The following is a 57,671-nucleotide window of genomic DNA, read 5'->3' on the forward strand; positions in this document are numbered from 1 at the left end:
GGTGTTTTGCACCGTTCACATATTCCTGTCCTTGTTGTAAGGAAATAAAATGTAAAAGGGAGATGTTATTTATGAAACGCCCAAAAATTACAATTGTCGGTGCTGGGAATGTTGGAGCTACACTTGCACACTTAACTTTATTAAAAAAATTAGGTGATGTTGTACTTATTGATATTGCAGAAGGTATTCCTCAAGGGAAGGCACTTGATATGCAAGAATCGGCTCCTGTTGAATCTTTGAGCGCAAATATACTCGGCACGAATGACTACCAAAATACAAAGGATTCGGATATGATTGTGATCACTGCAGGAATCGCAAGAAAACCTGGAATGAGCCGTGATGATTTACTTGAAACTAACATCAAAGTGGTTCGGCAAGTCGTGCAACAATCCGCACCATTGTCGCCAAACGCATTTCTGATTTTAGTCACCAATCCATCGGATGTCATGGCACAAGTTGCACTTCAAGAAAGTGGTTTTGCCCCTGAAAAAGTAATCGGACTTGGAGGCGTTTTGGATTCTGCTCGTTTTAGAACCTTTATCGCTCAAGAACTTGGAGTGTCCTATCGAGATGTGACCGCTTTTGTACTCGGTGGTCATGGCGATGATATGGTTCCGCTAGCTCGCTACTCCTATGCAGGCGGAATTCCTATCGAGACGTTACTTACCAAAGAGAAGATAGACAGCCTTGTTGAGCGGACGCGTTTTGGCGGCGGAGAAATCGTGAACCTGTTGAAAACAGGAAGTGCCTATTATGCTCCTGGTTCATCGATCGTATCTATGATGGAAGCCATTTTACTTGATGAAAAACGAATTATGCCTGTTTCCGCATTTGTAAATGGCAAATACGGAGTAGATGGTTTGTTTCTAGGAGTCCCTGTAGTGCTTGGCGCAAAAGGCGTTGAACAAGTGCTTGAAATTCAATTAACGGAAGAAGAACATAAAGGGCTCATGAAATCGGCAGAAGGGGTTAAACGATTACTTAAACAAATGTAACATAGTTGATACAAAGAGACTAGTTGCCTGACCATGGTTAGGAACTAGTCTTTTTGTATTGGAATATTGTAGCTCTAACCATTTTTAAGCTGCTCAAATTAACTAACAGTTCTACTCTCTGTTTTACCATTACTTATGATACGGTTCATTGTTGTTTGCCAAATACATAACTATTTCTTAATAATAAGCAAAAAGCCGTACTTCTGTACGACAAATTTTATAAGCCTTCATATACCTGGCCTCTATTTCCGATATCTATAACCAGTATTATAAGTTCCTTATCATTCTTAGTAAAAATGACTCTGATATCTCCAATTCTAAGTCTATAATATTCATTACCTTTTAACTTCTTTACGTCACCCTTAGGTAATCCATAAATGGCAGATAAAATTCTCTTTCTTTGTTGAGTATCCTGTTTATTAATAAACTTCAATGCATTTTTGTTTATGACAATTTTATAGTTCTGATTCATTAATACCTAACTCCTTCAGAACTTCTTCCATACTGACAAATTCAAATTTTTCTGGACTATTTTTATATTCACTGATTATTTTCAGTTCCTCTTCATCTGGTTCAACTTCTTCAAGACTATCCCACTGTTTCTTGATTTCTTGCTCCTTTTTTTCCTTCAAAAAAGCATAATAATGTAAAACTTCTTTAAGAACTTCTACATCATTTTCATTAGCCAACTTAGTTATTAACTCTTTGGACAAAGGGCTCATACTGTTCACCTACCTGCTATACACTTTATATATATTATACCACATATACATCTGTATGTTATACTTAAGTTATAATGAAAGGTAGACTTTGTACTTACTTATGATACGGTTCACCTCTATTGATCTTAAACGCTCTATACACCTGTTCCAACAATATCAACCTCATCAATTGGTGGGGGAAGGTCATTTTGGAAAAGGACAATAACATATTCGCTCGGTCATACACTTCTTTGGACAAGCCTAAGGAACCGCCGATCACAAAAACAATATGGCTTTTGCCATAGGTCATGAGCTGGTCTATTTCTTTTGCTAGCTGTTCGGAGTTTAGCATTTTGCCTTCAATGGCTAAGGCCACTACATAATCATCTTGCTTTATATTAGCAAGAATCCGTTCTCCTTCTTTTTGTTTTACCTGTTCCATTTCTGCTTCACTTAAGTTTTCTGGCGCTTTCTCATCAGCTAATTCGATGATTTGAACCTTGGTATATGCGGATAATCGTTTTTTATATTCTTCAATCCCTTGGATCAAATATTTTTCCTTTAACTTGCCAATCCCGATAACCGTAATTTGCATACTCCAACATACCTCCAATCTTCCAACATTATATCCAAGCTAATTCCGTAAGATAAACTTACATATCAGAAAATATCCATAAAAAAACGCAAAGTCTGTCATTAGACTTTGCTGTTTTACTTTATCTCGTTTGTTCTTGAGCAGGTTTACCTTCGATTCTGATCAGGGACTTCTGTTAAGGTTAATTCTATCGATTGTAGGTTGCCATCTCGATAGAAGCTAACCTTCATTTTGTCCCCTACTTTTTTCTGTTTATATAAAAACTTACGTAAATCACTAGAGCTATTAATCGGCTGGTCATCTAATTTCACGATCACATCTAATCGTTTTAATCCAGCTAAGTAAGCAGGACCAAATCGGCTTACATCATATATCACTATTCCATCATTTACGGATTCAGGTAATTTCAATACATTTACTCGGTCTGCTTGTGACACAGAGTGAAGATCAATTTGCGTAATTCCCATATATGGACGTTTCACTTTTCCGTATTGAATCAATTGGTCAATGATAGGTTTGGCCTCGCTGATTGGAATCGCAAAGCCTAACCCTTCTACACCACTTTCAGCGATTTTGGCACTATTGATGCCAATCACATCTCCATTGATATTTAAGAGTGCTCCACCACTGTTTCCAGGGTTAATCGCAGCATCTGTTTGAATAACGTCTGTTTCCCAATCGGGTTGTCCATCTCCATCTAAATCTTTATCAATGGTACGGTTTGGTGAGCTAACGACCCCAACTGTTACAGATTGAGAGAATTTAAGACCTAGTGGGTTACCGATTGCAATCGCTGGTTCTCCTGCTTTTAAGTTTGTTGAATCGCCAAAGGTTGCAACCGCATCTGCATATTTTTCATCAATAGAAATGACAGCCAAGTCTGTTAATTCATCTGCTCCCAAGACTTTTGCAGGAACTCTTTTTCCATCTGCAAGGGCAACCTCTACATTATTGGCCCCTTCAATCACATGGTTATTCGTGACGATATAAGCCTTCCCACTACGTTTATCAAAAACAACACCTGACCCAACCCCTGCTTCCACACTTTTTGTTATATTTGTCCAGAAGTTAGTCTGTTTTTGAATATTTACAACGCCAACTACAGCTGGCTTTACTTTCTCCGTTGCATCAACAATGGCAGAATTGACATCAACTTGAATTTGTTTGCCACTGGTTACATTGGTTGGCGTTTGATTATTGATTGTTTGTGATGGAGGATTTACTCCTCCCTTAGGTGTCAAATCAATAATTCCTGAATTCACAAAAGTAGGCATCAACATCAGTACGATAAGTCCACCGATAATTGCAGAAACAAAAGCCGTTAATAAATTCGATCTATCATTTTTTCTCCTTCTTTTTTGGCTATAAAAATCCTCATCATTAAAATCCATTTTTCTCACCATCCTTGATATTTTCCATTATTTCTATAGTACTATTTTTATACGAGATTGACCATCACATGTAGTCTATTTTCCTAGGAAGTAGGTAATAATGATCAATATATCTTAGAAAACGAAAATGAGGATAGGAGTGTTTCATTTGAATAAGACTTATTTTTTGCCAAAAGATGTCGATATAATAGCACAACTTGCTGATTTAAAAGAAATCGATTATAAAAATATGCTTGTTTTAACAGCCCTTATTGAATTGCTTATCGAAAAAGGTTTGATTTCTCGCCAAGAGGTTCTTCATAAAACACATCAATTAGAGACTGATTTAATCCTAGAAGATTTACTTTAATCCAACCTTTTCTTTTTTGGATATGATTTTCTCTAATGCAGTTGGTCCATTAAAATAGGTGTCCATCAATTGTACATCTTGTTCTGTAATTCCATAGTCTTCGAGAATATTCTTTACGGTTAATTTAGCTAATTCAGGTAAATTATTTTCTCTACTTAAATGGGCTAAATATACTTTTTGGGTATCTCCTGAGATGATCTCAGATAATGCTTCACCTGATGCTTCGTTAGATAAATGCCCAACATCACTTAAAATTCTTTGTTTGATACTCCAAGGATAAGAAGACATTCTTAGCATTTCTACATCATGATTCGCTTCAAAAATCAATGCATCGGAGCCGGCAATTTTTTGTTTAATCTTTTGACTCACATAACCAAGGTCTGTAACGACACTTACTTGAAGTTCATCTTGGCGAAAAAGGTAACCAACTGGCTCCGCAGCATCATGGGAAATGGCGAAAGATTCAATTTGTAAATCAGCAAAATCTCTCACCGCTCCTGTTTCAAATATGTATTTGCTTTCCTCCTCTATTTTCCCAACATGGGTTGGTAAATGGGCAAATGTTTTTTCATTGGCATATATGGGGATACTGTACTTTCGTGCAAGCACACCAATTCCTTTAATATGATCATCATGTTCATGGGTAATCAAAATCCCATCAATTTTTTTGGGATCAACGCCTATTTTTCCTAACCCCTCTTCTATTTTTTTACCACTCAGTCCTGCATCAATCAGGAAATTGACGTTTTCAGTTCCAACATAAATTGAATTTCCAGTGCTGCCACTTGCTAAGACACTATATTTTATCAAAATAGACCCTCCGCTAATCTTTCTTTTTAATAAGTTAATGCTTTCTCAACCGCACCTGTCAATGCGTTTACAAAGATCATATCCCGTTTTCCTTCTATTTGATAACTAATTCTCCAGACCGGAGTCAGTACTTGGACAGAAGTTTGTTGAGTTTGTCCATGATATCCAAGTCTGATTTTTGTTATTATTGCTTCGCTTGGAAGCAATTGTTGATCCAAAAGGGTACGAAGTGCTGTATAGGAAGAAACAACTTGTCGATCTGACCCTTGATTCATAACTTCAAAATATCTTTGTGAATATTGAATTGTGCCATCTTGATTGATTTGAAACTCTAATTTTGCGTTGAAATAAGGAAAGCCATCTTTGATCTGATTATAGACAAGGTGGTTTTCCGTTGAAACGACTCCATCTAATTCATAGTGTTCAAAATTGGCGATTTTCTCTCTCGCTATCGATTCGATTACCTCGTTCTCTACAGGCATTTTCACTTTAGCTAATGTTTTTCCTTCTGATAACTGATTTTCTTTCACTTGAAGGAAATGCATTTCTAAAATTTCTTTAGGAATCGTCGCATTTAAAATAATCTTTCGTTGGCTTAATGCCTGCCTTAATTCATCTAGGCTACTTCCATCCCATTGAGATTCGTTAATACTTTGACTTTGCTTCATATAGATTTGATATCCTAGTAAAAGATTAAGAAACAAAAAGGTTAAAATAAAGATGGTTTTTGTTTTCCCCCAATCCATCATTACATCCCACCTTCATAAGCAGGTATTGTGATTTCGTCATTTTGGTTATATCGAACCCTCCAATGGGGAAAAAGTTCTAACACGTCATTCTTTTTTTCTACCTGATAACCTAATTCAATCGATGTAATTACTTTGGCATCGATCTTATGCTGTTCTAGTTTCTTTAATAATTCAGGGCCAGAACTGGTTTTAATATATTTCGTGTCCAAATCCTGATCTAAAAGTGTCATCGATTGTTCTACTTTACTCACGATTCCATCGACTAATTGGATATTAATTTCGCCAATGAGGTACTTGTTAGTTAATAAAGGATACCCTCCTACATATTGCTGAAATGTGAAATAAGGTTGACTGGTGGCTTCAGCAAAGCCAAGATCATCAAGTTGATATTGACCAACCCAACCCCCATGTTGATTTACAAACCGAATAGAAGCAGCAAGATCATTATTCCAATCTAATTGTTTTCGATTATCTGTTACCGGCTGAAAATATGAAAATACCCGTTTATTCGGGAAAAATTGCATACTTCTACTTCCGTCTGTATAAAGAACACTTTCTTTATTACCCAATTCATATACCTTTCTAACCATGCTAGGATCAATAAATAACAATTGAATATAATCCTCGATGGAAACAGGTGTAATAAATTTACGTACTTTTTTCATTTCCAGACCTTCATTAGGTAAATAAAAAATGGGTTTTGTATTGATGTTCCTTTCCTTATTAAACGCCCAATAATATGAATACCTTGGTTGGTTTACTCCACTAGCAATGTATTTGGAAAGCTTTTTACTAGAGATTGAAGTTTCTGCTTGATACACTTTATCTTTTTGATCTGAGATAAAATAGACAATCACCTTTTCATTTTGGTCTAACACTAACCATAAGCGATTGATTTGATCAAGATACATCGTAGTCGATATCTTATAAAGAGATGATAAGACAGAGTTAGGAAGTGAAAAAGGAAAAACAATCTCTATACCTTGCTCCACTTCTATCATTTTAGTCCAATCTATAGGCTCTGAAATTGAAGTAATTTCGTAAAAAGACCAATGATCAAAATCAGCTTCTAATTGTTTAAAATCTTCACTATCTGTATTGGAGAGTGAATGAGAATTTTCCCCAAGATGGTAGATAATTTGCTTTGGCCGAATCATTTGCTTTACATCTAATTCTTGGCCAAAGGTTAATCTAGGTACATATTCTGAAGGAGATTCTTTCTCATTATTAGGACTATAAAAGATCAGGAACCATGTTAGAAATAAACTATTGGCTACTAAAACAAATAATATTATTGATTTAATTCGCTCTTTCACTTCCTGACCTCCTTTACTTCGAGACTGGAATCGTAACAATAACTCTTGTTCCTTTGTCTACTTCACTTTCAATCATAATATCTCCATCATGTGCTTTAACGATCTCTTTAGCAATGGCTAAACCAAGGCCTGTTCCACCCATTTCTCTTGATCTTGCCTTGTCAACCCGATAAAAACGTTCAAAGAGTCTAGATAGATGTTTTTTCGAGATACCAATTCCCGTATCTACTACCTCAATGATTAAATCATGATGTTTTAATCTTGCTGATACAATGATTTCTCCGCCTTCTTTGGTATATTTAAGGGCATTTGATATTAAATTATCCAATACTTGATCAATCTGATCACGATCTAATTCAACCGTTGGCAAATACTCAGGGAGATGGGAAGACAAATCGATTGATCTTTGTTTAGATTGAAATGAAAAACGATCAATGACATCTTCAATCATCTCCTTAACAGAAACCAATGTTTTGTTAGGCTTTGTTTGTTGATCATCTAAGTGAGAAAGATGTAATAAATCACTAACTAAACGAATCATCCGATCTGTTTCATGGCTAGCTACTTTGATAAATCGATGTGAGAGTTCAATGTCTTCAACAGCTCCATCTTCTAAAGCCTCAAGATAACTTTTTATTGTGGTTAAAGGGGTTCTTAGCTCATGAGAAACATTTGCCACGAAGTCCTTACGTATCTGTTCCAATTTTTGTTCCTTTGTTACGTCCTGTAGTACGATAATCATGCCAATTTCCCCACGGTTAATCCGATGAATCTTGTTAAATGTCATTTTTAATGCCTTATGTTCGTTTTCAACTTCATAATCTACAATCATACTTTCTTCCTCTTTTGCAGGGGGGAAAGAATGTAGAGAAAATAGTTGATTGATCTGTTTTTCGATAACTTCACTTTCAGAAAACCCAATAATCTCCAATGCTCTTTGGTTAACAACGATGATCCTCCCATGAGCATTTGTAGCGATAACCCCATCACTCATATGGCTTAGAATCGAGGCGAACTTCTCTTTTTCCTCTTCATTTTGGTCGATAGCTTCTTTTAATCTAACCGCCATCTTATTAAAGGTATCTGCTAAACGGCCAATTTCGTCATCCCCATATATCTTAACTCTTTGATTAAAATCCCCTTTTGTTAGTGAAACCGCTTGAGTAGTAATATCTTTAATTGGCTTTGTAATCGTTCTAGATAAAATAAAACCTAGCCATGCTGTAAATAATAAGGCAATAAGTGTTGCTGTCATTAAAATATTACTGATCCGATAAATCGTATCATATACTCCCTCAATCGAGGCTTTCATGAATACAGCACCAAGTACATTATTACCCTGCTTTATAGGCAGAGCTAAATATTTGGTACGATGTCCTGTCTTGGTATCAATCCGAATCGCTTCATCTCTTGTACCTAATAATGCCCGATTCACTTCTGTTTGATAAATTTTTTGCCCGATAATGCTTGGACTAACCTTCTCCGTAGAACTTAAAATTACACCATTACTATCAATAATCGAGACATCAACGCCATTTAACGCAAATAAATTATCTACTAAATAGTCAATATCTGCTCTTTTCTCTGCCTCTGTTTTCCCATCCTCTGTTAAATATCTTTCAAGGTTTACCGCTAATAAATTTCCCTGCGTTGCAAAAGTTTCATTAAAATTATCTAAATAATAACTCTCTAAAGATCGAATAAAATAGATTCCTATAATTTGCATCGATATTAGAATAAGTAAGAGATAAATCACAACCAATTTCCATTGAATACTTTGAAAAAACTTCCAACCTTTCAAAGGAAACTACTCCTTTTCGGATGGATAACGTAATACATAACCCAATCCCCTTCTCGTAATAATATAGGCTGGTCGGCCAGGGTCATCTTCAATCTTTTCCCGTAATCTTCTAATCGTTACATCTACAGTACGGACATCCCCAAAATAGTCGTAACCCCATACAGCCTGTAGTAAATGCTCTCTGGTTAAAGTTTGTCCAACATGTTTTGCTAAATAATATAGAAGTTCAAATTCCCGGTGGGTTAATTCTATAATCATTTCTATTTTCTTTACGATATAAGTAGATGGATAAATAGTAATTTCCCCAATTTGTATTTGTTGAGCTTGATGATTTGCTTGGTCTAAAGAATAGACTCTTCTTAAATTTGCTTTCACCCGTGCAATTAACTCTCTATTAGAAAAAGGTTTTGTTACATAATCATCTGCACCCATTTCTAAACCAAGCACTTTATCTACTTCTGTATCCTTTGCTGTTAGCATAATGATTGGTTTATCTGTAAGAGTTCTTGCTTCCTTGCAAACCTCTAATCCATCTTTGCCAGGTAACATGATATCTAATAAAATAATATCTGGATGATGATCCCTTACCTTTTGAATTGCCTCAAAACCATCAAAAGCGGTAAGGACCTCATAACCTTCCTTTTCAAAACTAAATTTTAAAATATCTGAGATTGGCCGTTCATCTTCAACAATTAAAATTCGATACTTCACCCCGTATCCCCCTTGTCTCTAACCTTATCTATTTAAGTTTATCACAAGGTATATCAATCTGAATACATAGAAAACCACAACAAAAAAACCATAAATGTGACACCCTTCTATGAGACACCCTTCTATGAATAAAGATTAAGGAGAGAAGGGTACTTCTGGAAGAAATTTATACTTTCTTCAGCATAAAAAAAAGGTAGGTTTGTCCTTGATTGAACATAACCTACCTTAGTTTACGGGATTATCTTCTTACATAATTTAATGGGTTTCTATTGCTGCCATTGACCAATACTTCAAAATGTAAATGGGTTCCTGTAGAACGTCCCGTATTTCCCATTACACCGATCTGCTGGCCTTTTGCTACTTTATCTCCACTAGAGACCATGATCTGGCTTAAATGGCCGTATAGGGTTTTCATACCATTTCCATGATCAATGATAATAGCTTTACCGTAAGCACCATTCCAACCAGCAAAAACGACTTTTCCACTATCTGCTGCTTTGATCGTACGATTACTTACTCCAGATATATCGATTCCTTCATGAGTCCTACCCCATCTTGAACCGTACTTACTGGTAATAATTCCTCCTACTGTTGGCCATAATAATGTACCAGAACCACGTGAAGAAACAATTTTAGTACCCTTCTTCACAATTTTATCTTTTGCTTCAGAAATAACCGTTTCTTTTAGAATTGTTTTTTGCGTGGTTACTCCATTTTCCTTCAATATCGAGTATTCCACACTTTTCTTACCATCGGAACCTTGTTGTACCACTTTTGTTTGGTTTGAGTACATCGATGAATCCTTTTGATAAACCACTTTGTAAGGAATTCTTTCTTGATTGATCACTGTTTCTTTTGTTTGAACAGTAACAAGCGGAGTTTTGGCTGTAACAATCACTTCGTCACCAATATTGATGAATTCACCTTTAATATTAGGATTCAATTGATATATCTGTTTCGTCGTGATGCCAAATTGTTGGGCAATTCCAGAAAGTGTATCTCCTTGTTTCACAATATATTTTTTCTGTTCTAAGGTTCCTTGTTTTAACAATGTCACCATATCTTCTGCAGATAAAATTTCTGCTGGTGTTACTTTAACCTCTTTGGTAACAACTTCTTCTTTAATTTGAATTTGATCTAGCTTTCTAATTTGTTGATTGTTTCCATCAAGAGAAGCTGCTTTTACTTTATCTTTATTCTTGTTTGGAAGAAAAGGCTGTTTGATTTGCTCAAGTATTAAATCTGCTGTTTTTTGATCTTTTACATATCCAACTACTTTTCCATTCACTACGAGTTCAACAGCTGTCGCTTGAATCGAGAAGGCATCTTTTAGAGCACTTAAAGTCTTAGCGTTATCAAACTGGCCTTTAAATTTCTTCTCTTCCTGATATGTAATCTTATTTCCAAAATTTAATGTTATCGTGCTATATGTATTCTGGGCTTGCTTTAAAACTTGCTCTTTCCATTGTTCAACTACTTCTTTATTATTAACAACCCCAACTTCTTTACCATCTAAATAGACGTGATAAAGATTTACGGCATTTGCCTGATAATAGCCTACACCAAAAAGGGTAGTCATAAGAATTGTGCCTGTAATTGAACCAATGATGATTGATCTTTTCTTATTTGATTGAATATATTGTTGTACGGTCTGAACTATTGTTTTTCCCCAATTACTAGCCTTGGTTAAGTCCTTTTGGAATTTACCTTTAAAATCGGTAAATTTATCATTGAACGTCGCCATGACAACCTCCTTTTTATGGAGTTTTTTTTCTCTCTCTCACATAAGAATGTCCTATTTTTAAAGTGGAGCCGACGATGGGACTCGAACCCACGACCTGCTCATTACGAATGAGCTGCTCTACCAGCTGAGCCACATCGGCATGTTTTAAAGCCTCCATATGTTCAAATTTACCATAATATAGCTTGTCACTTCAAGTGGAAAAATCTGAACATTTTTAGAACACTAGTAAAATGTATGCTCTTCAAGCATTCTATATACACTATATTTGAAGGGAGGCAAAATGATGAACCAAAGAAATATATTGGCTTATTTTCGATCTGTTGAAGATGCACAAAAAGCGGCAAGCGAGCTACAGCAATACAATTCAATTGAAACCCAAGTAGATCGAATAGCTTTTTATCCTGGAGACCAATTAAATGATCAGGTAAATCCCATCACAAGTCGATTTGACAGTTTAACTGATTTAACATTAGGTTCATTAGTAAATGATAACGCAGAAGTACTAGCTGCGGCAGATGTCAGTGCAAGTGGAATGGCAGATGGTAATAGAACTGCGATACCACCGAACATTTTACTAACCATTGTAATGAATGAGGATCAAGCTCCTCAGGTAGAAAACATCATCAAAAAATATAACGGAATGACTTGAGTTTATGTTTCAGAAAATAGAAAAACCTACTTATTAAAGTAGGGAAAGCGGAAAGTATATCATTTTATGGTGGTTCGGGACGGAATCGAACCGCCGACACGAGGATTTTCAGTCCTCTGCTCTACCGACTGAGCTACCGAACCTTATTATAAAAAAACATTAAAATCGCAAAGCTAACGGGATTCCGACGCGTAGCTAGTCCCGTATGGTGACCCGTAGGGGATTCGAACCCCTGTTACCGCCGTGAAAGGGCGGTGTCTTAACCACTTGACCAACGGGCCATACGCATAAAAATGGTGAGCCATACAGGATTCGAACCTGTGACACCCTGATTAAAAGTCAGGTGCTCTACCTGCTGAGCTAATGGCTCACAACTTGTCCTCTTGGACACAAAAAATATATTACCACGATAGAAATTAATATGCAACCTTTTTTGCACATTTTTCAAAAAGATTCTTTATTCTACAAATCCAACTTTCAGAATTAAAAACCCACAAAAGTGATGGCTTCTTTAAAAACTATTGCGATTCCTTTTGTGGGTTCTATTATCATATTGAAAAAAATAGATGGCCTATGCAAATACGCCTTTTATCATATTTGTTTGTTCTCGATTTGGCCCTACTGAGAAGATGGCAATAGGGATTCCAGTGAGTTGGGAAATTCGTTCGATATAATGACGAGCATTTACTGGTAAGTCATTTAAATTACGAACACCGGTAATATCTTCATCCCATCCAGGTAGCTCTTCATAAACAGGCACACATTCAGCTAACACCCTTAAATTGGCGGGGAACTCCTCAATGATTTCTCCGTTATACTTATATGCTTTACAAATTTTTAATGTAGGAATACCTGTCAATACATCAATTGAATTTAAAGATAACTCGGTAATTCCGCTAACACGTCGAGCATGTCTTACAACCACACTATCAAACCAGCCTACTCGTCTAGGTCTTCCTGTCGTTGTTCCATACTCGTTGCCGACTTCACGAATTCGATCACCTATTTCATTATTCAATTCAGTAGGAAATGGCCCATCGCCAACACGAGTCGTATAGGCTTTTGCAACACCTACAACATGATGAATTTTTGTTGGACCTACACCAGAACCAATCGTCACTCCACCTGCCACAGGATTAGATGAAGTGACAAATGGGTAAGTACCTTGGTCAATATCAAGCATAACCCCTTGGGCTCCTTCAAATAATACCCTTTTCCCTTGGTCAATGGCATCATTTAAAACGACAGAAGTATCAACCACGTAAGGTCTGATGATTTCACGATATATCGCATATTCCTCTAAAATTTTCTCTGCTTTAAACCCATCTGTTTCATAAAATTTTTCAAATAGACGGTTTTTCTCTTCAAGATTCCTTCTTAATTTTTTTCAAATTCCTGTTCATCTAACAAATCAGCGATACGAATCCCAACTCTAGCCGCTTTGTCCATATATGCGGGTCCAATTCCTTTACCCGTTGTTCCGATTTTGTTACTACCTTTTCTTTCTTCTTCTACAAGATCCAACTTAATATGGTAAGGCATGATCACATGCGCACGATTACTAATTCTTAAATTCTTTGTACTAAATCCTTGTTCATGAATATAGTTAAGTTCTTGGACTAATGCCTTGGGGTCAATCACCATTCCATTGCCAATCACACATATTTTATCACTATAAAAAATCCCAGATGGTATAAGATGCAGCTTAAATTTCTTTCCATCAATTGTGATCGTATGACCTGCATTATTCCCACCTTGATACCTTGCAACAACTTCCGCTTTTTCAGCTAGATAATCGGTAACCTTTCCTTTTCCTTCGTCTCCCCATTGTGTTCCTACTACAACGACAGTAGACATGGAAACACCTCCAGTTTTTTGTCCTTTAAAAGTCGTATTTCAATACATATAAAGTTTAGCAATGCTTATTCCCCTTGTCAACGACAAATACGAACATTTAATTAAATATATATATTATTATTCGTATTTTTGCTTCATTTTGTTAACGTTTTAAATGATTTTGATAAAAAAACGAAGGAAACTCTTCTGGAAAATAGAAAGAATCCTTCACTTATTTTTCTTGTTTATTTCGTTTTTATTCTTCATTATGTTGTTCTTTAGCATAATTTACGAATTTATTAAAATTCTTTAAGAATACCAATTCTACTTTACCAACCGGTCCGTTTCTTTGTTTAGCTATAATAATTTCGATAATATTTTGTTTTTCTGTTTCCGGATTATAATAATCATCGCGATACAAAAAAGCAACAATATCTGCATCCTGCTCAATACTACCAGATTCACGGATATCTGATAACATTGGCCTTTTATCTTGTCTTTGTTCTACTGCACGACTTAACTGGGATAATGCGATAATTGGAACATTTAGTTCCCTAGCAATCCCTTTAAGCTGTCTAGAAATCTCCGAGATCTCCTGTTGGCGATTATCAGATTTGCCACGGCCATGGATCAATTGCAAATAGTCAATGACAATAAGGCCTAACCCTTTTTCCACTTTTAATCTTCTACATCTGGAACGGATGTCGTAGACCGTCACACCTGGAGAATCATCAATATATATTGGTGCTTCAGACAAGGTAGTCATGGCCATCGTCAACTTTTGCCAGTCGTGCTCTTCCATCATACCAGTACGCAATTTGTGAGCATCAATATTTCCCTCTGCAGAAATCATCCTTTGGACGAGCTGACTAGCTGACATCTCCAAACTAAAGATCGCAACAACTTCCTTTGCCCTTGCCGCCACATTCTGAGCTACATTTAAAGCAAATGCGGTTTTCCCCACACTAGGTCTAGCTGCTAGGATAATCAAATCAGATTTCTGAAAGCCAGATGTCATTTTATCTAAATCTGTAAACCCAGATGGAATCCCTGTGATATCTCCTTTATGATGGTGCAAGAATTCAATACGATCCAACGTTTCCATCAATACGTCCTTAATCGGAATAAATCCATCTTTTGATCGTTTTTGTGAAATCTCTAGGATACGTTTTTCTGCATCTCCTATGATTTCTCCTATATCATCACTGCCAATATAACCAGTGCTTGCAATTTCCGTTGCTGCACGGATCAATCGCCTTAAAATTGCTTTTTCTTCAACAATTTTGGCGTAATATTCAACATTGGCTGCTGTCGGTACTGCATTTGCAAGGTCTGTAAGATAAGAAACACCCCCTACTTCCTCTAGCAGCTTTTTAGTTTGTAGATCCGCAGTTAACGTAATCAGATCAACAGGTTCACCCATTTCAGATAACTCGATCATAGATCGATAGATCTTTTGATGAGCACTACGATAAAAATCATCAGGTGATAGAATCTCCATAACGGTGATTAGCGCTTCTTTTTCTAATAGAATTGCACCTAAAACAGCCTGTTCCGCTTCCACATTTTGCGGTGGAATTCGATCTAAAAAAAGTTCACTCATGAGAGTTCCCCTCTATCTTAGTCTCTATTTTTCTTCGACAACTTGTACTTTAATCGTTGCAGTTACTTCTGGATGAAGTTTTATCAATACTTGAGTATAACCTAAATGACGAATCGGTTCATCTAATAAAATTTTCCTTTTATCAATGTTTATATTTTGCTTTTTTAATTGGTCTGCGATCTGTTTTGTTGTAATTGCACCAAACAATTTACCGCCCTCACCTGCTTTAGAGGGAATAGTAATCGTTATTTTCTCTAGTTCCTCTGCCAATTTCTTTGCATTTGTTAATTCATCCGCTTTTCTTTTTAGTTCACTTTGTTTATGAGCTTCTAACTCTTTTACATTACCTGTTGTCGCTTCTTTGGCTAATCCTTTAGCTATCAAAAAATTTCTAGCGTATCCATCAGATACTTCCTTAATATCACCTTTTTTCCCTTGTCCTTTTACATCCTTTAGCAAGATCACTTTCATATGGTTAATCCTCCTTCTTGTTGATATGTTTGTAATACCTCTATCAATCTTGTTTCTGCTTCTTCAACGGTAACTCCTTCTAACTGAGCAGCAGCATTTGTTAGATGGCCACCGCCTCCCATTCTTTCCATTATTAATTGTACATTTACTTGTCCTAATGAACGTGCACTAATTGAGGTAAGGCCATCGGTGCGAACACTAATAACAAAAGACGCAAAAATACCACTCATGTTTAATAACGTATCTGCAGCTTGAGCAATCATCAATTGATCGTTTTTCCCTTCAGCTACAGCGATTGCGATATTATCAAAAACAATCCTAGCCCTTTTTACTAATTCTGCCTTTTGAATATATTGCTCGATATCTTCTTTTAAAAGTTTTTGAACTAATATGGGGTCTGCTCCATTTCGCCTTAAAAATGAAGCTGCATCAAAAGTTCTAAAACCTGTTCTGAAGCCAAACCCTTTTGTATCAACCACTACCCCTGCAAGTAATGCAGTTGCCTCTAATGGATCCATAGAAAACTTATCTTTTTGATACTGAAGCAATTCTGTTACAAGTTCACTAGTGGAAGAGGCATAGGGTTCAATATAAATAAGGACTGGATCTTCAACAAATTCTTCTCCACGGCGATGATGGTCGATCACCACAACCCGATCAATCTTTTCAACCAATCTAGGCTCGATCGTCATAGAGGGTTTATGGGTATCAATCATAATAAGTAAGGTTCTTGACGATACCATGCTTAATGCTTTTTCTGGTGTTAAGAAATATTGAGGTAACTCTTTATGATGAGAAACTTCATCTAATAATTTTTCAATCGAAGGATTAGGCTGGTCTAAGACTACATAACCTTTCCGATCATTCACCCGCACAGCTTTTAAAATGCCTATTGAAGCACCGATTGCATCCATGTCAGGAGTTTTGTGCCCCATAATTAAGACTATGTCACTTTCTTGAATCAAATCCTTAAGAGCATGAGCGATTACTCTCGCTCTAACCCTTGTTCGTTTCTCAACAGCATTAGATTTTCCACCATAAAAAGATAAACGTTCCCCTACTTTGACCGCCGCTTGATCTCCACCACGGCCTAATGCAATATCTAAACTGGATTGAGCCATTTGTCCGATCTCAATTAACGAACTTGCCCCTGCGCCAATTCCAATACTTAATGTAAATGGAATTTTGTTATCCTCTGTCATTTCACGTACAATATCTAAAATATCAAAACGAGATTTCTCCATTTGTTCCAATACCTTTTGTGTGGTTACAATAAAAAACTTATCTGAAGTATATCTTCTAATATAAATCCCCAATTTAGAAGCCCAATCATTGATTGTACTTGTGATATTGGAAAGCAATAGACTACGATTTAAATCATCCATTCCTTGTGATACCTCATCAAAATTGTCTAGGTGGATTATTCCAAAGACCGGTTGTTCGTCCTTATATTGAGATTGGAGATTCTTATATTCTGTCACATCCATTACAAAGATAAGTCTTTCATTCTTACGAAACTCAACTTCATAAATCTTGTCTTGATAATGAATATCTTTCTTTACATTTAATTCTTCTAAATTAATTGTCGAAAATACTTCAGAGACTTTTTTCCCAATCAGATCTTTTTCACCAGTGATCTCTAGGAGATATGAATTGTGCCATTCTATTTTGCCTTCTTCATTAAATAGTAAAACTCCAATAGGCATCTGTTGCAAGACTTCAACCCCAACCTTTTGGATACGATGGGAGAGCGTAGCGATATATTGATTCAATTCTTTTTTAAAGCGAAGCTCAGCCAAATAGGTAAAATAAACTAATCCAAATAAAACCAGACTACCAATGGCAGCAAATAACCAATGATAATAAGCTAAAAATCCAAGTAATATAAGACTAAAAATAAAAGTGAAAATGACATGGAATCCATGCCAACGATTTAATAAGAAATTAGGCATTTGAAAATCAGCCCCTAAACTTTAAGCTTATTTCTTAAATGGAAACCTAGGTCTACCATCCCTAATATGATCAAAATTTGTGATAAAAAAGGATTTAATATTGCCACAATAGAAACGATAATAGGAATGCCCTTTTTAAAGCCTTTCATATGAGCTAAAAAGAAGAGAAAAGATAGCCCTTGAGCCAAAAGAAGCATTTGCAATATTGGATACAAATTACTAACGATTATTTTTAATGTATTGATTTCATAAACTGATTTTATGCTTAATGCAATCATGGTAAGTATATAATAATAAACAATACTTCTAGGAAATCTCCATTCTCTAAACGGAGGAAGTTGTGGTATTGGCGTATCCAATCTTTTCATGATTTTAACTGCAAAAAAATGATTAAAAAGTACAATAATTATCGCTGAGTTAATCAACAAAACAGGTAGTATTAAATCGATCATATCTATGAATCGATGATACATTTCAAAAGTTTGATTGATTTGTTCCTGACTTCCAAGAACACTACCCATATTCTTGACTGTTTCTAAAGATGATCGCATGAGCGTTTTAAATTGTTCTACAAGATCGATTCCAAATAATTGACTTGAAATGGTTAAACCAATAATAAAATTAACTAATGTAGTGATTACCCCACCAATAATAGCTGGTAAAGCATGGTCTCCTTTATATAATACACCCATTACGATACCTATGGTTCCAGCAAAAAACACAAAAACTAAACCAAAAAATTGACCAATAAAAAAAGATAAAGCGATATTGATTAGGATGACCCATATTCCTTGTTTCAAGCCATGGCGGTATCCATAGATGATGAAAGGAATTGGCATAAAGAATTGCATAATTCCGATTGGCGTATACATAGACAGTAGAAGAAAGATTAGAGATATCCCTGTGATAATTGAACCTTCTACCATTCCTTTTAAATTCCGCAAAAACAACACCTCTTAGCGTTTTTTCATATATTGTTCCAAAATAGAGAGGTCTCCATACCATTCCTCTATTTCGTGTCCCTCTTTTTGATGATTATGTAACTTTTCCATCACTGCTGAATCAATTTGGTGGAAGGGAATACCAATTCTTCTTGCAAGTACATAAACAGCAATTAATAATCCAGCCATACTATCTATAATATAGGATTCATTGCCATGAAATAAACCTTTAAACAATCCACCAACTCGTTCAATAATTTCAGCCTTTAGCCATTCCATCACTTTCAAATTCTTAGCGATGTGCATGTTGCTGGACTTGTCCAAGAAAATCTACTCCTTTCATCCACAACCTCAGTTTAATTCTCAATCTTATATACTTCAACAAAAAGATTTCTTTTTCCTTCCAAAAGGTTGATTCCATTACAATGAAAGACAAATTACCCATAGATATTGAAAAAGACAGTTTGCTATCAAGCAAAACTGCCTATAAAAAATAGTAACATTATTCAGTAGTAAATGGAAGTAAAGCAATTTGACGTGCACGTTTAATTGCAGCTGTTAATTGGCGTTGATATTTAGCAGAAGTACCAGTTACACGACGAGGTAAAATTTTACCGCGTTCACTGATAAACTTCTTTAGCAAATCTACATCTTTATAGTCAATGTAAGTGATTTTATTCACAGTAAAGTAACATACTTTACGACGTTTTCCGCCACGTTGTTTGCGAGCCATCTTATTCCCTCCTTTAACTGAAAGGTAAATTTAAAATGGTAGATCGTCATCTGATATATCGATAGGACTTCCGTCATCAGCAAAGGGGTCTTGTCCTTTATCATACCGGTCATTTTGATTAAATCCTGAAGTAAACGGATCATTTTTTGGATTGTTAGACGATTCTAGAAAACGAACATTATCCGCTACTACCTCGGTTACGTATACTCGTTTACCCTCATTATTATCATAATGGCGGGTTTGGATACGACCTTCAACAGCAGTTAGGCGGCCCTTCTTTAAATAGTTCGCTACGTTCTCTGCAAGCCCTCTCCATGTAACAATATTGATAAAATCGGCCTCTCTTTGTCCTTGCTGGTTGGTATAATTACGATCCACCGCAAGGGTAAAAGTTGAGACTGCTACTCCACTTGGAGTATATCTTAATTCAGGGTCTCGTGTTAGTCGTCCAATTAAGATGACACGGTTTAACATTATAATTCCCCCTTAAACCTATTTAACGTCCTTAACGATCAGAAAACGGATAACACCATCAGTGATTTTTAATACGCGATCTAACTCAGCAACTACACTTGGTTCAGATTGGAAGTTTACTAAAACATAGTAACCTTCATGATATCCTTTAATTTCGTATGCTAAGCGACGCTTACCCATTTCCTCTTGCTTTTCAATTTCGCCACCATTATTAGTAATTAAGCTTTGGAACTTTTCCACTAATTCTTTAGTAGCTTCTTGCTCAAGGTCTGGGCGTAATACATACATCACTTCGTATTTACGCATCAGATTCACCTCCTTCTGGACTTAACGGCCCTATTTCTCTATAGGGCAAGGAGCGAGGTCATAGAACTCGCATTTTTAAATTTTATCATATTTATCTGCCTATAGCAAATGTAATTTAGGATTATACATTAAATCTAAAGTGCATGACATCTCCATCTTTTACTACATAATCTTTCCCCTCTAAACGTAGGAGGCCTTTTTCCTTTGCTTGATTCATTGAACCTGAAGCAACTAAATCCTCATAACCCACAACTTCAGCTCTGATGAAACCCCATTCAAAATCACTATGAATCACTCCTGCAGCTTGGGGGGCTTTTGTTCCCTTTTTAATCGTCCAAGCTCTGACCTCTTGAACCCCTGCAGTAAAATAGGTGATTAAACCAAGCAACTTGTAAGCAGCTTGAATCAAACGATCTAATCCTGATTGATTCAGTCCTAATTCTTGTAAAAATAACTGCTTATCTTCACCTTCAAGCTCAGCGATTTCTGATTCTACTTTTGCACTGATTACAATCACTTCTGCTCCTTCATGATTTGCATATTCCTTTACCTTTTGCACATAAGGATTTTGGTCAAAGTTACTCACATCATCTTCACTTACATTTGCTACATATAAGACTGGTTTCATTGTAAGAAGATGAAGGTCTTTAATCAAACTTCTCTCATCTTCATCCAACTCTACACTTCTTGCTGGTTTTTCACTTTCTAAAGCCTTTTGAATCCTTTCAACCACTTCATATTCCAATTGAAATTTCTTTTCACCACTTTTTAGATTCTTCTTTGTCCGTTCCAACCGCTTTTCCACGGTTTCTAAATCGGCCAATATCAATTCTAAATTGATGGTTTCAATATCGCTAATTGGATCTACTTGTCCTGCTACATGGGTAATGTTCTCATCTTCAAAACAACGAACCACATGGGCGATCGCATCAACCTCACGGATATGGGACAAAAATTTGTTTCCTAAACCTTCACCGCGTGAAGCCCCTTTTACTAATCCAGCAATATCTACAAATTCAAAGGCAGTAGGCACGATTCGATTAGGATTTACCATATCAGCTAATACTTGTAATCTTTCATCAGGCACTTCTACCACACCAACGTTCGGATCGATGGTGCAAAATGGATAATTAGCAGATTCTGCACCTGCTTGAGTAATTGCATTAAATAACGTCGATTTCCCTACGTTAGGTAAACCGACGATTCCAGTCGTTAATGGCATTTATTCCTTCACCCCTTGATTATTCGAACATCGTACTGTAAGGATGCTTCATATATACTTCTTAAGTATAAAAAAAAGTATGCCTTAAGTCCACTCTTATAAAAAAGCAAATCAAAAACCACCTTCATCATAGTGAAGATGGTTTTGAAAGCGATTCCATATATAAGTCTGTGGATTTAACCTACTTTTTTGTCCACCACTTTTTCTACTACATTTCCTAAATGAATTCCTGTATTCGCTTTAACCAAGATCTCATCATACTTCGCTGGATCTTCCTTCTTAGAAGATAAGATGGTACCTAAGAAAGCGCCAATAAAGCCTAAAGGAATGGAAACAATACCAGGGTTAGCTAATGGAAAAATTGGGTGCCCTACCAAAATGGCTTTCCCAGCCTCTGGATTCCATATATTTGGTCCGATAGCGATTAAGAGTAATGCACTTAATAAACCAACGATCATCCCTGTAACTGCCCCAGTTGTATTAAATCTTCTCCAATAAATCGTAAAGATAATAACCGGTACGTTTGAGCTTGCAGCTACAGCAAATGCCAAAGCAACCAAGAACGATACGTTTAGGGATTGAGCAAAAAATGCTAAAAGAATTGAAAGTACTGCCACACCGATCGATGCATAGCGAGCAGCCAACATCTGTTCCTTCTCTGTTGCTTGGCCACGGCGAATGATATGACCATAAAAATCATGAGCAAAAGCTGAGGCCGCTGATAGAACTAAGCCAGAGACAACCGCTAAGATCGTTGCAAAGGCTACAGCGGAAACAAAGGCAAATAAGAAGCTTCCTCCAAGTACTTCCGCTAATAATGGAGCAGCCATATTGCCTCCTTTATCAGCAGCAACGATATTGTCATGGCCTACAAATGCTGCAGCACCAAAACCAAGGAACATCGTCATGACATAGAAGATACCGATTAACCAAGTCGCATAAACGACGGATTTACGAGCAGTAGGTGCATCTTTTACGGTAAAAAAGCGAATTAAAATATGAGGAAGTCCTGCTGTTCCTAACACTAATGCCATATTTAAAGAAATAACATCGATAGGATCCTTAAACTTATTACCCGGATTTAAAAAGATTTCCCCTAATGGAGTAGCTGTTTTCATGTGTTCAAACATATTAGTGAAGCTAAAGTTAAATTTAGCATATACGATCAAAGAGATAATAAAGGTACCTGCCATTAAAAGCACAGCCTTTGTAATTTGTACCCAGCTAGTGGCATGCATTCCGCCAAATACAACATAAATGGTCATTAGTATTCCAACGATAAGAACAGAAGTAGAATAATTAAGTCCTAAAAGCAGATGAATTAACCCACCAGCACCAACCAATTGAGCAATCATATAGAAAATTGAGATAGAGATGGTATTTAAGGCCGCAAAACCACGTACTTTACGATCATTAAAACGTGCTGCAATCATATCTGCCATGGTGTATTTTCCTAAGTTACGTAGTGGCTCTGCTACAATATAAAGAACAACCAGATAAGCAACCAAATAACCGATACTATAGAAAAATCCATCAAATCCTCCTAAGGCAATGGCTCCGGCGATTCCTAGAAAGGAAGCCGCAGACATATAGTCACCTGCAATCGCAAGACCATTTTGCCAACCCGTTAGTCCCCCACCAGCTGTGTAGAATTCACTCGTTGTTTTGGTTCTCTTAGAAGCATAATAGGTTATCACGAGCGTAATCCCGACAATCACTAAAAAGAGAACAAATGCTGTTGTATTCACTACATTCCACCCCTTTTCAAGACTTTATCTAAGATTCGATTCACATTATCATCAAATTGTGTCGCTTTTCTTGCGTAAATCGTGACTAAAGTCCAAGTCATCACAAATTGGGCAAAAGCAAAAACCCAAGCCCATGTAATGGCTCCTAGCGCAGGGGTGTTGAGCACTTTAGAATAGGCGGTCATAATCGGTAATGTAAAATAAAAAATAAAGAAGAAAATAGATAATGGAACAATAAATTTTTTCTTTTTATTCATCAGTTCTTTGAACGTCTCTGATTTTGAAATGGCAGTGTAATCGATTTGATCCTGATTTTTCATTCACCCTTACCTCCCTCTTTAATCTCCATCTCTTTTTGTTCTATATGTCTATAAATAAGGCCAAACTACCGCACTCTTACCTAGAACCACCTCCTTGTAAAATAATTACTTTGAATTAAATATATCGTTATCTTATGCAAAAAGTCAACAAAAGATTCTGAAAGTTCTAAATAATATGATAATACAATTTGATATAAAAAAAGTAATCCTATCTTAAACCGATGTATGACGGATTACTTCATTTACGTGTTATAAAAATTTTCTTACCCTATTTTCTCTATCATCACTGCACAATCATATAAGATGCTACCATTGCCCATATCGGATTTTCCATTCGAGGTTAATTGATTTACATGTCCACCTAATTCATACCAATATCCTTCTTCGATCATGATTGTGTCCCTATGATAACCCTCTTGAATCTTTACTAATCCTTCAATTTTTCCACGGTCATTATAGACTGATACGGGATCACCATTTTTTAGATGACGATTTGCTGCAATTTCTTTTGAAACCATAACGAAAGGTTTGTTTCCTTTCTTATACAACAAAAATTGATGTTGCGAATGTAATGATCGATTAGGATGAATAGTTAGCAAATGATAAGGGTATTTTTCTTTTAACTTTGGTTGTAATTGCACACTATCATTTGGATAGATTATTTTTGCCGTTGCAGGTAATCCTTCTTGTTCTGCTTGTTCTGAATAAAACTCAAACTTTCCTGAAGGTGTAGCAAATACTTTACTCTCCCATGGAATCGCTGGAATAGGTAATTCAATTTGTTGTTTTTCTTTTAATGTTTTTAGATCGATTCCATAGTCATTTAATGATTGAAGTGCAATTTCAAAATATTCTTCAATCGTTTTTTCAAAGCCTTCAAGCCTTAATTTTTTGGCCAATTCTGTCCAAATCTTTAGGTCGGCCCAAGCTTCACCAGGTGGATCAATCAATTTTGGACCATATCTCATCACTCGATGGAACATCGATCCATAATAAATGTCCTCCTCTTCAAAAACAAATGTGGAAGGAAGAATATAATCTGCCATTTTCGCAGTATCAGTCATAAACATATCAATTACAACTTTGATTTCTACTTTATTCAGAGCTTCCATTGTACGAGCTGTTTGTGGTAATTGAGTAACTACATTGCTTCTTGTAATAAACATCATCTTAATAGGTGGATCATTGGCAGCTAAAATTTCTTCTGCCTGTGTAGGTCTTGTGAAGGTACGATACGCTTCCCTTTTCTCTTCTTCAAGTAATTCTGCCCAGTTAAAGCTTCTACCCACAGCTAAATTTGCATAGTTAACCCCTCCACCAGATATACCAATATTACCGGATAAAGCAACTAATGCATCAATCGCTCGAATGGTATTTCCCCCATTTGCATATCTTTGCATGCCTAAACCAAGAAACGTCATCACTGGCTTTTGTTGAGTATATACATAAGCTAATTTTTGGATCATCTCTATATCGACATTTATTTCCTTGGAAATGTATTCAATATCGATGGTTTGAATTTCTTTTACAAAGTGTTCAAAACCTATTGTATGTTGTTGGATAAATTCTTTGTCATGCCAGCCATTGTCGATGATAATTTTACTCAAGGTGAATGCTAACATCCCATCCATTCCAGGACGAATAGGAACATGCAGATCTGCTTTCTTAGCAATCCCATTTTTAAGTGGATCTATGACGATCAATGAAGTACCATTACTTTTTGCCTCTTGAATAAAGGAATAAAGATGCATATTTGTCGATGTAACATTCCTACCCCAAACCACGATTGTTTTGGCATTGAACACATCCTCAATAGCATGACTTAATGAATTCCCAAAATCATAAGTTTGAGCCTGGATTCCAGCCCCCCAACAAAGACTACCAACGGTTTCTGTCATACCACCAAAATAATTAAAGAAACGTTTGTCTAATTCCTTTAATAAACCGCCTGAGGAATAATCATAACTATGAAGAATGGCTGTTGGTCCATATTCCTTTTTTATTTGGAGCATTTTCTCACTGATTTCATTTAATGCTTGCTCCCAAGAAATACGAATAAATTCACCATTAACCTTCTTAAGCGGAAATAAGATTCTTCTTTTATCATAAATTCGATCTTTAATCATCTTCCCCCGACCACAAATGTTCCCCTTCGTAATTGGATGATCAGGGTCGCCTTCGATACGAACTACTTGGTTGTTTTCAGTTGTTACAATAAATCCGCAAACATCAAAACAATTTAAGGGACAAGCTGTTTTCCACTGTTTTTCCATCTTTCTCTTCTCCCCTTCACTTACTCGTCTTTACTTACTCCTCTTTTTCTCCCTTTTGAAGCACCTTTTTTAATTTTCTCTCAAACTCTCTACGTGGGATGAGCACACTATGATTACAGCCTGTACATTTAATTCGTATATCCATCCCCATTCGGATCACTTTCCATGCATTGGTTCCACAAGGATGTGGTTTCTTCATTTCTACGATATCGTTTAAATCAAATTGTTTCTTTTCCATTTTAGTTCACCCCTTTGTTTTTTGAAAAGTGACTAATCTTGGATAAGGAATTTCAATCCCTGCTTGGTCAAATCCATTTTTAATTTTTGCCCTTAATTTACGAGCGACAGCAAAATGATTCATGGGTTTGGTTTCAGCAATGACACGAATGACAACTTCTGATGGCCCTAAATCTTGAACTCCAAGAATTTCTGGTGGTTTGATCATTTCGTTCATTTCTTTATACGTATTTGCTAATAATTTTTCCAATACAGAAATCACATGATCAATTTCTTCTTCGTATGCTATACCAACATCAACGACAGCGACTGAATTATGTGTTGAATAGTTTGTCACTTCAGAAATGGTTCCATTGGGAATAATATGAAGTTCTCCCGTCCAGTTGCGAATCTTTGTTATGCGTAACCCTATTTCCTCAACGGTTCCAGAAAAATTCCCCGTTGCAATATAATCACCAACAGCGAATTGGTCTTCAAATATGATAAAAAAGCCTGTAATCACATCTTTTACTAAACTTTGAGCACCAAAGCCGATAGCTAGTCCTAATATTCCAGCTCCTGCTAGAATTGGCCCTAAATTAAATCCGACCTTTTCCAAAATCATGAGAATAGCCAAGAAATTAATGGCATATTTTACAATATTTTGTATTAGAATTCCTAATGTTTTTGTTCTTCTTTCATCTACTTTAAAACTTGATCTAGGTTTTCTAATCATAAACTTTTCTATAATCTTTCCTGTTAACTTGATTAAAAGCTTTGCTAAAATCCAAATAAAAAGAATCTGAACAAAAGTCCAGAAAATATCAATCCACAAATCGATATCTAATAGCTTCATTCTGATCGTTTCCCAAAATGATCTTATATCGATTCCATCTAATTGACTTAGCGAAAATCCGAATCTCAAATAGATCTCTCCTTCTTTAAAATATTATTTTGATTGTTTTGCCATATGATTGATCTCTTGTTTTACATTTGATAATACCCTTTCTGATCCCTTTTAACAGGAAATGCACCTAATTTTCTTAAAATCCAGGCCAATATAAACTGGATCTAAAATACTTACGTGATTAGCAACTAAAACCAATTTTTTTGCTCTTTCATCGCCATTTTGATCACCATTTGGGAGATTAATTATATTTCTTTTCATTATATTATTTACCTTGTTTTTTGAAAAGGATAGAGAATCAATATAGATAAGACATACAAATTTAATACACCATACAAAGGATATAAAACTTTCACTAAATTAGCAAAACCAATAAAAGTAAAGGGAATAATGAAAAGAATTAAGCCAAAACTGATCTTTCCAGTTGAAAGGTTTATCTTATTTTGGATGCGATAGACTAATGCATGGATATTTGACAAAGCTGTCGTATAGATGGCTAACCATAAAATCATACTTACAATAAGTAATAAAACAGTTTGGTTGGTTGGGATTAATGCGAATAGTGGAATATCATATTGTTCAACATGGGGTACCCTTAATAGTGATAGATTGATCATCATCGCTACTAAGCCCAACCCAATGATACTGGTTATTCCTCCAAAGATGATTTCTCCTTTTGTTTCTATCCTCTTTCCCATTGTAGATAAGACTCCTAATAGAGAGATCATATTAAAAGCAACATACGTTATCGCAGATGGCCAAACTTCTAAATAGTGACGAGTAAAAGGCCCTGAAAGTGAAGGATTTCTAGATATATATAATAAACCGATCGCTAGAATAATCACTGTTTTAATTGGCATTAGAATACTGTTTAAGTTGATCAGGCCACGAACTCCCTTAATTAGCACTAGCCATATTGCAATACTTACGATACCTACTCCTAAAATAAAAGGTAAGTTCCATTGTACAAATGTTGCACCGCTTCCAGCCAACATAATGATTGATCCCGAAACTAAATACAAAAAAATAAGGGTATCAAATAACCTGCTAAGTGTATTTCCTAGTAATAATACCAGAATATCATAATAATTCTCTGTTTGATGGCGCCAACTCATCCAAAGAATAAAGATGCTACTTAACGAAAATAAGGTTAAGGCAATCAATAGTCCAAAGATACTCTGCCTTCCATAAGAAGTAAAGAACTCCCAAATCTCACGCCCTGAAGCAAATCCTGCGCCTATGGTCGTACCCATAATTGTTAAACCTATTTTTAAACCATTCCACATCTTTTTCTGCAAGTGATTCACCCCTCAAATAGCTTCCTGTCCTATGTATATTTCTAACCCTTTCTACATATACTAGTAATACTATTTTTATGGAGGCTTCTATGAATCTATTTAAAAACAATCAATGTTCTAAATATGTGATTGACTATTCTGACCCACAAGCACTTCATTTCCTTACTAACCGTATACAATATATGATTGACCAATATGATTACCAACATTGGGTCGTGGTATGCATTGGTACTGACCGTTCTACAGGTGATTCTCTTGGGCCTTTGGTGGGATCACAATTGAGGTTGTATGACTCTACTAAAAGGGTTTTCGGGACATTAGATGAACCAGTTCATGCTTTAAACCTACAAGATACGATAGACATCATCCAAAACCATTATCCTGATTCTGGTATCATCGCGATCGATGCTAGTCTAGGACAATTAACAAGTGTGGGTACGATTCAAGTAGTAAATGGTCCATTAAAACCAGGCGCAGGAGTGCAAAAAAATTTACCTGAGATCGGACATTTCCACATTACTGGAATTGTTAATGTAGGCGGATTTATGGAATATTTTGTTTTACAAAATACTAGGCTTAGTATAGTCATGAAAATGGCAGATCTTATTACCCATGCGATTACCAACACGACTTGCTGGAACCAAAATTCAGCCACATATCGAAGCCCATCAATTGGATTTGTTGATCATATGTAAGAAAAGAGCCTTAAATCAAAACGATTTAGGCTCTTTTGCCATTCACATCACGTGCAATGCTTTCCTTTTCTAATATTCGCTTTAATGCTTTATGCAACAATCATTTTCACATTGAGATTTTCTTTCATCTCCTTTGCAATTTGCATTGCATGGCCGGGGTATAATGGATTAACAATAAATATCAACCGTTTCCTATCCATCATTATTTAGTTGCTCTCTCTATTGCCAGAATTTCCTCTTTCGAAAGTTGGTACCTTGATTCTCCAGCCTCTATAGGTTTAGCATAGGTGTTTGACTCACCTCTATTATAAATACTTGTTATAACGATACCGTTCTTCTTTTCATCTAAAATAGCGATTGAAAAACTTAAGTCATTTCCTTGTTCACCAAATGCATTATAGCGAATGATTCCAACTTGTCCCTTTATATTTGTTAGTTTTTCCAAAATAAGATGAAGTTGTTTTCTGTTTTGGGCAATAATTTCTTTTATCTCATCCATGTCAGATGAAAAGTTCTCAATCATTTGTTCTAAATTATTTACACTGCCGCCCCTACTAAAACGTAAGAAGCGTTTTTTTAAGTTTTTTAATTTAAAACTAATCGTTATATTCCATATCAATAAAATTATAGCTAATAATCCGAGCAATAAGATGATTTCATCGATATATTGTGAAACGATATCCACTATTCATTCTTCCTTTCACATAAATATAAACTTTCCATGCGGTTAAAATAACTTAGAAATCCATTGAACCAAAATGACTCCGATTGGTGCAATAATGATTGCTGGCAACATATTAGCTACATTAATTTTCTTCAATTCTAAAATATTAATCGCAATCGCAATAATTAATATTCCTCCAGTTGCAGTAATTTCCACAATCATTGTATCTAGTAATTCTTGACTAAAAAGTAAGTGGATATATTTTGCTAATAATGCGATCATTCCTTGGTATATCAAGACAGGAACTGCTGAAAATACAACCCCAAATCCTAAGGTGGAAGCAAAGATAATTGCAGAAAAGCCATCTAACATTGCTTTTAAATATAATAAGCGATGGTCAAGATTTAGACCACTATTTAAAGACCCAAGTATGGCCATTGCCCCTATTGTATAAACCAGTGTAGCTGTTACAAAAGCATTCGAAATATTTCCCTTTTTCGACCCACCTAGTTTCCGTTCTAACCAGTGACCAAGTTGATCTAGTTTATCATCAATCTTTAAAATTTCCCCTAATACGCCACCAAGCACTAAACTAAGAATAACAAGTAAAAAATTCTCCGTTTTTAATCCCATTAAGATTCCCTGAATGATAACAGCTAATCCTAAACCTTGCATAACTGTATCTCTCATCTTTAAAGGAATATTTGGTAAAAACGCACCGATCATTCCACCAAAGATAATGGCAATCGTGTTCACTAATGTACCTTGTAAGACCATTTTTTCCTACCTCACATCATCAAAGAAATGATTTCTTTTAATGCATTTAAAAGCGTATCTATTTCTTTTTCCGTATTTGTGTGTCCTAAACTTACCCTCACTAAGCCACTACTTTCTGTATGACAAATTTCATGGGCTAATGGTGCACAATGAAAACCGCTTCTGACAGCGATCTGATAATGACTATCTAAAACTGTAGCAACTTCATTAGAGTCATGCCCTTCTATCTGAAGGCTTACAACAGGAACCCTTTCTATATGTAGATCTGGCCCATACCATTTCACTTGTGGAATTTGCTCTAAGCCCTTCAATAAATATTGTGTTAACTGCCATTCTCTGTTCTTTAACTTTTCGATACCTTGTTGTTCAATATAATCGATACCTGCTCCTAAACCAACAATTCCGACTGTATTAAGTGTCCCTGATTCATAACGGTTAGGGCTGGCTTTGGGTTGGTCGATTTTTTCTGATTGATTTCCTGTTCCACCATGAATCAAAGGAGATAGTTCTATACTTGGATTGATATATAATCCCCCTACTCCTTGTGGACCAAGTAATGCCTTATGACCGGGAAAAGCCAATAGATCTATATTCATTTCCTTCACATCAATCTGATACCTACCCACGGTTTGTGCTGCATCAACTAAAAAGGCTATTCCATTTTTCTTTGCTATGGCTCCAATCTCCTTAATCGGTTGAATCGTTCCTAAAACATTAGAAGCATGGGAGAAGACGAATAATCTTGTGTTTGATTGAATGGCATTCTCTATTTCCTTTAACTGAAGTTTGCTTTGTTCATTTGGTTTTACATAAGTAATTTCAATACCTAATTCTTTTCTTAGGTATTCTAACGGTCTTCTTACTGAATTATGCTCTAGATGACTTGTTATAACATGATCACCCTTTTTAAGAAACCCTTTTATTGCTTGATTTAATGCTTGAGTTGTATTCATAAAGAAAACAATTTGGTTAGGGTTTTGTACATTTAATAGTTTAGCTATTTTTACTCTAGTTGCATAAATCGCTTCAGATGCAATAGCTGCCATCTTATGATTCCCTCTGCCAGGATTAGCACCATTTTCACGAAGAAATTGAGTTAAGGTAAAAATGACTTGCTCTGGTTTTGGCCATGAAGACGCCGCATGATCAAAATAAATCATTTTTTTCACATCCCTATTTAAATGGATCAGTTAAAGATAAAGACAACCTTTCATTGGTTGCCTTGATGGAGGTTATTCTTCTATACCTAGCATCTCCAGTATTCGGTTTAAATCGCTTTGATTAAAATATTCAATTTCTATCTTCCCTTTATTTTTCCCCGTTTTAATTTTTACTGCAGTTTTAAACCGATTACGCAATTGGTCCTCCAATTGTTTATAGATAGGATTAATTGTTTCCTTTTTTTCGTTGTTTCACGTGAAACATTTTCTTTTAAAGATTTTATTTTTTCTTCAAGTGTTCGTACACTCCAGTTTTCAGTAATCACCTTATTACATAAAAATTTCTGTTGTTCTGGATGATCTAAGGAAATTAATGCCCTTGCATGTCCCATAGAAAGGTTACCATTACCAACCTGAGATTGTATTTCATCGGGTAGTTGAAGAAGTCTCATAAAATTTGCTACGTTCGGTCGGCTTTTTCCTACTTTTGCCGCTAATTCTTCTTGAGTTAAGTTGAACTGTTGCATGAGTTTTGCGTAAGCATTGGCAATTTCGATTGGGTTTAAATTTTCCCGTTGTAAGTTTTCAATTAAAGCAATCTCCATTACTTGCTGATCAGAAAATTCCTTAATTACCACTGGAATCTTCTCTAAATTTAAAGCTTTGGTTGCACGCCATCTTCTTTCACCAGCAACAATTTCGTACCCATTAAGTGATTTTCTCACAACGATCGGTTGAATCACACCATGCTCTTTAATAGAGTCCATCAGTTCAGATAATTGACCATCGTCAAAATTCTTTCTTGGTTGATAGGGATTTGGTCTGATTTTAGCTACTTCCAATTCAGAAATTTGATCTTTTTCATCAATATTAAGTGACGGAATTAAAGCGTCTAATCCTCTTCCAAGGCGTTTACTCATATTCAGCCACTTCCTTTGCTAAATCGATATAGACCTCAGCACCTTTTGATTTTGGATCATAGGTAACAATAGATTGACCATGACTTGGCGCCTCACTAAGCCGAACATTCCTAGGTATGATGGTTGAATATACCTTATCTTGGAAATATTTTTTAACTTCTTCAACCACTTGGATGCTTAGGTTTGTTCTTGCATCAAACATCGTCAAAAGAACCCCTTCGATCATTAAATCTGTATTTAGATGCTTTTGAACTAATCGAATTGTATTTAATAGCTGGCTTAATCCTTCTAATGCATAGTACTCACATTGGATCGGAATTAATACAGAATCAGCAGCTGTTAAGGAATTAACAGTTAAAATCCCTAATGAAGGTGGACAATCAATAATGACGTAATCATATTTATCCCTTACAATATGTAAAGCACGCTTTAACCTAACCTCTCTAGAAATGGTAGGAACTAATTCTATCTCTGCCCCGGCTAATTGAATCGTTGCAGGTATAAGTTCCAAACCCTCAATTTCTGTAGGATATATCGCATCTTTAGGAGAAATATCATTGATAAGGATATCGTAAATACAATACTCTACATCAGCTTTGTTAATACCTATTCCACTCGTAGTATTACCTTGGGGGTCAATATCCACTAACAAAACTTTCTTCCCTAATTTAGCCAAGCTTGCACTTAAATTAACCGAAGTAGTCGTTTTTCCTACTCCACCTTTTTGATTTGCGATGGCAATAATTTTCCCCATTTTACTTCACCTCACTTATAACGAAAACACATGTCATTCTTGCTGCCTTATTGGTGATATTACTTGGAACAAACATCATAAAGTGCATTTAATATTTTATCTTATTTATTTGTTTGTGAATAGGGATTTTGAAGATCTTTTTTAACATGAATAAGCGGCAAAAATACTTGCCGCCTAATAAATGTCAGTTGATTACTTTATTTTTTTGGAATTTTGATAATAAATTCATAATATTCATCATGATCTTTTTCATCTGTAATAATATCCATTCCTGTTTTTAAAACCATATCTACAGATTGTCTAATTGTATTCATAGCAATTCGCATATCTCTTGAAAAAGCAATTTTTTAGTTTTTGGTTTGCTTTCACCCGTCAATTTTTCAATGATTTGTTTAATCCTTGTTTCGGTTTGTTTTACATTTAACTCTTTTTCTATGATCTCTTGTAGCAATTTTTCCTGAATAGATTGATCAGGCAATGATAATAAAGCTCTAGCATGCCTTTCGGTGATTTTTCTTCCCATTAGAGCATCTTGAACAGTCTGAGATAAATTTAATAATCTTATTTTATTTGCTATCGTAGATTGTCCTTTCCCTAATCTTTGAGCCAAACTTTCTTGTGTTAGTCCATGTAATTCCATTAATTTTTGATATGCTACTGCTTCCTCAATTGCTGTTAACCCTTCACGTTGGAGGTTTTCGATTAAAGCGATTGATGCAGATTGAGCATCATTAAAATCTTTAATAATTGCTGGAATTGTTTGAAGTTCTAGTCTCTTGACTGCTCGCCATCTTCTTTCACCAGCAATGATTTCATACATACCATCACGAGGACGCACAACAATGGGTTGGATGACTCCATGAATTTTAATGGTTTGGCTTAATTCCTCAATTCGATCTTCATCAAACAAGGACCTGGGTTGATAAGGATTAGGAACGATTTGATCCACAGGAATTTGCTTTACTTCATCATTTCCACGATCTTGCAATCCAAAAAGACGAGAAAAATGGTCTTTCATTTGACCACACCACCTACTTTAACATTCAATCATATGTATTCTCTTTCTATTTTAAAATTCCTGCACGATTTAAAAAAGAATTTGTTTCACGTGAAACATTTTCACTGTATTGGCTCACGATTAGGGGTTCCTGATTTTCTAGGGTATTTAATAGGAGTAGATTTTGTTTTATTGATGATAATAATTGTCCTTTCACCAAAATGTTCAGGTAAATCAAAATTATGTTCTTTAACAAAAACTCCGCCTAAGAGTTGTATTGCCTTTTGGGCTTCAGCAATTTCTTCATTTGCTCTAGCCCCTTTTAAGGCAATCATCGATCCCTTTAACTTAATAAAGGGTAAAGATAATTCTGCAAGCACATTAAGTTTTGCAACTGCTCTAGAGATTGCTATATCAAATGATTCCCTAAGATCTGATTTCCTAGCTATTTCCTCAGCTCTACCATGAATAAAATCAACATTTTTAAGGTTAAGGGTCTCAATAAGATGTTGTAGAAAAGTAATTCGTTTATTTAAAGAATCTAATAACGTTAATTTTAAATCAGGAAAACAAATTTTTAAAGGAATGCTTGGAAAACCTGCCCCAGCACCAATATCAATCATTCTTTGTTGAGAAAAAGGATAAAAGAAAGCAGGAGTAATTGAATCAAAAAAATGCTTAACGATTACTTCCTCTGGGTCAGTAATTGCTGTAAGATTCATTTTTTTGTTCCAATCTATTAATAAATCATAGTAGGTTGCAAATTGCTGTAATTGACTGTCTGTACAATCAATCTGATAGGATCGCAATCTTTCGTTTAATTTTTCTATCATATCCATTTCCATCTTATTTCCCCTGTTCAATATAGACTAATAAAATCGAAATATCTGCAGGGCTAACACCAGATATTCTAGAGGCCTGGCCAATATTCATAGGTTGAATTTTATTTAACTTTTCTCTTGCTTCCATAGAAAGACCACTTATTTTATTATAATCTAACCATTCTGGTATTTTCTTTGCCTCAACCTTTTTCATTTTCTCTACAAGTAACAGTTGTTTCTCAATATAACCCGAGTATTTTATTTGAATTTCAACCTGTTCCTTCATTTCAGCAGATAATTCCACAGGACTGGGTGAGAGTTTTTCGATGATTTCGTAAGTAATTTCAGGTCTTCTAAGCAATGTAGCCAATTCAACAGCATTGTTTAATTCAGAAGTTCCTACCTCTTTCATCATCACTTGAACCTCTTCTGAAGGTCTGATCTTTTCCGTTTTTAAGCGATTGATCTCTTGTTCAATTTTCTCTTTTTTATCAAGAAAACGTTGATATCGCTCATCATCGATCAAACCTAGTTGATACCCTATTTCTCGAAGTCTTAGATCTGCGTTATCATGACGCAACAACAAACGGTATTCTGCCCTTGAAGTTAATAGTCGATAAGGTTCATTGGTACCCTTTGTAACCAAATCATCAATAAGCACCCCGATATAAGCTTGAGAACGATCCAATACGACTGGATCTTTTCCTAATACCCTGCATGCAGCATTGATACCAGCCATAAGACCCTGACCTGCAGCTTCTTCATACCCAGAGGTTCCATTTAATTGTCCAGCTGTAAATAAATTCTTAATCTTTTTCGTCTCTAAGGTTGGCCATAATTGAGTAGGTACGATTACATCATATTCAATTGCGTACCCAGCCCGCATGATCTCTGCGTTTTCTAAACCAGGAATCGTTCGTAGCATATCAATCTGAACTTCCTCTGGTAAACTCGTAGAAAGTCCTTGAACATACATCTCATTTGTATGTTCCCCTTCAGGTTCCAAGAAAATTTGGTGGCGTGGTTTATCATTAAAACGTACTACTTTGTCCTCAATAGAAGGACAATATCTTGGGCCGGTACCTTCAATGACTCCGGAAAACATCGGGGCCCGGTGTAGATTATTATTGATGATCGAATGAGTTAGAAAATTGGTATAGGTTAACCAACATGGAATTTGATCTAAACGATATTCAGTTGTATCAAAAGAAAAAGCTCTAGGCTCTTCATCTCCTGGTTGAATTTCCATTTTGGAAAAATCAATTGAATCTCGATCAACCCTTGGAGGAGTCCCAGTCTTAAATCTGACGAGTTCAAAACCTATTTCTCTTAAGTGTTCAGATAATTTAACAGATGGTTGTTGATTATTTGGACCACTTTCATAGATCAGATCACCTAAAATAATTCTACCCCTTAAATAAGTCCCTGTTGTTAATACAACGGTTTGACTATAATATTCTGCACCAGTTCGGGTGATTACCCCTTTTACCACTTGATCTTCAATGATAAGCTTTTCTACCATCGTTTGTTTTAAAGTTAAGTGAGGGGTCGTTTCTAACGTTTTTTTCATCTCTTTTTGGTATTCGAACTTATCTGCTTGAGCGCGCAATGCATGGACAGCAGGACCTTTTCCGGTATTTAGCATCCTCATCTGCAAATATGTTTTATCAATATTCCTTCCCATTTCACCACCCAAGGCATCGATTTCTCTAACAACATGTCCTTTTGCTGGCCCGCCAATAGATGGGTTACAAGGCATAAAAGCAATCGTATCTAAACTAATGGTCAGTAATAAAGTTTCTACTCCCATTCTGGCAGCTGCTAGTGCAGCTTCTACACCTGCATGTCCTGCACCTACTACAATGCAGCCAAATTCACCAGCTTTATATCCCATCTTCATTCCTCCAATGAATGTCATCTTTATTTTCCAACACAGAATTGCGAAAAGATTTGATCTATTAAATCTTCACTAACCGCTTCTCCAATAATTTCACCTAACAGATCCCAAGCATTTTTTACATCTATTGCTATCATATCAATTGGTAGCCAATCTTCAATAGAATGTATGGCATCTTCTATACTTTGTAAAGCCCTTTTTAATAATGAAATATGTCTTGCATTTGATACATAAGTTAAATCCTCTGTTTGAATTTGGCCTGCAAAAAATAGTTCACTTATCGTTTCTTCTAACTGATCAATACCTTGTTCTTTGATAACAGACATCAAAATCATTCTTGCATCTGGTATTTTCTGTTTTACTAAATCCAAATCTATCTTTTGTGGTAAATCTGTTTTATTGATAATCACAATCACATGAAGTCCTTGAACTAATTCCATCAATCGTAAATCATCTTCAGATAATTCTTGGTTAAAGTTTAGAACAAGTAGAACTAAATCTGCTTCTTCTAATGCCTTTCTTGATCTTTCCACACCGATTTTCTCTACAAGATCTTCTGTTTCTCTAATCCCTGCAGTGTCAACTAATTTAAGAGGAACTCCCTTAATATTAATGTACTCTTCAATGATATCTCTGGTTGTTCCAGCTATTTCAGTAACAATGGCCTTATTTTCATGAATCAATGTATTTAATAGTGAAGATTTACCTACATTAGGTCTACCAATAATAACAGTTGATAATCCTTCACGCAGTATTTTCCCTTGAGAAGCAGTATCCAATAAATAATTTATCTCTTTTTTCACCTCTTTTGTTTTTGAAAGCAATAATTCATGAGTAACAGATTCAACATCATGTTCAGGATAGTCTATTGTTACTTCAATATGAGCTAGTACCTCTAATAAAGTTTGCCGTAATTCCTTAATTTTTCTAGACAATTTACCTTCTACTTGTTTTAGAGCTAACTGCATAGCTTTATCTGTTTTTGATCGAATTAAATCAATCACTGCCTCTGCTTGAGATAAATCAATTCTTCCATTTAGAAATGCCCTTTTTGTTAATTCTCCTGGTTCAGCCAATCTTGCTCCTTCTTCTAAAATCGCATCTAAAACCCTTCGAACTGATACTAAACCACCATGACAATTTACTTCAACTACATCCTCTTTTGTGTATGTTCTTGGAGCCCTCATCACTGTTACCATCACTTCGTCTATCACTTGTCCACATTTATCAATCAGTTTCCCATAATGGATAGTGTGACTATCCACAGTGGATAACTTTTTTCTCCCTCTATATAAACGATCTACAATATCAATCGCTTCATTCCCACTTACACGAACAATTGCAATTCCACCTTCTCCTAACGCGGTAGATATTGCAGCTATTGTATCAAAATCCATCGATGACCACCTCAGTATCTATATCTTCTAAAAAAGTAGAATACCATATTTTGAATAAAAGAACAAAAACAAAAATATTTATCCACATGTTTATAACAAAATTATTATGTAGTATGCCCAATTAAATAAAATTTAATGTTATCCACATCTCTTCTTCCTCTTTTTAAGATAACCCACAAAAGTAACGTCTTCCTTCGAAGTGTATTCGATTACTTTTGTGAGGTCTCAATAAAATAGATTTTTTCGCAAAAAAAATCCCTGTTACTAACAAAAGTTAATAACAGGGATCAATTAAAACTATTTTCTAGTAATAACAACCTTACGATTTGGTTCCTCTCCTTGACTATAAGTTTGAACCTTTGGATGGTCTTGTAATTTAGTATGAATGATCTTCCTTTCAGAAGGTGTCATTGGTTCAAGAACAACTTCTTTGCCTGTTCTTATCACTTTTTCAGCTAATCTATTTGCTAGTTCTTCTAATGTTGCCTTTCTTCTTGAACGGTAATTTTCAGCGTCTAACACAATACGCAATCGATTATGATCTACCTTCCGATTAGCAACAATGTTAACCAAATATTGTAGGGAGTCTAATGTTTGTCCTCTTCTACCAATTAGTATTCCTAGATCTTTTCCTACAAAATTAAGGACAGTATAATCAGCCTGATTAAATTGTTCAATTTGGACTTTCAAATTCATTGATTTAAATACATCAAATAAAAACTTTTTCGCTTCCTCTAAAGGATCTACCTGTTCTGGAAACAATTCTACTTCTACTACCGCATTTTTTCCAATTAATCCAAATAGCTTTTTGCTTGGTTGTTCTAAAACTTTTACCTTAACCCTATCTTCTGTCGTACCTAGTTGTCTGAGGGCTGATTGAACTGCTTCTTCCACAGTTTTACCGGTAGCTATTACTTTTTCCATACTAATTGCCCCCTATTAAATTTTTACTTGGTGGTTCTATAGATCAATTTGGTCTGTGCAATGGAAAAAATATTACCAATTACCCAATATAGTGCTAATGCAGCTGGTAATGAAATTCCAATAAATAAGATCATGGCAGGCATCACAACGGCCATAATTTTCTGCTGTTGGGCAGCTTGTGGAGTTACGGCAACACTCGTTGACGTCATTTTAATTTGTAAATAAGTTGTAATCGCTGCAAGAATTGGAAAAATATAGTAAGGATCAGGTGTTCCAAGGGAAACCCATAAGAAATCATGCTCAGCAATAAAGGCATTCCTGCTAATCGCATGATAAAAGGCAATTAAAATCGGCATCTGAATAAATATAGGTAAGCAACCCGATAAAGGATTTACATTATGTTTTTGGAAGAGTTTCATTGTTTCTTCCTGTATTTTTTGGGCATTATCTTTATATTTTTCTCTAATCTTTGTGATTTCAGGTTGTAAATCCTGCATTTTCTTAGTACTTCTAATTTGAGTAATCATTAGAGGAAGCACCAAAAAACGAATTAAAATGGTTGTTACAATGATAGCTAAACCATAGTTATTAAATAATATCTTAGCAAAAAAATCTATGGTAATAGATAATGGATAGACAAAATATTTATCCCAAATTCCGTTAGCAGGATCTATTTGGGTACCCGGTTTAGCAGAACAACCAGTACTAAATATAGCTATTACAACCAATAATAAAATGATATATGTGCGTTTCCGCAAGATAACTCCTCCTCTAATTATTTTCCTTTTTAGGTACCGGATCATATCCACCTGGATGTAAAGGATGGCATTTTGCAATTCTTTTTGCAGATAACCAACTACCCTTAAGTGCTCCGTGTATCTCAATTGCTTCTAATGCATAGTGAGAGCATGTCGGGGCAAAACGACAAGTAGGCGGTTTCATTGGTGAAATAAATTTTCGATAGAAACGAATGAGAATCAAAAGTAACTTTTTCACCTGTTAAACCCTCCTAACTGAGATACATCAATGATATAAATAAATGATTTAATCATTTGTTTCAATGATTTTCATTTTTTTAAATAAATGTTTAAGACTTCTCTCAAAATGGGGAAGATCCATCTGAGCCGCTGGAATCCTTGCAATAATAATATAATCCTTTTTCTTTTTTATTTCATATTTTAACAAAAGGGAACGAATGGCTTCTTTTATTAAACGTTTAACCCGATTCCTGATCACGGCATTACCAACCTTTTTACTCACCGAGATACCAAAACGATAAGGTTCAGCCTTGGGTTGATCCATCATGTATAATACCAATTCACGATTAGAAACAGATCTTCCATATGTATATACTTTTTTAAAATCTTCTCTTTTTTTTAAGCGTAGCTCTTTTTGCAAAATAAAGAAACCCCCATACAAATAGATGAATACGTTCACAAAACAAGATATAACTAAGTGAAAGTATGGGTAATTATTCCTCATAATAAACCTATTCTAACACATTCTGAATCTTAAATTAAACTAATCTTTCGATAAAGTAACGTAAACATATTTTCTTTCAATTGAAAAAAGGCCACTAATCTGTGGCCTATTATGCAGATAATACTTTTCTTCCTTTTCTACGACGTGCAGCTAAAACCTTACGGCCATTTTTAGTGCTCATTCTTTTACGGAACCCATGTACTTTACTTCTTTTACGAACATTTGGTTGAAATGTTGGTTTCATCTATAACACCTCCCCTTGAGGATCAAAATTCATGAAAGACATTCTTAAATAGTTTATCAACTATAAAAGAGATTTGTCAAGAATAGGATTTTTATTTCTTCATGTCGATAAGTAAAATTATCCACATGTTCTTATTCGACATTTTTCACACAGCTTATCCACAAAATATTGTGTTGTGAATAACCGCTATCCACTAATTATTGTGATTGTGGATAAGTTGGATAAGACCATTGATTATCTAGGTTTTATCTGATATTATTGTGTTAATATATCTAGTGGATATTTACCTTTGATAAAATACATATTCACAATCTGTGGATAAAATTGTGGACAGTTATCCATGGTTGTGGATTTTTTATTCACATCTTGTGATTATTTTTTACTTATATCGCAAATTTTTGTGCTCTTACGACATTATTTTTATCCACATTTATTCATAATACTCTGTGGAAAAAAGAAATACAGAGGAGGGACATCGTGGAGCAATTAAGTAGTTTATGGCAGAAGGCCTTATCTATAATTGAAACAAAATTAAGTAAACCTAGCTTTGAAACTTGGCTAAAATCAACACAAATCTCTTCTTTAATCAATAATGATCTCACAATTATTGCTCCAAATGAGTTTGCTAGGGACTGGTTGGAGTCTAGGTACTCTGGTCTGATCCAAGATACCTTGTTTGAAGTAATCGGTGAAAAACTAAATATTAAGTTTATTATTCCACCATCTGCATCTGATATTCATCTAGATCAAGTATCTCCGACACCTAAAGAAGTAAAACCTTCAAATTTTGATGAAGAGGATGCCCATACAAAATCCTTATTAAACCCAAAATATACATTTGATACCTTTGTGATTGGGGCTGGAAACCGCTTTGCCCATGCAGCATCACTCGCAGTTGCTGAAGCTCCTGCTAAAGCATATAATCCTTTATTTATATATGGCGGAGTAGGATTAGGGAAAACTCATTTAATGCATGCAATTGGGCACTATGTTGTTCAGCATAATGAAAAAGCTAAAGTGTTATATATTTCATCAGAAAAATTTACAAATGAATTTATTAACTCGATACGTGATAATAAAACCATTGAATTTCGCAACAAGTATCGAAATATTGATATTTTACTTATTGACGATATTCAATTTCTAGCTGGAAAAGAATCAACACAAGAAGAATTTTTCCATACTTTTAATGCTTTGCATGAAGCAAGTAAACAAATTATTATTTCTAGCGATCGAACTCCAAAAGAAATCCCTACTTTAGAAGATCGTCTTCGTTCTAGATTTGAATGGGGTTTAATTACTGATATTCAGCCACCGGATTTAGAAACAAGGATTGCAATTCTTAGAAAAAAAGCAAAGGCAGAGAATTTAGATATTCCTAATGAAGTCATGATCTATATTGCTAATCAGATCAATACAAATATCCGTGAGTTAGAAGGAGCTTTGATTCGTGTTGTTGCATACTCATCCTTGATCAACAAAGATATGAGTGTTGACTTAGCTTCTGAGGCATTAAAGGACATTATTCCTTCCACTAAGCCTAAAGTCATTACAATTCATGACATTCAAAAAAATACAGCTGAGCATTTTAGTCTGAAATTAGAAGATTTAAAGGCAAAAAACGAACAAAAGCTGTAGCTTTTCCTAGACAAATAGCAATGTACTTGACTAGAGAACTCACAGACTATTCTCTACCCAAAATAGGAGAAGAATTTGGAGGTAGAGATCATTCTACTGTGATTCATGCTTATGAAAAAGTATCTACACAATTAAAAACAGATCCAGACTTAGAAAAAACGATAACCAATTTAATTGAAAAAATTAAAAACCATAACTAATTAGTTTATGTTATGCTGTGAATAAATATGACAGATTTATTTACAGCTTATCCACATGTTGATTTCTTTAATTTCGTTAGCCTTATTTCAATTATTCACATATTCACAAGTATTATTACTATAACTACTATTTTTTATAAATTAATAAATATATGTATAATGAAGGCCATATATTCCAATGATGGAGGGTAATCATGCATTTTTTGTTCATAAAAATCAGTTGGTTAATGCACTTCAGCATGTTCAAAAAGCTGTTTCATCAAAGACAACAATTCCAATTTTGACAGGAATCAAATTTGATATTGGAACAAAGGGTTTAATCATTACTGGTAGTGATTCTGATATTTCTATTCAAGTTCTTATTCCTCTAGTGGAAAATGGAGAAGAATGGGTACAATTGATTATACCAGGCAAAATTGTAGTCCCAGCAAAATATATTTTGGAGATTGTTAAAAAGTTACCAGGAGAAATGATTGAATTTGAAGTGATTGATCATTTTACAATAATAATTAAATCAGGTTCTTCTGAATTTCGACTTAATGGTTTTGATGCTGATGAATATCCAAACTTACCACAAATCATCGACGAAGAAGAACATGTATTTACGATTCCTAGCGATCTTTTAAAAATGATGATTCGCCAAACTCAATTTGCTGTTTCAACCATAGAAAGTCGACCCATTTTAACAGGTGTGTTATGGAATCTAGAAAACCAGGTTTTAAAATTTACTGCAACTGATTCCCATCGTTTAGCTGTTAGAGAAGCCACGGTTGAAAGCTTAACAAACCTATCTTTTCAAAATGTAGTGATTCCAGGTAGATCTCTAAGTGAATTAAGTAAAATTCTTGATGATACTCAGACACCTGTTGAAATCATCGTCAATGAAAATCAAATTTTAATCAAAATGAATCATGTTTTATTTTTATCAAGATTATTGGATGGTACTTATCCTGATACTTCTAGAATTATTCCAGATAAATATAAAACAAAGATTATTATTCAAACGAAAAAATTATTAGAATCAATTGAAAGAGCTTCTTTATTAGCTAGAGATGGTAAAAATAATATCGTTAAGTTTACAAATATAGAGAATCTTTTAATCGAAGTTTCTTCTAATTCACCTGAGGTTGGAAATGTTACTGATCAATTACAAATAAAAAATATAGAAGGTGAGCCAGTCAAAATTTCCTTTAATGCAAAATATATGCTAGATGCTTTAAGAGCGATTGACAGTGAAGAAGTTCAAATTGAATTTACAGGCGCATTAAGTCCATTCGTGATTAAGCCAATTGAACATCATCGAATTTTACAACTCATTTTGCCAGTAAGAACTTATTAAAGGAGAAAGTTGTGATGAATGAGGTATTGATTGATACCGAATATATAACTTTAGGACAGTTTCTTAAAATGGTCGATGTGATTCAATCAGGTGGCCATGCAAAAATATTTTTAATGGAACATCAAGTTAAGGTAAACGGAGAAAAAGAAACAAGACGAGGTCGGAAATTACATCCTGATGATATAATTTCCATTGAACAAATTGGTAAATTTCAGATCAAATATTCATCTTAAGGGAGAAGATGTGATGTTTGTTGAGCATCTCCAATTAAAAAATTTCCGTAATTATCAAGATTTAAATCTTCATTTTGACCATCAAATCAATATTTTTCAGGGGGATAATGCTCAAGGTAAAACAAATATCTTAGAAGCGATCTATGTCTTAGCTTTAGCTAAATCCCACCGAACTTCAAAAGAAAAGGAATTGGTCCAATGGGGCCAATCTTTTTCTGTTATTAAAGGAACGATTCAAACAAGAAGAAACTCATTAAAATTGGAAATGCAGCTAACTTCTAAAGGGAAAAAGGCAAAAATCAATCAATTAGAACAACGTAAATTAAGTGATTATATAGGTGCATTCAATGTAATTATGTTTGCACCAGAGGATTTGACATTAGTAAAAGGAAGTCCTCAATATCGTAGGAAATTCCTCGATGTTGAAATTGGACAAGTTAGTCCTTCCTATCTATACCATTTATCCCAATATCAAAAAATCATTCAACAAAGAAATAATTTATTAAAGGATTTTACCAAGAATGAAAAGAATAAATTAGAGTTATTGGAAATTTGGGATCAACAATTAGTTGAATATGGTTCAAAAGTCATTTCCAAAAGATTGTATTTTTTGAGACACTTAGAAAAATGGGCTAAAGAAATCCATGCAGGAATTACTGATCAAAATGAAGAGTTATCTATCCTTTATAAACCTTCATTTCCTTTAGAATTAGGTAATATTGATGTACAAGATATGAGTGATCAGTTCACTTTAAGATTACAAAAAATAAGAAAACAAGAACTTTTTCGGGGGACTAGTCTGATTGGTCCACATCGTGATGATTTATATTTTTCTATCAATCAAATTGATGTTCAGTCCTTTGGTTCACAAGGCCAGCAACGTACCACCGCTTTGTCTCTCAAATTAGCAGAAATAGAACTGATTCATGATGAAATAGGAGAATACCCTGTTTTATTATTGGATGATGTTCTTTCAGAATTAGATCAAAAAAGACAAACTCAATTAATTCAAACGATTGAAAATAAAGTGCAAACCATGATTACAACAACAAGTACAGAAGGAATTAACATCAATACATTAAAACGTTCTTCTATCTTTTATGTGGAACAAGGTCTTATTTCCTAAGAATCGAGGTGAAACCTTATGTTTATGCATATTGGTGGAGATATAGTTGTCAAGACAAAAGAAATTGTGGCAATCTTAGATATTAGTCATTTTGCTAAAAGAAAGAAAAAACTTCATTCCTTTATTGCACAAGTAGAGAATAAAAACAATGTGGTTAAAATAACAACTGAAGGAAGTAAATCCCTTGTGGTCACGGCAGATAAAATGTATTACTCTCCTATTTCTTCTTTAACGTTATTAAAAAGAGCAAACACGATCTTTTAACCTCATTAAGAAAACCCACAAAAGTGACGATTAAAGAAAAATAGGTAGTAAGAATGGAAGGTGTGCAAATGCTAACAAAACAACAACATAATTATGATGAAAGTCAAATTCAGGTCTTAGAAGGTTTGGAAGCAGTTCGTAAAAGACCTGGGATGTATATAGGGTCAACAAGTGAAAGAGGATTGCACCATTTAGTATGGGAAGTTGTCGATAATAGTATTGATGAAGCTCTTGCAGGATACTGTAATCATATTACTGTGGTTGTACATCAAGATAATAGTGTAACAGTTATAGATAATGGTAGGGGTATTCCTGTTGGAATTCATCCTAAGATGGGACGGCCAGCAGTAGAAGTAGCATTAACTGTATTACATGCTGGTGGTAAATTTGGTGGTGAAGGTTATAAGGTTTCTGGTGGATTACATGGTGTTGGGGTTTCAGTAGTAAATGCTCTTTCAGAATGGTTAGAAGTAGAAGTAAAAAGAGAGGGAAAGATCCATTTACAACGCTATCACCGTGGAATTCCAGAATTTGACTTAAAAGTAATAGGAGAAACAAACGAAACAGGAACAACAGTAACTTTTAAACCAGATCCTGAAATATTTCAAGAAACAACCGAATTTAATTATGATACCTTAAAAACCCGAATCAGGGAGCTTGCCTTTTTAAATAAAGGGATTCGTATAGACCTTATTGATGAAAGAAACGAAAATAAACAGGAATCTTTTAAATATGATGGTGGAATCAATTCATTTGTTGAGTTTCTCAATAAAAATAAAGAAGTTCTTCATCCCCATCCAATTTATGTAGAAGGATCAAAAGATCAAATTGAAATAGAAATTTCCCTACAATACAATGACAGCTATTCTAGTAACATTTTGTCCTTTGCAAATAATATCAACACCCATGAAGGGGGAACCCATGAATCGGGATTTAAAAGCGCTCTAACCCGTGTACTAAATGACTATGCTAGAAAGAATAATTTACTAAAAGATCAAGATGCAAATTTAACTGGTGATGATGCCAGAGAAGGGTTAACTGCAGTTATTAGTGTAAAGATCCCAAATCCTCAATTTGAAGGTCAGACCAAGACAAAGCTAGGGAACAGTGAAGTAAGGGGGATTACTGAATCTCTATTTGCTGAGAAATTTGCCACTTTTCTAGATGAAAATCCATCTGTAGCAAAAAAGGTGATTGAAAAAGCACTTCTTGCTGCGAGAGCCCGTGATGCTGCTAGAAAAGCAAGAGAGCTAACAAGAAGGAAAAATGCACTGGAAGTTAGTTCATTACCTGGGAAATTAGCTGATTGTTCTAGTAAGGATGCAGCGATTAGTGAATTATATCTCGTAGAAGGTGATTCAGCTGGTGGTTCTGCAAAACAAGGTCGAGATCGTCATTTTCAAGCAATCCTACCTCTACGAGGAAAGATTATCAATGTAGAGAAAGCTAGATTAGATAAGATTTTTGCAAATGAAGAGATTAGAGCAATGATTACGGCGTTAGGTACTGGAATAGGTGATGATTTTGATATTTCCAAAGCAAGGTACCATAAAATCATTATTATGACAGATGCTGACGTAGACGGTGCCCATATACGCACACTACTTTTAACTTTCTTTTTCAGGTATATGAAAGAATTGATTGAAAATGGCTATGTATATATTGCTCAACCACCTTTATATAAAATCCAACAAGGAAAAACAGTTCGATACGCTTATAGTGATAGAGAATTAGAAAAGATAAAAACAGAATTAGGTAATCGACCTGAACCCACAATCCAACGTTATAAAGGTTTAGGAGAGATGAACCCAACCCAATTATGGGAAACGACGATGGATCCAGAAAGTAGAACATTATTACAAGTTAGTTTACAAGATGCCTCTGATGCGGACGGGATCTTTGAGACACTAATGGGAGATAAAGTTGAACCCCGAAGAGAATTTATCCAAGAACATGCTAGATATGTTCGGAATTTGGATATTTAAACAAAGGGGATGGAGGTAAAGCATGCTTGAATCAAATGCAAGAATAAAAGAAGTAAATATAAGTCAAGAAATGAAAAGCTCCTTTATCGACTATGCGATGAGTGTTATCGTAAGTCGTGCTCTTCCTGATGTAAAAGATGGCTTAAAACCAGTGCATAGAAGAATCCTTTATGCGATGAATGAGTTAGGAATGACACCAGATAAACCACATAAAAAGTCTGCTAGGATTGTAGGGGAAGTTATAGGTAAATATCATCCCCATGGTGATTCTGCAGTCTATGAAACGATGGTACGCATGGCACAAGACTTCTCTTATCGCTATTTACTCGTTGATGGTCATGGAAACTTTGGGTCAATTGACGGTGATTCTGCAGCAGCTATGCGTTATACGGAAGCTCGTATGTCAAAAATATCGACAGAATTATTAAGGGATATTAACAAAGAAACTATTGATTTTGGAGATAACTATGATGGTTCTGAAAAGGAGCCATTAGTTTTACCAGCTAGGTTCCCTAATTTGTTAGTGAATGGATCTGCAGGGATTGCAGTGGGGATGGCAACGAATATTCCTCCTCACCAATTAGGTGAAGTGATTGATGGGGTTATAAAAATTATAGAGAACCCAGATGTCGAAATCGAAGAATTGATAGAGATTATTAAAGGTCCAGATTTCCCAACTGGTGGTCTTATTCTAGGAAGGGAAGGAATCCGTAAGGCTTATCAAACAGGTAAAGGTAGTATCACAATAAGGGCAAAAGCCTTTATTGAAGAAATGAATAATGGTAAAAGCCGGATTATTGTTGAAGAAATCCCATACCAAGTGAATAAAGCAAGATTGATTGAGAAAATAGCTGAACTGGTTAGGGATAAAAAAATAGATGGGATTACCGATTTAAGGGATGAATCAGATCGTAATGGACTGCGAATTGTGATTGAATTACGAAGAGACGTGAATGCGAATGTCGTCTTAAATAATTTGTATAAATTAACCCAATTACAGACGACCTTTGGTATCAATGTTTTAGCATTAGTTAATGGAGAACCTAAGGTATTAAATCTAAAAGAAACCTTAACACATTATTTAAACCATCAAAGGGTGGTTATTCGCAGAAGAACAGAATTTGACCTTAAAAAGGCTGAAGCTAGAGCTCATATTTTAGAAGGGTTAAGAGTTGCTCTCGACCATTTAGACGCTGTTATTTCTTTAATTCGTTCTTCACAAACGACAGACGAAGCAAAAAGAGGCCTAATCGAAAAGTTTGAACTATCGGAAATCCAAGCCCAAGCTATTCTTGATATGAGATTACAACGTTTAACTGGTTTAGAACGAGAAAAAATTGAAAATGAATATCAAGAATTGATGGCTAAGATTGCTGAATTACGTGCGATATTAGCAGATGAACAGAAGATTTTAACGATTATACGTGAAGAATTAATAGAGATTAAAGATAAGTACAATGATGAACGAAGGACAAAAATCACAATTGATCATGATGAGTTAGAAGCAGAAGATTTGATTCCTGAAGAAGAGGTTGTCGTTATGCTCACTCATCAGGGTTATATTAAAAGATTACCCATTTCAACCTACCGTAGCCAAAAACGTGGGGGTAAAGGGGTAACTGGGATGGGAACGAAAGAAGATGATTTTGTCCAACATTTATTTATTACGAATTCCCATCATTATATTATGTTTTTTACGAACAAAGGAAAGGTATATCGTTTAAAGGCTTATGAAGTACCGGAATTGAGTAGAACCGCAAAAGGAACACCAATTATCAACCTGATTCAAATTGAACAAGGGGAAAAAATTAACGCAGTCTTCCCGATCAAAGAATATACTTCCAATCATCATTTATTCTTTGCTACAGCTTCTGGGGTGGTCAAAAAGTCCCAATTAACAGATTATGAAAATATTCGAAAAGGGGGACTCATTGCGATCAATCTAAAAGAAGGAGACGAGGTAATTGGTGTTAAATTGACTGATGGAAATCAAGAAATCATCCTTGGTACAAAATTAGGTCAATCCATTCGTTTTTCTGAACAAGATGTAAGAACAATGGGAAGAAGTGCTACAGGGGTCAAAGGAATCGACTTAAGTAAAGATGATTTAGTCATTGGCATGGATATTATTCGAGATGATCTAGATGTGTTAATCGTAACAGAAAAAGGTTATGGCAAAAGGACACCAGCATCTGAATACCGTAGCCAATCCCGTGGTGGAAAAGGTATTAAGACCCTTAATGTAACTAAAAAGAATGGAAATATTGTAGGATTAAAAGTTGTTTCTCAAGAAGATGACTTAATGATCGTTACGACAAGTGCAATGGTGATTAGATTAAATATAGATAACATTTCGTTAATTGGTCGATATACTCAAGGTGTCAGACTAATCAATATTAGTGAAGATGATTCTGTCGCTACTGTTGCACGAATTCATTCCAATGATACAGCTGATAATGAAAATGAAGAAGATGAATAAAAGTTAAAACAGGATGGAATCCATCCTGTTTTTCTTTTATATATGCTAAAATATAGAAAATAGATTAAAGGGGAATTTATGCAATGAGAACAATCACAATCGATTTAATTCAAGAACGAATGATCTTGAACCAAGATATATATAGTGAGCTTGGAGGAATTATTTTTAAAAAAGGAACGATTTTAAAAGAGAGGGATCGAGAAATATTAAAAGCATTTGGGATTACAAAGATTGAAATTGATCAAGAATCAGATGTGAATGAAAAACAAGATAAAGTGGTAAATAAGACCGAAGATCAATCAAGCCTAGCTGAAGACTTTAATACCTATTTTAAAAATGCATTAAAAGTGATTGATATTGTTTTAAAAAATGCACAAGGGAATGCGCCTATTCCGATTATGGCAATAAGAGAAGTCATAACCCCACTCATTCAAGATAAATATATTAATCCTCAATATCTTTTAAACTTAAAATTATATTCAACGGATTTTACAAAATATGAAAGCCATCATGCATTATCTGTAAGCTTACTTTCTTATGCGATTGGGAAATGGGTTGGTCTCGAGAAAAATGAGTGGATCCAACTTGCTTTAGCAGGTATTTTACACGACATTGGAATGAGTCGCATTCCTAGTCATATTTTATATAGTAAAAATAAGTTAGTTCCTTATGAATACGAAGAGATTAAAATGCACACATTTTATGGATATAAAATGTTAAATCATACAATGGGGCTTAGTAAAGGAACACATTTAGCCGTACTACAACATCATGAAAGAGAAGACGGAAGTGGTTATCCTTTACATTTTAAAGAACAACAAATCCATTTTTATGCTAAAATCGTTGCCGTTGCAGATATCTTTCATGCAATGATTTCTAAGCGTAATTATCGTTCAGAATATTCACCATATCTTGTCATTGATCATCTTCTTAATGAAAGTTATCAAAAGTTGAATTCCTTCATCGTTAGAACCTTTGCAAAGCATATGGTCAACCTATCAATAGGGAATAAAGTTATTTTAAGTAATGGAATGGTAGGTGACATTATTTATATTGATCAGAATTCACCAACAAGGCCAATGATAAAAACAAGGGAAGGAATCATTAATTTGGCTCAAGAAATAAATCTGCATATTAAAGAAGTATTTAAACAAAATCAAAAATGATGATCTCTCTAAATAAATCATTTAATATCCTATTTGGAAATGTGCGTAAAGTAATATTTACAAATTCATTGATCAAGTACATATCTTCTGATGAGAAAGAAAAAATAATGTCCCCCCATAATTCTGTTTCGTAACGACATAACATTCCTAAATTGTACATTATCATATAGTCGATGATTGTTTCCGGAAGCAAAAAACGACTTTCTTGAAAGGGTCGTAAATAGTAGTATCCTTTATAATCAATAGTAAACATAGGATGTCCCTGAAAAGGATCTTTTGATTTGAATATATCCTTATCAAGATTTACTCCAATTTGAATCTGATTCATTTGCTCAGATTTGCTTGTATAGAATTGATAATCCTTATGAGGTTTATATTGATTTAGTTCAGAAGTCAACCTTGCTAGATCATGCTGGTAAAAGTCTAAAAAGTTTTTTGAAACAGAAAAGTAAATTTCGTGATCTTTTTGATTTAATTTGATGGGAAACAATAATTGCTCTTTAAAGATCCTTTGATAACTATGACGTAATTCAGGCAATAAAGAAAGGAGTTCTTTAATTTTGTATTTATTCCCTTCGATTTTTTCAACTGGATGGTTAGTAAGAAGAGTGTAAAAAAGAGGAAGCAAACCTTCTTTCTGTACCTTAATTTCATCGTCATGGAATTGATATTGATTTTTTTTAAGTTTTCTAGTGGTAATTCCATGTCTTAAAACACCTGTATGACTTGGATAACTAGGGTCTTTTGTTAAAATAAATGCTTTCATTAAATTCATCATGCCATAATAGATAAGTAGGGGCTTTACCAAGATATTGCTCTTATCTGCAGAATAAAAATATTCTTTTGCTTGTTTGATAAAATAAATAAATTTTGAGGTATTTTGAAAAGCAAATTTGTATGTATCCTTGATTTGATTTTGCTCATAGGTATTTTGCAGAAATTGTTTTACAGTCGGCTCGTTTTCAAAAAATACAAAAGTATCCCACATTTTTTTGGATGGATTTTCGCTATAAATATGTCTTTTATTTTTCATCATAACCTCTATCATTCCCGTTTTACAATATTTTGCCACGGATATGAATGATTTATGATTATTGACACCTCAAATCACCTTTGTTAAACTTGCAATAATATATTTTTCATGGAAAATGACTAGAAGGAAGGTTGACGAGTGTGTGGGAAACGAAGTTTACGCGGGAAGGATTAACATTTGATGATGTTCTTTTGATCCCTGCTAAATCAGAAATCCTACCTAGAGACGTTACAGTCTCAACGAATTTAGGTAAAGTTAAATTAAATATTCCTATTATTAGTGCGGGGATGGATACAGTAACAGAAGCCAATATGGCCATTGCAATGGCTAGACAAGGTGGTTTGGGGATTATTCATAAAAATATGTCCATCAAACAGCAAGCAGAAGAAGTGGATCGAGTCAAGCGGTCTGAAAGTGGGGTAATTACAAATCCTTTTTATTTAACTCCTGCTCATAAAGTAGCAGATGCAGAAGAATTGATGTCAAAATACCGGGTTTCTGGTGTACCTATTGTGAATGAGCGAGGAGAGCTTGTTGGGATTTTAACGAACCGGGATTTGCGTTTTATCACAAATTACTCGTTAGAAATCAATGAAGTAATGACCAAAGAAAATCTAATTACAGCACCAGTTGGGACAAGTTTGGATGAAGCAAAGCAAATTTTGCAAAAATATCGTATTGAAAAATTACCATTGGTTGATGAAAATAACAAGTTAAAAGGCCTCATCACAATTAAAGATATTGAAAAAGCAATCCAATTCCCTAATGCAGCTAAAGATGAATTAGGGAGATTGATTGTAGGAGCAGCAGTAGGTGTTAGTCGGGATACCTTGGATCGGGCCAAAGCATTAGTTGAGGCAGGAGTAGATGTTTTAGTAGTTGATACTGCCCACGGTCATTCAAAAGGAGTCTTGGATACTGTGCGGACATTGAGGAAACTTTATCCAGAGTTAGTGATTATTGCTGGAAATGTAGCAACTGGAGAAGCAACAAAGGATTTAATTGAAGCTGGTGCATCTGTGGTAAAGGTAGGTATTGGACCAGGATCAATTTGTACGACAAGAGTCGTTGCAGGTATTGGTGTACCTCAGATTACTGCAGTTTATGAATGCGCCACAGTTGCAAGGGAATATGGAGTTCCCATTATCGCAGATGGTGGAATTAAATATTCTGGTGATATTACAAAGGCTATCGCTGCTGGAGCGGATGCAGTGATGTTAGGTAGTCTCCTTGCAGGAACAGATGAAAGTCCTGGCGACTTTGAAACCTATCAAGGAAGGAGATACAAGGTTTATCGTGGAATGGGTTCAATAGGGGCCATGAATGCAGGAAGTAAAGATCGTTATTTTCAGGAAAATATTCTTAAACTTGTTCCAGAGGGAATTGAAGGAAGAGTGGCTTATAAAGGACCTTTGGCAGATACAATCTATCAATTAGTTGGTGGGTTACGTGCAGGTATGGGGTATTGTGGAACAAAAAACATTCAAGAACTCAAAGAAAATGGTCAATTTATTCGTATTACTGGGGCAGGACTAAAAGAAAGCCATCCTCATGATGTGCAAATTACGAAGGAATCGCCAAACTATTCAACTCTTTAAATAAATTTATTGGAAAATGTTATGAATGGGGATAGGGAAACATTTCTCTATCTTTTTTCGTTTAAAGCCCTGTGATAAAATAATGATTGTGAAATTTAAACGGAGGTGTCATTTTGAAACAGCATAGGAAAGTACTATCACTATTGATCATTGTCGCACTTATTTTTCCGTTTTTTGGATCTTTACAACAAAAGGCTTTTGCTCAAGCAAATCTTGATATTCAAGCTAAATCGGCGATTTTAATCGATGCAATCTCAGGGAAAATATTATATGAGCAAAACGCCGATGAACCCTTACCACCTGCTAGTATGACAAAAATGATGACAGAATATTTGGTTTTAGAAGAGATAGCAACTGGTAAATTAAAATGGGATGATGTTGTCACTGCAAGTGATTATGCCCATTGGCTTGGTGTAGGTGGCGGTTCGCGTGTTTTCCTTGCTCTAGGGGAAAAACGTACGGTAAAAGAATTGATGTATGCGATGACGGTCTACTCTGCGAATGATGCAACTGTTGCGCTTGCAGAACATTTAGCTGGTTCTGAAACCAATTTTGTTCAGATGATGAATGAAAAGGCCAAAGAGTTAGGAATGACAACTGCTCATTTCTCTACATCAACAGGTTACCCTAAAGATGAGCTAGGACAATATGCGCCAGCCGTTGAAGGAGAAACAGTGATGTCTGCCAAAGATGCTGCTATTTTAGGGTGGCACTTAATTAATGATTATCCAGAAAGCATAGAATTTAACAGTACCCCAAGAATTAAGTTTCGTGAGGGCGAACCTAATGAAATGCCTTTGCCAAACTTCAACTTTATGCTACCAGGCCTTGTTTATGGCAACTTAGTTCAAGGGGTTGACGGTATAAAAACAGGACATACTTCTAAAGCAGGATACAATTTTACCGCAACTGCAATGCAAAATGGAATGAGACTAATTAGTGTCGTTCAAGGGACTGCGTCTGAAAAAGAGCGCTTTATGCAAACAAAAAAATTGTTAGACTATGGGTTTGCAAACTTTGAAGTAGTAGATTTAATCAAAGCAAAAGAAAAGGTACCTGGGTTTGAAACAGCAAAGATTGAAAAAGGAAAAGAAACTGAGGTTCCTGTTGTCCTTAAAAAGAATTTAAGTGTTCTTATGAAAAAAGGGGAAAAGGATTTATATAAACCAGTAGTCATTTATAATGAAAAGCTAGAAGCCCCAATTAAGAGCCAAGATCGAGTGGGTTATGTTACTTTTGAATATACTGGGAAAGAAAAATATACCTACTTAAATGAAACGATACAAGCAAAAGGAAATGTTGATTTAATTGCTGAGGAAGATGTAGAAAAAGCTGGAGCAATACGTCTATTTTTTCGAAAGGTTATACAACTTATCGGTGGAATCTTTAGTGGAATTGTGGATGGAATTAAAGGTTTATTTTAACCGTAGAAGTTTTTTAAAAATGATTGTTATTTTCGGTAGGATGGATTAAAATTGATTGATAAATAAATTGTGAATTTTTAGGAGGAAAAGGAAAATGGTTGAGGTAGGAACAGCACGTGTAAAACGTGGTATGGCTGAAATGCAAAAAGGTGGCGTCATTATGGACGTTGTGAATGCGGAACAGGCAAAAATTGCTGAGGCAGCTGGTGCAGTGGCAGTTATGGCATTGGAAAGAGTTCCTGCAGATATTCGTGCAGCAGGTGGTGTTGCACGTATGGCTGATCCTCAAATTATTGAAGAAGTCATGAAAGCAGTGTCTATTCCAGTTATGGCAAAAGCTAGAATTGGACATTTTGTAGAAGCACGTATTCTTGAGGCATTAGGCGTTGATTATATTGATGAAAGCGAAGTATTAACTCCAGCGGACGAGGTTTACCATATCAATAAGAATGAATTTACAGTACCTTTTGTTAATGGTGCAAGGGACTTAGGAGAAGCCTTACGCCGAATTGGCGAAGGTTCATCTATGATTCGAACAAAAGGTGAACCAGGGACAGGAAATGTTGTGGAAGCAGTACGACATATGCGTACGATGATGAGTCAAATTCGCAAGGTTCAAGGAATGTCTAAAGACGAATTGATGACAGAAGCCAAAAACCTAGGTGCACCATACGATCTATTGTTATATGTTCATGAAAATGGCAAATTACCAGTGGTTAATTTTGCTGCTGGAGGAATTTCTACACCTGCAGATGCAGCATTGATGATGCAATTGGGTGCAGATGGAGTTTTTGTTGGTTCCGGAATTTTTAAATCTGATAATCCTGAAAAATTTGCTAAAGCCATTGTTGAGGCAACAACTCATTATACCGATTATGAACTAATGGCTGAACTTTCAAAAGGATTAGGTAATCCAATGAAAGGAATAGAAATTTCTTCATTACTACAAAATGAACGTATGGCAGAACGCGGTTGGTAATTAGAAGAAGAAGGTGTAATTTTTAATGAAAATTGGAGTTTTAGGACTACAAGGTGCTATTGCAGAACACATGAGAATGATTGAAATGTCAGGGGAAGAAGCAGTTACTGTAAAAAAAGTTGAACAGTTAGCTGAATTGGATGGTATGATTATTCCAGGTGGAGAAAGTACTACGATCGGCAAGTTAATCAAAAAGTATGGTTTTGACGTAGCACTAAAGGATTTTGCTACTAAAGGGAAGCCTATCTTTGGGACATGTGCTGGATTGATTATATTAGCAAAAGAAATTAATGGTATAGAAGAAATACATCTTGGTTTAATGGATATCAAGGTAGAAAGAAATGCTTTTGGCCGTCAACGAGAAAGCTTTGAAACAGCTTTACAAATTGAAGGGGTTGCTGATGATTTTCAAGCAGTTTTTATTCGCGCTCCTTATATTATGGAAGTAAAAGGGAATGCTAAGATTTTATCAACATTTGAAGGGAAAATCGTCGCTGCAAGACAAGACCATTTTCTAGTTACTGCTTTTCATCCTGAATTAACCCTTGACCCAAGAGTTCATCAATATTTTATAAAAATGATTAAAGAATACAAAGATTAAAGGGTGGGAATTTTCCTCCCTTTTTCTTGCATAAATGCTTGAAATGTAGTAAATTATTAAATACAAAAATGTAATATTAAAACGATGAAGAGAACTAGTATTTGATTTTTGTTGTTTAGAGAGTCGGTGGTAGGTGGAAACCGGTCAACATTATCAAAGAATCCGTCTCTGAGTGGTTTTCTGAAATCGAAAGTAGGAAAACACGGAAACACCGTTACTGTATGAAGAGGCCTTTCATTATTTTTTGACAAGGAAAGGCAATTAGGGTGGCAACGCGGAGCATAAGCACCGTCCCTTTTTTTGGGGATTGGTGTTTTTTATTTTTTGGGATTTCTTATGGGAAAAAGTGTAATTTGATTTAAGTGGAGGTTTTTAAGATGTTAGATATTAAATTATTACGAAATGATTTAGAAAGAGTAAAACAGGCTTTAGCCCATCGTAATGAAAAAATTAACGAAATTGATGCATTTACAGAGTTGGATGAAAGAAGAAGATCATTGCTTCAAGAAAGTGAGCAATTAAAAAGTAGACGAAATGCGGTATCCCAAGAGGTTGCTAAGAAGAAAAAGGATGGAGAAAACGCTGAACATCTTATTGTTGAAATGAGAGAGGTTGGAGATCGAATTAAGGTGTTAGATGATCAAATTAGGGAACTTGATCAACAACTTACAGATATTCTTCTTAGGATTCCAAACATTCCTCATGAAAGTGTTCCGATCGGAGAAACAGAAGCGGACAATATACCGATTCGTTTCTGGGGGGA

The 57,671-nt window shown here is 35.1% G+C and carries 54 protein-coding genes, 4 tRNA genes, 4 pseudogenes and 1 other annotated feature (1 of these 63 only partly in view); of the genes and pseudogenes, 17 read left to right on the forward strand and 45 right to left on the reverse strand.

Annotated elements, in window-relative coordinates:
- Positions 1-71: 71 nt before the first annotated feature.
- Positions 72-995: a malate dehydrogenase gene (gene mdh, locus U473_RS12400; protein WP_068726867.1), complete on the forward strand. Its 924-nt coding sequence runs from the start codon at positions 72-74 to the stop codon at positions 993-995.
- 217 nt (positions 996-1,212) lie between these two features.
- Here mdh and U473_RS12405 read toward each other — a convergent pair whose 3' ends face one another.
- From U473_RS12405 to U473_RS12420, 4 genes are all read right to left on the reverse strand, one after another.
- On the reverse strand, positions 1,213-1,467 hold the full coding sequence (locus U473_RS12405) for a type II toxin-antitoxin system RelE family toxin (protein WP_068726869.1): 255 nt from the start codon (positions 1,465-1,467) through the stop codon (positions 1,213-1,215).
- Positions 1,451-1,726, reverse strand: coding sequence for a hypothetical protein (locus tag U473_RS12410; protein ID WP_153012052.1), 276 nt, complete (start codon positions 1,724-1,726; stop codon positions 1,451-1,453). The genes U473_RS12405 and U473_RS12410 overlap by 17 nt, the downstream gene beginning before the upstream one ends.
- Before the next feature lie 85 nt (positions 1,727-1,811).
- Positions 1,812-2,291, reverse strand: coding sequence for a 23S rRNA (pseudouridine(1915)-N(3))-methyltransferase RlmH (gene rlmH / locus U473_RS12415; RefSeq protein ID WP_068726874.1), 480 nt, complete (start codon positions 2,289-2,291; stop codon positions 1,812-1,814).
- Positions 2,292-2,437: 146 nt separating this feature from the next.
- On the reverse strand, positions 2,438-3,682 hold the full coding sequence (locus tag U473_RS12420) for a S1C family serine protease (RefSeq protein WP_068726876.1): 1,245 nt from the start codon (positions 3,680-3,682) through the stop codon (positions 2,438-2,440).
- A gap of 148 nt (positions 3,683-3,830) precedes the next feature.
- On the opposite strand from U473_RS12420, the gene U473_RS12425 reads away from it, so the two are divergent.
- The gene (locus U473_RS12425; RefSeq protein ID WP_235589119.1) at positions 3,831-4,031 is read left to right on the forward strand and encodes a hypothetical protein; all 201 of its coding nucleotides are present in this window, start codon (positions 3,831-3,833) and stop codon (positions 4,029-4,031) included.
- Here the strand turns inward: U473_RS12425 and U473_RS12430 are convergent.
- The 7 genes from U473_RS12430 to U473_RS12460 form a co-directional block, all read right to left on the reverse strand.
- Positions 4,023-4,838 carry an MBL fold metallo-hydrolase gene (locus U473_RS12430; RefSeq protein ID WP_068727685.1) on the reverse strand — a complete coding sequence of 272 codons (816 nt, stop codon included), beginning with the start codon at positions 4,836-4,838 and terminating at the stop codon, positions 4,023-4,025. The genes U473_RS12425 and U473_RS12430 overlap by 9 nt on opposite strands.
- Before the next feature lie 29 nt (positions 4,839-4,867).
- Entirely contained in the window at positions 4,868-5,590 is a 723-nt protein-coding gene (gene yycI / locus U473_RS12435; protein ID WP_068726881.1) for a two-component system regulatory protein YycI, read from the reverse strand.
- Entirely contained in the window at positions 5,590-6,906 is a 1,317-nt protein-coding gene (locus U473_RS12440) for a YycH family regulatory protein (protein WP_068726883.1), read from the reverse strand. Before U473_RS12440 ends, yycI begins: the two co-directional genes overlap by 1 nt.
- Before the next feature lie 13 nt (positions 6,907-6,919).
- Positions 6,920-8,707 (reverse strand): cell wall metabolism sensor histidine kinase WalK, encoded by a 1,788-nt coding sequence (gene walK, locus U473_RS12445; RefSeq protein WP_068726886.1) that lies wholly within the window; start codon positions 8,705-8,707, stop codon positions 6,920-6,922.
- A 6-nt stretch (positions 8,708-8,713) separates the two neighbouring features.
- A complete protein-coding gene (yycF, locus tag U473_RS12450) occupies positions 8,714-9,418 on the reverse strand; it encodes a response regulator YycF (protein ID WP_068726889.1) in 705 nt (234 codons plus the stop codon).
- Between the two features lie 238 nt (positions 9,419-9,656).
- Positions 9,657-11,162 (reverse strand): peptidoglycan DD-metalloendopeptidase family protein, encoded by a 1,506-nt coding sequence (locus U473_RS12455; protein ID WP_068726891.1) that lies wholly within the window; start codon positions 11,160-11,162, stop codon positions 9,657-9,659.
- Positions 11,163-11,225: 63 nt separating this feature from the next.
- A tRNA-Thr gene (locus U473_RS12460) sits at positions 11,226-11,301 on the reverse strand.
- A gap of 144 nt (positions 11,302-11,445) precedes the next feature.
- Here U473_RS12460 and U473_RS12465 point away from each other — a divergent pair.
- Positions 11,446-11,811, forward strand: coding sequence for a hypothetical protein (locus U473_RS12465; protein WP_068726894.1), 366 nt, complete (start codon positions 11,446-11,448; stop codon positions 11,809-11,811).
- Between the two features lie 67 nt (positions 11,812-11,878).
- On the opposite strand, the gene U473_RS12470 is transcribed toward U473_RS12465, so the two are convergent.
- The 19 genes and pseudogenes from U473_RS12470 to U473_RS12560 all read right to left on the reverse strand — a co-directional run bounded on the left by U473_RS12470 (position 11,879) and on the right by U473_RS12560 (position 28,111).
- Positions 11,879-11,954: transfer RNA gene (locus tag U473_RS12470), tRNA-Phe, on the reverse strand.
- A gap of 63 nt (positions 11,955-12,017) precedes the next feature.
- Positions 12,018-12,092: transfer RNA gene (locus U473_RS12475), tRNA-Glu, on the reverse strand.
- A 13-nt stretch (positions 12,093-12,105) separates the two neighbouring features.
- Positions 12,106-12,181, reverse strand: a tRNA-Lys gene (locus tag U473_RS12480).
- A 201-nt stretch (positions 12,182-12,382) separates the two neighbouring features.
- Positions 12,383-13,668: pseudogene (locus U473_RS12485) on the reverse strand (adenylosuccinate synthase).
- A gap of 235 nt (positions 13,669-13,903) precedes the next feature.
- The gene (gene dnaB / locus U473_RS12490) at positions 13,904-15,250 is read right to left on the reverse strand and encodes a replicative DNA helicase (protein ID WP_068726896.1); all 1,347 of its coding nucleotides are present in this window, start codon (positions 15,248-15,250) and stop codon (positions 13,904-13,906) included.
- Between the two features lie 24 nt (positions 15,251-15,274).
- A complete protein-coding gene (rplI, locus tag U473_RS12495) occupies positions 15,275-15,721 on the reverse strand; it encodes a 50S ribosomal protein L9 (protein ID WP_068726898.1) in 447 nt (148 codons plus the stop codon).
- The gene (locus tag U473_RS12500; protein ID WP_068726901.1) at positions 15,718-17,673 is read right to left on the reverse strand and encodes a DHH family phosphoesterase; all 1,956 of its coding nucleotides are present in this window, start codon (positions 17,671-17,673) and stop codon (positions 15,718-15,720) included. Before U473_RS12500 ends, rplI begins: the two co-directional genes overlap by 4 nt.
- Positions 17,674-17,687: 14 nt before the next feature.
- Entirely contained in the window at positions 17,688-18,617 is a 930-nt protein-coding gene (locus tag U473_RS12505) for a YybS family protein (RefSeq protein ID WP_068726903.1), read from the reverse strand.
- Positions 18,618-18,629: 12 nt separating this feature from the next.
- Positions 18,630-18,938, reverse strand: coding sequence for a MazG-like family protein (locus tag U473_RS12510; protein WP_235589120.1), 309 nt, complete (start codon positions 18,936-18,938; stop codon positions 18,630-18,632).
- A 178-nt stretch (positions 18,939-19,116) separates the two neighbouring features.
- Positions 19,117-19,347, reverse strand: coding sequence for a 30S ribosomal protein S18 (gene rpsR / locus U473_RS12515; RefSeq protein ID WP_068726907.1), 231 nt, complete (start codon positions 19,345-19,347; stop codon positions 19,117-19,119).
- A 30-nt stretch (positions 19,348-19,377) separates the two neighbouring features.
- Positions 19,378-19,821, reverse strand: coding sequence for a single-stranded DNA-binding protein (gene ssb, locus U473_RS12520; protein ID WP_068726909.1), 444 nt, complete (start codon positions 19,819-19,821; stop codon positions 19,378-19,380).
- 18 nt (positions 19,822-19,839) lie between these two features.
- A complete protein-coding gene (gene rpsF / locus U473_RS12525; RefSeq protein WP_068726911.1) occupies positions 19,840-20,127 on the reverse strand; it encodes a 30S ribosomal protein S6 in 288 nt (95 codons plus the stop codon).
- 121 nt (positions 20,128-20,248) lie between these two features.
- Positions 20,249-21,349, reverse strand: a complete 1,101-nt coding sequence (gene ychF / locus U473_RS12530) for a redox-regulated ATPase YchF (protein WP_068726913.1) — start codon at positions 21,347-21,349, stop codon at positions 20,249-20,251.
- 176 nt (positions 21,350-21,525) lie between these two features.
- Positions 21,526-23,097 (reverse strand): solute symporter family protein, encoded by a 1,572-nt coding sequence (locus U473_RS12535; protein WP_068726915.1) that lies wholly within the window; start codon positions 23,095-23,097, stop codon positions 21,526-21,528.
- Positions 23,097-23,417: a DUF485 domain-containing protein gene (locus U473_RS12540; protein WP_068726917.1), complete on the reverse strand. Its 321-nt coding sequence runs from the start codon at positions 23,415-23,417 to the stop codon at positions 23,097-23,099. Before U473_RS12540 ends, U473_RS12535 begins: the two co-directional genes overlap by 1 nt.
- 263 nt (positions 23,418-23,680) lie before the next feature.
- Positions 23,681-25,690: a molybdopterin-containing oxidoreductase family protein gene (locus U473_RS12545; protein ID WP_068726919.1), complete on the reverse strand. Its 2,010-nt coding sequence runs from the start codon at positions 25,688-25,690 to the stop codon at positions 23,681-23,683.
- Between the two features lie 34 nt (positions 25,691-25,724).
- Positions 25,725-25,928: a DUF951 domain-containing protein gene (locus tag U473_RS12550; protein WP_068726921.1), complete on the reverse strand. Its 204-nt coding sequence runs from the start codon at positions 25,926-25,928 to the stop codon at positions 25,725-25,727.
- A 6-nt stretch (positions 25,929-25,934) separates the two neighbouring features.
- Positions 25,935-26,831 (reverse strand): mechanosensitive ion channel family protein, encoded by an 897-nt coding sequence (locus U473_RS12555; protein WP_235589121.1) that lies wholly within the window; start codon positions 26,829-26,831, stop codon positions 25,935-25,937.
- 251 nt (positions 26,832-27,082) lie between these two features.
- On the reverse strand, positions 27,083-28,111 hold the full coding sequence (locus tag U473_RS12560; protein WP_068726923.1) for a YkvI family membrane protein: 1,029 nt from the start codon (positions 28,109-28,111) through the stop codon (positions 27,083-27,085).
- Between the two features lie 89 nt (positions 28,112-28,200).
- Here U473_RS12560 and yyaC point away from each other — a divergent pair, with 89 nt between their 5' ends.
- On the forward strand, positions 28,201-28,806 hold the full coding sequence (gene yyaC, locus U473_RS12565) for a spore protease YyaC (RefSeq protein WP_235589122.1): 606 nt from the start codon (positions 28,201-28,203) through the stop codon (positions 28,804-28,806).
- Positions 28,807-29,008: 202 nt separating this feature from the next.
- Here yyaC and U473_RS12570 read toward each other — a convergent pair whose 3' ends face one another.
- The 14 genes and pseudogenes from U473_RS12570 to rpmH all read right to left on the reverse strand — a co-directional run bounded on the left by U473_RS12570 (position 29,009) and on the right by rpmH (position 40,843).
- Complete coding sequence (locus U473_RS12570) at positions 29,009-29,491, reverse strand: DUF4446 family protein (RefSeq protein WP_161937336.1); 483 nt, start codon at positions 29,489-29,491, stop codon at positions 29,009-29,011.
- A 42-nt stretch (positions 29,492-29,533) separates the two neighbouring features.
- Complete coding sequence (locus U473_RS12575) at positions 29,534-30,247, reverse strand: DUF554 domain-containing protein (protein WP_068726930.1); 714 nt, start codon at positions 30,245-30,247, stop codon at positions 29,534-29,536.
- A gap of 11 nt (positions 30,248-30,258) precedes the next feature.
- Entirely contained in the window at positions 30,259-31,407 is a 1,149-nt protein-coding gene (locus U473_RS12580) for an aminotransferase class V-fold PLP-dependent enzyme (protein WP_068726933.1), read from the reverse strand.
- A gap of 72 nt (positions 31,408-31,479) precedes the next feature.
- Positions 31,480-32,327 (reverse strand): annotated as a pseudogene (locus tag U473_RS12585) (ParB/RepB/Spo0J family partition protein).
- The gene (locus U473_RS12590; RefSeq protein WP_068726938.1) at positions 32,320-33,081 is read right to left on the reverse strand and encodes a ParA family protein; all 762 of its coding nucleotides are present in this window, start codon (positions 33,079-33,081) and stop codon (positions 32,320-32,322) included. The pseudogene U473_RS12585 and the gene U473_RS12590 overlap by 8 nt, the downstream one beginning before the upstream one ends.
- Before the next feature lie 197 nt (positions 33,082-33,278).
- A pseudogene (gene noc, locus U473_RS12595) lies at positions 33,279-34,099 on the reverse strand (nucleoid occlusion protein).
- A 101-nt stretch (positions 34,100-34,200) separates the two neighbouring features.
- Positions 34,201-34,917, reverse strand: a complete 717-nt coding sequence (gene rsmG / locus U473_RS12600; protein ID WP_068727689.1) for a 16S rRNA (guanine(527)-N(7))-methyltransferase RsmG — start codon at positions 34,915-34,917, stop codon at positions 34,201-34,203.
- Positions 34,918-34,924: 7 nt separating this feature from the next.
- The gene (mnmG, locus tag U473_RS12605) at positions 34,925-36,793 is read right to left on the reverse strand and encodes a tRNA uridine-5-carboxymethylaminomethyl(34) synthesis enzyme MnmG (RefSeq protein ID WP_068726940.1); all 1,869 of its coding nucleotides are present in this window, start codon (positions 36,791-36,793) and stop codon (positions 34,925-34,927) included.
- 26 nt (positions 36,794-36,819) lie between these two features.
- Positions 36,820-38,193, reverse strand: a complete 1,374-nt coding sequence (gene mnmE / locus U473_RS12610) for a tRNA uridine-5-carboxymethylaminomethyl(34) synthesis GTPase MnmE (protein ID WP_068726942.1) — start codon at positions 38,191-38,193, stop codon at positions 36,820-36,822.
- Positions 38,194-38,490: 297 nt separating this feature from the next.
- A complete protein-coding gene (gene jag / locus U473_RS12615; RefSeq protein ID WP_068726944.1) occupies positions 38,491-39,117 on the reverse strand; it encodes an RNA-binding cell elongation regulator Jag/EloR in 627 nt (208 codons plus the stop codon).
- Between the two features lie 23 nt (positions 39,118-39,140).
- The gene (gene yidC / locus U473_RS12620; protein ID WP_068726947.1) at positions 39,141-39,875 is read right to left on the reverse strand and encodes a membrane protein insertase YidC; all 735 of its coding nucleotides are present in this window, start codon (positions 39,873-39,875) and stop codon (positions 39,141-39,143) included.
- A 13-nt stretch (positions 39,876-39,888) separates the two neighbouring features.
- Positions 39,889-40,113 (reverse strand): membrane protein insertion efficiency factor YidD, encoded by a 225-nt coding sequence (gene yidD / locus U473_RS12625; RefSeq protein WP_068726949.1) that lies wholly within the window; start codon positions 40,111-40,113, stop codon positions 39,889-39,891.
- A 48-nt stretch (positions 40,114-40,161) separates the two neighbouring features.
- Positions 40,162-40,515, reverse strand: a complete 354-nt coding sequence (gene rnpA / locus U473_RS12630; protein WP_068726952.1) for a ribonuclease P protein component — start codon at positions 40,513-40,515, stop codon at positions 40,162-40,164.
- A gap of 193 nt (positions 40,516-40,708) precedes the next feature.
- Positions 40,709-40,843, reverse strand: a complete 135-nt coding sequence (rpmH, locus tag U473_RS12635; protein WP_068726955.1) for a 50S ribosomal protein L34 — start codon at positions 40,841-40,843, stop codon at positions 40,709-40,711.
- Between the two features lie 477 nt (positions 40,844-41,320).
- Here rpmH and dnaA point away from each other — a divergent pair.
- The 8 genes and pseudogenes from dnaA (at position 41,321) to U473_RS12675 (ending at position 51,273) form a co-directional block, all read left to right on the forward strand.
- Positions 41,321-42,681, forward strand: a pseudogene (gene dnaA, locus U473_RS12640) (chromosomal replication initiator protein DnaA).
- A 181-nt stretch (positions 42,682-42,862) separates the two neighbouring features.
- Positions 42,863-44,020 (forward strand): DNA polymerase III subunit beta, encoded by a 1,158-nt coding sequence (gene dnaN, locus U473_RS12645; protein ID WP_068727691.1) that lies wholly within the window; start codon positions 42,863-42,865, stop codon positions 44,018-44,020.
- Positions 44,021-44,034: 14 nt separating this feature from the next.
- Positions 44,035-44,253 carry a S4 domain-containing protein YaaA gene (yaaA, locus tag U473_RS12650; RefSeq protein WP_068726957.1) on the forward strand — a complete coding sequence of 73 codons (219 nt, stop codon included), beginning with the start codon at positions 44,035-44,037 and terminating at the stop codon, positions 44,251-44,253.
- Between the two features lie 13 nt (positions 44,254-44,266).
- Positions 44,267-45,379: a DNA replication/repair protein RecF gene (gene recF / locus U473_RS12655; RefSeq protein ID WP_068726960.1), complete on the forward strand. Its 1,113-nt coding sequence runs from the start codon at positions 44,267-44,269 to the stop codon at positions 45,377-45,379.
- A gap of 18 nt (positions 45,380-45,397) precedes the next feature.
- The gene (gene remB, locus U473_RS12660; RefSeq protein WP_068726962.1) at positions 45,398-45,643 is read left to right on the forward strand and encodes an extracellular matrix regulator RemB; all 246 of its coding nucleotides are present in this window, start codon (positions 45,398-45,400) and stop codon (positions 45,641-45,643) included.
- 68 nt (positions 45,644-45,711) lie between these two features.
- Complete coding sequence (gyrB, locus tag U473_RS12665) at positions 45,712-47,628, forward strand: DNA topoisomerase (ATP-hydrolyzing) subunit B (protein ID WP_153012053.1); 1,917 nt, start codon at positions 45,712-45,714, stop codon at positions 47,626-47,628.
- Positions 47,629-47,650: 22 nt separating this feature from the next.
- Positions 47,651-50,107: a DNA gyrase subunit A gene (gene gyrA / locus U473_RS12670; RefSeq protein WP_068726964.1), complete on the forward strand. Its 2,457-nt coding sequence runs from the start codon at positions 47,651-47,653 to the stop codon at positions 50,105-50,107.
- 83 nt (positions 50,108-50,190) lie between these two features.
- Positions 50,191-51,273 (forward strand): HD-GYP domain-containing protein, encoded by a 1,083-nt coding sequence (locus U473_RS12675; RefSeq protein ID WP_068726966.1) that lies wholly within the window; start codon positions 50,191-50,193, stop codon positions 51,271-51,273.
- Here the strand turns inward: U473_RS12675 and U473_RS12680 are convergent.
- Positions 51,254-52,306, reverse strand: coding sequence for a YaaC family protein (locus tag U473_RS12680; protein ID WP_068726968.1), 1,053 nt, complete (start codon positions 52,304-52,306; stop codon positions 51,254-51,256). The two genes, U473_RS12675 and U473_RS12680, sit on opposite strands and share 20 nt — an antisense overlap.
- Before the next feature lie 140 nt (positions 52,307-52,446).
- On the opposite strand from U473_RS12680, the gene guaB reads away from it, so the two are divergent.
- From guaB to serS, 5 genes are all read left to right on the forward strand, one after another.
- The gene (gene guaB / locus U473_RS12685) at positions 52,447-53,904 is read left to right on the forward strand and encodes an IMP dehydrogenase (protein ID WP_068726971.1); all 1,458 of its coding nucleotides are present in this window, start codon (positions 52,447-52,449) and stop codon (positions 53,902-53,904) included.
- 113 nt (positions 53,905-54,017) lie between these two features.
- Entirely contained in the window at positions 54,018-55,328 is a 1,311-nt protein-coding gene (locus U473_RS12690) for a D-alanyl-D-alanine carboxypeptidase family protein (protein ID WP_082732538.1), read from the forward strand.
- Positions 55,329-55,422: 94 nt separating this feature from the next.
- Entirely contained in the window at positions 55,423-56,307 is an 885-nt protein-coding gene (pdxS, locus tag U473_RS12695; RefSeq protein WP_068726977.1) for a pyridoxal 5'-phosphate synthase lyase subunit PdxS, read from the forward strand.
- 25 nt (positions 56,308-56,332) lie between these two features.
- Positions 56,333-56,908 (forward strand): pyridoxal 5'-phosphate synthase glutaminase subunit PdxT, encoded by a 576-nt coding sequence (pdxT, locus tag U473_RS12700; RefSeq protein ID WP_068726979.1) that lies wholly within the window; start codon positions 56,333-56,335, stop codon positions 56,906-56,908.
- Between the two features lie 75 nt (positions 56,909-56,983).
- Positions 56,984-57,207, forward strand: a binding site (T-box leader).
- Between the two features lie 78 nt (positions 57,208-57,285).
- A protein-coding gene (gene serS / locus U473_RS12705; RefSeq protein ID WP_068726981.1) for a serine--tRNA ligase crosses the window boundary here: on the forward strand, positions 57,286-57,671 show its start. The gene runs 892 nt beyond the window's last position; the window shows 386 of its 1,278 coding nt (coding positions 1-386); the start codon lies at positions 57,286-57,288; the stop codon falls past the right edge of the window.

It is taken from the genome of Tepidibacillus decaturensis (genome assembly GCF_001561915.1).
Classification (GTDB): Bacteria; Bacillota; Bacilli; order Tepidibacillales; family Tepidibacillaceae; genus Tepidibacillus_B; species Tepidibacillus_B infernus.

What these genes read in the sequence shown, in the direction of transcription:
- mdh (WP_068726867.1), top strand. Translation starts at nt 72, where the DNA reads ATGAAACGCCCAAAAATTACAATTGTCGGTGCTGGGAATGTTGGAGCT.
- U473_RS12405 (WP_068726869.1), bottom strand. Translation starts at nt 1,467, where the DNA reads ATGAATCAGAACTATAAAATTGTCATAAACAAAAATGCATTGAAGTTT.
- rlmH (WP_068726874.1), bottom strand. Translation starts at nt 2,291, where the DNA reads ATGCAAATTACGGTTATCGGGATTGGCAAGTTAAAGGAAAAATATTTG.
- U473_RS12420 (WP_068726876.1), bottom strand. Translation starts at nt 3,682, where the DNA reads ATGGATTTTAATGATGAGGATTTTTATAGCCAAAAAAGAAGGAGAAAA.
- yycI (WP_068726881.1), bottom strand. Translation starts at nt 5,590, where the DNA reads ATGATGGATTGGGGGAAAACAAAAACCATCTTTATTTTAACCTTTTTG.
- U473_RS12455 (WP_068726891.1), bottom strand. Translation starts at nt 11,162, where the DNA reads ATGGCGACGTTCAATGATAAATTTACCGATTTTAAAGGTAAATTCCAA.
- U473_RS12465 (WP_068726894.1), top strand. Translation starts at nt 11,446, where the DNA reads ATGAACCAAAGAAATATATTGGCTTATTTTCGATCTGTTGAAGATGCA.
- dnaB (WP_068726896.1), bottom strand. Translation starts at nt 15,250, where the DNA reads ATGAGTGAACTTTTTTTAGATCGAATTCCACCGCAAAATGTGGAAGCG.
- rplI (WP_068726898.1), bottom strand. Translation starts at nt 15,721, where the DNA reads ATGAAAGTGATCTTGCTAAAGGATGTAAAAGGACAAGGGAAAAAAGGT.
- U473_RS12500 (WP_068726901.1), bottom strand. Translation starts at nt 17,673, where the DNA reads ATGCCTAATTTCTTATTAAATCGTTGGCATGGATTCCATGTCATTTTC.
- rpsR (WP_068726907.1), bottom strand. Translation starts at nt 19,347, where the DNA reads ATGGCTCGCAAACAACGTGGCGGAAAACGTCGTAAAGTATGTTACTTT.
- ssb (WP_068726909.1), bottom strand. Translation starts at nt 19,821, where the DNA reads ATGTTAAACCGTGTCATCTTAATTGGACGACTAACACGAGACCCTGAA.
- rpsF (WP_068726911.1), bottom strand. Translation starts at nt 20,127, where the DNA reads ATGCGTAAATACGAAGTGATGTATGTATTACGCCCAGACCTTGAGCAA.
- ychF (WP_068726913.1), bottom strand. Translation starts at nt 21,349, where the DNA reads ATGCCATTAACGACTGGAATCGTCGGTTTACCTAACGTAGGGAAATCG.
- U473_RS12540 (WP_068726917.1), bottom strand. Translation starts at nt 23,417, where the DNA reads ATGAAAAATCAGGATCAAATCGATTACACTGCCATTTCAAAATCAGAG.
- U473_RS12545 (WP_068726919.1), bottom strand. Translation starts at nt 25,690, where the DNA reads ATGGAAAAACAGTGGAAAACAGCTTGTCCCTTAAATTGTTTTGATGTT.
- U473_RS12550 (WP_068726921.1), bottom strand. Translation starts at nt 25,928, where the DNA reads ATGGAAAAGAAACAATTTGATTTAAACGATATCGTAGAAATGAAGAAA.
- yyaC (WP_235589122.1), top strand. Translation starts at nt 28,201, where the DNA reads ATGAATCTATTTAAAAACAATCAATGTTCTAAATATGTGATTGACTAT.
- U473_RS12575 (WP_068726930.1), bottom strand. Translation starts at nt 30,247, where the DNA reads ATGGTCTTACAAGGTACATTAGTGAACACGATTGCCATTATCTTTGGT.
- U473_RS12580 (WP_068726933.1), bottom strand. Translation starts at nt 31,407, where the DNA reads ATGATTTATTTTGATCATGCGGCGTCTTCATGGCCAAAACCAGAGCAA.
- U473_RS12590 (WP_068726938.1), bottom strand. Translation starts at nt 33,081, where the DNA reads ATGGGGAAAATTATTGCCATCGCAAATCAAAAAGGTGGAGTAGGAAAA.
- rsmG (WP_068727689.1), bottom strand. Translation starts at nt 34,917, where the DNA reads ATGGATATGATAGAAAAATTAAACGAAAGATTGCGATCCTATCAGATT.
- mnmG (WP_068726940.1), bottom strand. Translation starts at nt 36,793, where the DNA reads ATGGGATATAAAGCTGGTGAATTTGGCTGCATTGTAGTAGGTGCAGGA.
- mnmE (WP_068726942.1), bottom strand. Translation starts at nt 38,193, where the DNA reads ATGGATTTTGATACAATAGCTGCAATATCTACCGCGTTAGGAGAAGGT.
- jag (WP_068726944.1), bottom strand. Translation starts at nt 39,117, where the DNA reads ATGGAAAAAGTAATAGCTACCGGTAAAACTGTGGAAGAAGCAGTTCAA.
- rpmH (WP_068726955.1), bottom strand. Translation starts at nt 40,843, where the DNA reads ATGAAACCAACATTTCAACCAAATGTTCGTAAAAGAAGTAAAGTACAT.
- dnaN (WP_068727691.1), top strand. Translation starts at nt 42,863, where the DNA reads ATGGAGGGTAATCATGCATTTTTTGTTCATAAAAATCAGTTGGTTAAT.
- yaaA (WP_068726957.1), top strand. Translation starts at nt 44,035, where the DNA reads ATGAATGAGGTATTGATTGATACCGAATATATAACTTTAGGACAGTTT.
- recF (WP_068726960.1), top strand. Translation starts at nt 44,267, where the DNA reads ATGTTTGTTGAGCATCTCCAATTAAAAAATTTCCGTAATTATCAAGAT.
- remB (WP_068726962.1), top strand. Translation starts at nt 45,398, where the DNA reads ATGTTTATGCATATTGGTGGAGATATAGTTGTCAAGACAAAAGAAATT.
- gyrB (WP_153012053.1), top strand. Translation starts at nt 45,712, where the DNA reads ATGCTAACAAAACAACAACATAATTATGATGAAAGTCAAATTCAGGTC.
- gyrA (WP_068726964.1), top strand. Translation starts at nt 47,651, where the DNA reads ATGCTTGAATCAAATGCAAGAATAAAAGAAGTAAATATAAGTCAAGAA.
- U473_RS12675 (WP_068726966.1), top strand. Translation starts at nt 50,191, where the DNA reads ATGAGAACAATCACAATCGATTTAATTCAAGAACGAATGATCTTGAAC.
- U473_RS12680 (WP_068726968.1), bottom strand. Translation starts at nt 52,306, where the DNA reads ATGAAAAATAAAAGACATATTTATAGCGAAAATCCATCCAAAAAAATG.
- pdxS (WP_068726977.1), top strand. Translation starts at nt 55,423, where the DNA reads ATGGTTGAGGTAGGAACAGCACGTGTAAAACGTGGTATGGCTGAAATG.
- pdxT (WP_068726979.1), top strand. Translation starts at nt 56,333, where the DNA reads ATGAAAATTGGAGTTTTAGGACTACAAGGTGCTATTGCAGAACACATG.